The sequence below is a fragment of the Euzebya rosea genome, from assembly GCF_003073135.1.
GTDB lineage: Bacteria > Actinomycetota > Nitriliruptoria > Euzebyales > Euzebyaceae > Euzebya > Euzebya rosea.
In genome coordinates this window covers 115,178-172,848 of sequence record NZ_PGDQ01000005.1, presented here as the reverse complement: position 1 = coordinate 172,848, position 57,671 = coordinate 115,178, and the positions used below count along the sequence as shown (strand labels likewise).

Annotated in this window: 53 protein-coding genes (2 of these 53 running past the window's edge); 13 read left to right on the top strand and 40 right to left on the bottom strand. The window is 69.3% G+C overall.

Annotated elements, in window-relative coordinates:
- Both CUC05_RS07960 and CUC05_RS07955 read left to right on the top strand, forming a co-directional pair.
- Positions 1-539, top strand: the end of a protein-coding gene (locus tag CUC05_RS07960) for a glycosyltransferase (protein ID WP_170127952.1). The gene continues 1,930 nt to the left of window position 1, outside the view; only the last 539 of its 2,469 coding nucleotides appear in the window; the start codon falls outside the window, past its left edge; its stop codon occupies positions 537-539.
- Between the two features lie 5 nt (positions 540-544).
- Positions 545-2,596, top strand: coding sequence for a sulfotransferase (locus CUC05_RS07955; protein ID WP_157965344.1), 2,052 nt, complete (start codon positions 545-547; stop codon positions 2,594-2,596).
- On the opposite strand, the gene CUC05_RS07950 is transcribed toward CUC05_RS07955, so the two are convergent.
- Complete coding sequence (locus CUC05_RS07950; protein WP_108665552.1) at positions 2,593-3,825, bottom strand: FkbM family methyltransferase; 1,233 nt, start codon at positions 3,823-3,825, stop codon at positions 2,593-2,595. The genes CUC05_RS07955 and CUC05_RS07950 overlap by 4 nt on opposite strands.
- A gap of 10 nt (positions 3,826-3,835) precedes the next feature.
- On the bottom strand, positions 3,836-5,122 hold the full coding sequence (locus tag CUC05_RS07945; protein ID WP_157965343.1) for a sulfotransferase: 1,287 nt from the start codon (positions 5,120-5,122) through the stop codon (positions 3,836-3,838).
- Between the two features lie 118 nt (positions 5,123-5,240).
- Between CUC05_RS07945 and CUC05_RS24575 the strand changes: the two genes are divergently transcribed.
- From CUC05_RS24575 to CUC05_RS07935, 3 genes are all read left to right on the top strand, one after another.
- Positions 5,241-6,236 carry a hypothetical protein gene (locus tag CUC05_RS24575; protein WP_157965342.1) on the top strand — a complete coding sequence of 332 codons (996 nt, stop codon included), beginning with the start codon at positions 5,241-5,243 and terminating at the stop codon, positions 6,234-6,236.
- Positions 6,233-7,633, top strand: coding sequence for an MBOAT family O-acyltransferase (locus CUC05_RS07940; protein ID WP_108665550.1), 1,401 nt, complete (start codon positions 6,233-6,235; stop codon positions 7,631-7,633). Before CUC05_RS24575 ends, CUC05_RS07940 begins: the two co-directional genes overlap by 4 nt.
- A 302-nt stretch (positions 7,634-7,935) precedes the next feature.
- The gene (locus CUC05_RS07935) at positions 7,936-8,775 is read left to right on the top strand and encodes a hypothetical protein (RefSeq protein WP_157965341.1); all 840 of its coding nucleotides are present in this window, start codon (positions 7,936-7,938) and stop codon (positions 8,773-8,775) included.
- Position 8,776: 1 nt separating this feature from the next.
- On the opposite strand, the gene CUC05_RS07930 is transcribed toward CUC05_RS07935, so the two are convergent.
- Positions 8,777-9,745 (bottom strand): class I SAM-dependent methyltransferase, encoded by a 969-nt coding sequence (locus tag CUC05_RS07930; protein ID WP_108665548.1) that lies wholly within the window; start codon positions 9,743-9,745, stop codon positions 8,777-8,779.
- Positions 9,746-9,872: 127 nt separating this feature from the next.
- Between CUC05_RS07930 and CUC05_RS07925 the strand changes: the two genes are divergently transcribed.
- Together CUC05_RS07925 and CUC05_RS07920 are read left to right on the top strand one after the other, a co-directional pair.
- A complete protein-coding gene (locus tag CUC05_RS07925) occupies positions 9,873-10,715 on the top strand; it encodes a class I SAM-dependent methyltransferase (protein WP_157965340.1) in 843 nt (280 codons plus the stop codon).
- On the top strand, positions 10,708-11,757 hold the full coding sequence (locus tag CUC05_RS07920) for a glycosyltransferase (protein WP_108665546.1): 1,050 nt from the start codon (positions 10,708-10,710) through the stop codon (positions 11,755-11,757). The genes CUC05_RS07925 and CUC05_RS07920 overlap by 8 nt, the downstream gene beginning before the upstream one ends.
- Here CUC05_RS07920 and CUC05_RS07915 read toward each other — a convergent pair.
- The gene (locus CUC05_RS07915) at positions 11,747-13,312 is read right to left on the bottom strand and encodes a glycosyltransferase family 2 protein (RefSeq protein WP_157965339.1); all 1,566 of its coding nucleotides are present in this window, start codon (positions 13,310-13,312) and stop codon (positions 11,747-11,749) included. The genes CUC05_RS07920 and CUC05_RS07915 overlap by 11 nt on opposite strands.
- Positions 13,313-13,536: 224 nt before the next feature.
- The gene (locus CUC05_RS07905; protein ID WP_170127951.1) at positions 13,537-14,823 is read right to left on the bottom strand and encodes a glycosyltransferase family 4 protein; all 1,287 of its coding nucleotides are present in this window, start codon (positions 14,821-14,823) and stop codon (positions 13,537-13,539) included.
- A 204-nt stretch (positions 14,824-15,027) separates the two neighbouring features.
- Here CUC05_RS07905 and CUC05_RS25110 point away from each other — a divergent pair, with 204 nt between their 5' ends.
- Complete coding sequence (locus CUC05_RS25110; protein WP_170127950.1) at positions 15,028-15,957, top strand: glycosyltransferase family 4 protein; 930 nt, start codon at positions 15,028-15,030, stop codon at positions 15,955-15,957.
- 2 nt (positions 15,958-15,959) lie between these two features.
- On the opposite strand, the gene CUC05_RS07895 is transcribed toward CUC05_RS25110, so the two are convergent.
- The 7 genes from CUC05_RS07895 to aspS form a co-directional block, all read right to left on the bottom strand.
- Positions 15,960-16,622, bottom strand: coding sequence for a sugar transferase (locus tag CUC05_RS07895; protein ID WP_276308888.1), 663 nt, complete (start codon positions 16,620-16,622; stop codon positions 15,960-15,962).
- Entirely contained in the window at positions 16,619-17,578 is a 960-nt protein-coding gene (locus tag CUC05_RS07890) for an NAD-dependent epimerase/dehydratase family protein (protein ID WP_108665541.1), read from the bottom strand. Before CUC05_RS07890 ends, CUC05_RS07895 begins: the two co-directional genes overlap by 4 nt.
- Positions 17,579-17,730: 152 nt before the next feature.
- Complete coding sequence (locus tag CUC05_RS07885) at positions 17,731-18,876, bottom strand: glycosyltransferase (RefSeq protein ID WP_108665540.1); 1,146 nt, start codon at positions 18,874-18,876, stop codon at positions 17,731-17,733.
- Entirely contained in the window at positions 18,869-20,746 is a 1,878-nt protein-coding gene (locus CUC05_RS07880) for an O-antigen ligase family protein (protein WP_157965337.1), read from the bottom strand. Before CUC05_RS07880 ends, CUC05_RS07885 begins: the two co-directional genes overlap by 8 nt.
- 145 nt (positions 20,747-20,891) lie before the next feature.
- The gene (locus tag CUC05_RS07875; RefSeq protein ID WP_157965336.1) at positions 20,892-22,259 is read right to left on the bottom strand and encodes a hypothetical protein; all 1,368 of its coding nucleotides are present in this window, start codon (positions 22,257-22,259) and stop codon (positions 20,892-20,894) included.
- Positions 22,150-23,319, bottom strand: coding sequence for a cell wall-binding repeat-containing protein (locus CUC05_RS07870; RefSeq protein WP_108665537.1), 1,170 nt, complete (start codon positions 23,317-23,319; stop codon positions 22,150-22,152). Before CUC05_RS07870 ends, CUC05_RS07875 begins: the two co-directional genes overlap by 110 nt.
- A gap of 570 nt (positions 23,320-23,889) precedes the next feature.
- Positions 23,890-25,659: an aspartate--tRNA ligase gene (gene aspS / locus CUC05_RS07865; protein ID WP_108665771.1), complete on the bottom strand. Its 1,770-nt coding sequence runs from the start codon at positions 25,657-25,659 to the stop codon at positions 23,890-23,892.
- A 225-nt stretch (positions 25,660-25,884) separates the two neighbouring features.
- Between aspS and CUC05_RS07860 the strand changes: the two genes are divergently transcribed.
- Complete coding sequence (locus tag CUC05_RS07860; RefSeq protein ID WP_157965335.1) at positions 25,885-27,585, top strand: putative bifunctional diguanylate cyclase/phosphodiesterase; 1,701 nt, start codon at positions 25,885-25,887, stop codon at positions 27,583-27,585.
- A gap of 10 nt (positions 27,586-27,595) precedes the next feature.
- On the opposite strand, the gene CUC05_RS25300 is transcribed toward CUC05_RS07860, so the two are convergent.
- The 17 genes from CUC05_RS25300 to CUC05_RS07770 form a co-directional block, all read right to left on the bottom strand.
- Positions 27,596-28,432, bottom strand: coding sequence for a DUF5684 domain-containing protein (locus tag CUC05_RS25300; protein WP_205712207.1), 837 nt, complete (start codon positions 28,430-28,432; stop codon positions 27,596-27,598).
- A gap of 119 nt (positions 28,433-28,551) precedes the next feature.
- Entirely contained in the window at positions 28,552-29,352 is an 801-nt protein-coding gene (locus tag CUC05_RS25295) for a DUF5684 domain-containing protein (RefSeq protein ID WP_205712206.1), read from the bottom strand.
- An 18-nt stretch (positions 29,353-29,370) separates the two neighbouring features.
- Positions 29,371-30,624, bottom strand: a complete 1,254-nt coding sequence (hisS, locus tag CUC05_RS07845) for a histidine--tRNA ligase (RefSeq protein WP_108665535.1) — start codon at positions 30,622-30,624, stop codon at positions 29,371-29,373.
- The gene (locus CUC05_RS07840) at positions 30,621-31,355 is read right to left on the bottom strand and encodes an MBL fold metallo-hydrolase (RefSeq protein WP_108665534.1); all 735 of its coding nucleotides are present in this window, start codon (positions 31,353-31,355) and stop codon (positions 30,621-30,623) included. The genes hisS and CUC05_RS07840 overlap by 4 nt, the downstream gene beginning before the upstream one ends.
- A gap of 60 nt (positions 31,356-31,415) precedes the next feature.
- Positions 31,416-32,285, bottom strand: a complete 870-nt coding sequence (locus CUC05_RS07835) for a hypothetical protein (protein ID WP_108665533.1) — start codon at positions 32,283-32,285, stop codon at positions 31,416-31,418.
- Between the two features lie 113 nt (positions 32,286-32,398).
- Positions 32,399-34,747, bottom strand: a complete 2,349-nt coding sequence (locus CUC05_RS07830; protein ID WP_205712205.1) for a RelA/SpoT family protein — start codon at positions 34,745-34,747, stop codon at positions 32,399-32,401.
- A 343-nt stretch (positions 34,748-35,090) separates the two neighbouring features.
- On the bottom strand, positions 35,091-35,600 hold the full coding sequence (locus CUC05_RS07825) for an adenine phosphoribosyltransferase (RefSeq protein ID WP_108665531.1): 510 nt from the start codon (positions 35,598-35,600) through the stop codon (positions 35,091-35,093).
- Between the two features lie 466 nt (positions 35,601-36,066).
- Positions 36,067-37,065, bottom strand: a complete 999-nt coding sequence (gene secF, locus CUC05_RS07820; protein WP_157965334.1) for a protein translocase subunit SecF — start codon at positions 37,063-37,065, stop codon at positions 36,067-36,069.
- Positions 37,062-38,591: a protein translocase subunit SecD gene (gene secD / locus CUC05_RS07815; protein WP_108665529.1), complete on the bottom strand. Its 1,530-nt coding sequence runs from the start codon at positions 38,589-38,591 to the stop codon at positions 37,062-37,064. The genes secF and secD overlap by 4 nt, the downstream gene beginning before the upstream one ends.
- Before the next feature lie 54 nt (positions 38,592-38,645).
- Positions 38,646-39,566, bottom strand: a complete 921-nt coding sequence (locus CUC05_RS07810; protein WP_205712204.1) for a hypothetical protein — start codon at positions 39,564-39,566, stop codon at positions 38,646-38,648.
- Positions 39,567-39,579: 13 nt separating this feature from the next.
- A complete protein-coding gene (yajC, locus tag CUC05_RS07805; RefSeq protein ID WP_108665528.1) occupies positions 39,580-40,023 on the bottom strand; it encodes a preprotein translocase subunit YajC in 444 nt (147 codons plus the stop codon).
- 211 nt (positions 40,024-40,234) lie between these two features.
- Positions 40,235-41,287 (bottom strand): Holliday junction branch migration DNA helicase RuvB, encoded by a 1,053-nt coding sequence (gene ruvB / locus CUC05_RS07800; RefSeq protein ID WP_108665527.1) that lies wholly within the window; start codon positions 41,285-41,287, stop codon positions 40,235-40,237.
- Entirely contained in the window at positions 41,284-41,871 is a 588-nt protein-coding gene (ruvA, locus tag CUC05_RS07795; protein WP_108665526.1) for a Holliday junction branch migration protein RuvA, read from the bottom strand. Before ruvA ends, ruvB begins: the two co-directional genes overlap by 4 nt.
- Positions 41,868-42,107 carry a hypothetical protein gene (locus tag CUC05_RS25290; protein ID WP_205712203.1) on the bottom strand — a complete coding sequence of 80 codons (240 nt, stop codon included), beginning with the start codon at positions 42,105-42,107 and terminating at the stop codon, positions 41,868-41,870. The genes ruvA and CUC05_RS25290 overlap by 4 nt, the downstream gene beginning before the upstream one ends.
- 11 nt (positions 42,108-42,118) lie before the next feature.
- Positions 42,119-42,763, bottom strand: coding sequence for a crossover junction endodeoxyribonuclease RuvC (locus CUC05_RS07785; RefSeq protein ID WP_108665524.1), 645 nt, complete (start codon positions 42,761-42,763; stop codon positions 42,119-42,121).
- 428 nt (positions 42,764-43,191) lie between these two features.
- The gene (locus CUC05_RS07775; RefSeq protein WP_240606217.1) at positions 43,192-44,565 is read right to left on the bottom strand and encodes an FAD-binding oxidoreductase; all 1,374 of its coding nucleotides are present in this window, start codon (positions 44,563-44,565) and stop codon (positions 43,192-43,194) included.
- A 5-nt stretch (positions 44,566-44,570) separates the two neighbouring features.
- Entirely contained in the window at positions 44,571-45,134 is a 564-nt protein-coding gene (locus CUC05_RS07770) for a DJ-1/PfpI family protein (RefSeq protein WP_108665522.1), read from the bottom strand.
- A gap of 141 nt (positions 45,135-45,275) precedes the next feature.
- Here CUC05_RS07770 and CUC05_RS25840 point away from each other — a divergent pair, with 141 nt between their 5' ends.
- Complete coding sequence (locus tag CUC05_RS25840; protein WP_108665521.1) at positions 45,276-45,974, top strand: FadR/GntR family transcriptional regulator; 699 nt, start codon at positions 45,276-45,278, stop codon at positions 45,972-45,974.
- Between the two features lie 16 nt (positions 45,975-45,990).
- Here CUC05_RS25840 and CUC05_RS07760 read toward each other — a convergent pair whose 3' ends face one another.
- From CUC05_RS07760 to CUC05_RS07735, 6 genes are all read right to left on the bottom strand, one after another.
- The gene (locus tag CUC05_RS07760) at positions 45,991-46,455 is read right to left on the bottom strand and encodes a GNAT family N-acetyltransferase (protein WP_205712202.1); all 465 of its coding nucleotides are present in this window, start codon (positions 46,453-46,455) and stop codon (positions 45,991-45,993) included.
- Between the two features lie 36 nt (positions 46,456-46,491).
- Entirely contained in the window at positions 46,492-47,244 is a 753-nt protein-coding gene (locus CUC05_RS07755) for a YebC/PmpR family DNA-binding transcriptional regulator (protein ID WP_108665520.1), read from the bottom strand.
- A gap of 7 nt (positions 47,245-47,251) precedes the next feature.
- On the bottom strand, positions 47,252-47,839 hold the full coding sequence (gene pdxT / locus CUC05_RS07750; protein WP_108665519.1) for a pyridoxal 5'-phosphate synthase glutaminase subunit PdxT: 588 nt from the start codon (positions 47,837-47,839) through the stop codon (positions 47,252-47,254).
- A gap of 64 nt (positions 47,840-47,903) precedes the next feature.
- On the bottom strand, positions 47,904-48,698 hold the full coding sequence (locus CUC05_RS07745; RefSeq protein WP_157965333.1) for an HPr family phosphocarrier protein: 795 nt from the start codon (positions 48,696-48,698) through the stop codon (positions 47,904-47,906).
- Positions 48,691-49,002, bottom strand: coding sequence for a PTS lactose transporter subunit IIB (locus CUC05_RS24565; RefSeq protein ID WP_108665517.1), 312 nt, complete (start codon positions 49,000-49,002; stop codon positions 48,691-48,693). The genes CUC05_RS07745 and CUC05_RS24565 overlap by 8 nt, the downstream gene beginning before the upstream one ends.
- A gap of 3 nt (positions 49,003-49,005) precedes the next feature.
- On the bottom strand, positions 49,006-50,139 hold the full coding sequence (locus CUC05_RS07735; protein ID WP_108665516.1) for a PTS transporter subunit EIIC: 1,134 nt from the start codon (positions 50,137-50,139) through the stop codon (positions 49,006-49,008).
- A 190-nt stretch (positions 50,140-50,329) separates the two neighbouring features.
- Here CUC05_RS07735 and CUC05_RS07730 point away from each other — a divergent pair, with 190 nt between their 5' ends.
- Together CUC05_RS07730 and CUC05_RS07725 are read left to right on the top strand one after the other, a co-directional pair.
- Positions 50,330-50,827 (top strand): hypothetical protein, encoded by a 498-nt coding sequence (locus CUC05_RS07730; protein WP_108665515.1) that lies wholly within the window; start codon positions 50,330-50,332, stop codon positions 50,825-50,827.
- 97 nt (positions 50,828-50,924) lie between these two features.
- Positions 50,925-52,037 (top strand): phospholipase D-like domain-containing protein, encoded by a 1,113-nt coding sequence (locus CUC05_RS07725; protein ID WP_108665514.1) that lies wholly within the window; start codon positions 50,925-50,927, stop codon positions 52,035-52,037.
- 65 nt (positions 52,038-52,102) lie between these two features.
- On the opposite strand, the gene pdxS is transcribed toward CUC05_RS07725, so the two are convergent.
- The 5 genes from pdxS to CUC05_RS07700 form a co-directional block, all read right to left on the bottom strand.
- Positions 52,103-53,002, bottom strand: a complete 900-nt coding sequence (gene pdxS, locus CUC05_RS07720; RefSeq protein WP_108665513.1) for a pyridoxal 5'-phosphate synthase lyase subunit PdxS — start codon at positions 53,000-53,002, stop codon at positions 52,103-52,105.
- 61 nt (positions 53,003-53,063) lie between these two features.
- Positions 53,064-54,170 (bottom strand): DUF3048 domain-containing protein, encoded by a 1,107-nt coding sequence (locus CUC05_RS07715; RefSeq protein ID WP_108665512.1) that lies wholly within the window; start codon positions 54,168-54,170, stop codon positions 53,064-53,066.
- 20 nt (positions 54,171-54,190) lie between these two features.
- Positions 54,191-55,330: a glycosyltransferase family 4 protein gene (locus CUC05_RS07710; protein WP_108665511.1), complete on the bottom strand. Its 1,140-nt coding sequence runs from the start codon at positions 55,328-55,330 to the stop codon at positions 54,191-54,193.
- Positions 55,327-56,400: a phosphatidylinositol mannoside acyltransferase gene (locus CUC05_RS07705; RefSeq protein WP_108665510.1), complete on the bottom strand. Its 1,074-nt coding sequence runs from the start codon at positions 56,398-56,400 to the stop codon at positions 55,327-55,329. Before CUC05_RS07705 ends, CUC05_RS07710 begins: the two co-directional genes overlap by 4 nt.
- Positions 56,401-56,462: 62 nt before the next feature.
- Positions 56,463-57,059: a CDP-alcohol phosphatidyltransferase family protein gene (locus tag CUC05_RS07700; protein WP_108665768.1), complete on the bottom strand. Its 597-nt coding sequence runs from the start codon at positions 57,057-57,059 to the stop codon at positions 56,463-56,465.
- A 43-nt stretch (positions 57,060-57,102) separates the two neighbouring features.
- On the opposite strand from CUC05_RS07700, the gene CUC05_RS07695 reads away from it, so the two are divergent.
- Positions 57,103-57,671, top strand: partial view of an MFS transporter gene (locus CUC05_RS07695; protein ID WP_157965332.1) — the 5' end (the start) only. It continues 766 nt past the right edge of the window; the window shows 569 of its 1,335 coding nt (coding positions 1-569); its start codon is at positions 57,103-57,105; its stop codon lies off the right edge, out of view.

Sequence of the window (57,671 nt, the reverse complement as noted above, 5' to 3'; positions counted from 1 at the left end):
GCATGCTGGCCGGCTTCACTGGAAACCGCTCCCCGAACGTCGATGCACTCCGATGGTTCGTTCGGTGGGTGTGGCCTGACCTGCACGAACGTACCGGCGAGCGCTTGGTAGTGGCGGGACGCGGCAGCCGCAGCGCTGCTGACGACCTCCGGACTGTGCCGGGACTCGACGTGCTCGGCGACGTCGCAGACGTGCAGGAGTTCTACCGGCGCATCAGTGTCGTGGTCGTCCCCACTCGCTTCGCCGCCGGCGTCCCCTGGAAGGCCCACGAGGCAGCGGCGCACCATCGCCCGATGGTGGTGACCCCACTGATCGCGACGCAGTTGGGGAAGAGCTGGACCGACGCGGTGGAGGTTGCCGACGACCCCAAGGAGTGGGTCGAGGCCTGTACACGTCTCATCGAGGAGCGGGATCTCTACGAGGCTCGCCGTCGCGCGGCCACTGACGCCGTCAGATCCGAATGTGCTCCCGCAAAGATCCTCGAGGGCGTCACCGACACCCTGGACCTCGCACTCGATCTCCGATCGTCAGGAAGCTGACCTCCGTGCCCACTCGATTCCTCATCACCGGCTTCGCCCGGACCGGCAGCACCCTGGTCAACACCAGCCTTCGACGTCATCCCGATGTGGCGATGCATGGAGAGGTCTTCGGCGACGACGAGTACCTGCACCTCTACGGCGTCGATCACCGCGTGAACCCCCCGTTGGACAGCGTGTTGCGGCGTTGGCGGGACGACCGTCCGATCTCGTTCCTGGACGACGTGGTCTTCGCCGCAGGGACGCACGAGGCGGTTGGCCTGAAGTTCAAGTACGAAGAGCTGACCCAACCGCGATGGGCCGATGTGCGGGCTCGAATCGTCGAGGACACGTCGATCAAGGTCGTGAGGCTACGCCGCGAGAACCTCCTGGCGAGGTACCTGAGCGAGTACAAGGCCGTGAACGTCACGGGCGTCTTCAACGTGCAGGGCAAGGGCCAGCTTCCACCGGATCCCGTGGTGACACTGGATGGGGACGCTCTCGAAGAGGCGTTCCGCAGGAGCGTTGACTGGGAGACGCACTTCGAGGAGGAGTTCGAGCAGCACCCGGTCCTCGACTTGACCTACGAGGCACTCACCGCAGACGTGTCGACGGCCCTCCGCGACATCCAGTCGTTCCTCGGCGTCGCCCCGACGTCGTTGTCCGTCACGACGCGGCAGTTGAGCCGCACGCCGCTGCACCGGTCCATACGGAACTTCTCGGCGCTCGCCGAGCGGTTCGCCGGAACCCGCTGGGCAGGGTTCTTCACGGTGGACGACCCGTTCCCTGCAGACGCGGGGTCCGTGAACGATGCCGGTCCGGCCTCCAGTCCCCCCACAATCGGGTCACCTCCTCGGCGAGTCCTGTTCGGTACCGCGCCGGCCACGCCGACGTTGGCGCCGAACGCTGCCGCCCGCTACCCGGGTGTACGTCTGGACGCGACCTTTCGTGGCCACATCCTCGTCATCAGTGGGGATCTCCCGTCGACGGAGGGGGTCGTTCGCGTTCTGGACGGGACCCGCGTGATGCGGACCGTACCCATCCAGTCCAACGGACGCTTCCACGCAGAAGTGTCGGCCCTCACGCTGCCGTCCGACGCTCGCGTCGAGGTTCGCGTCCTTCAGGGCAGCGAGCACGCGACGGTCGGATGGGTCTCCGGAGAGATCCAGGTGGAGCTCCCAGCCCCGCCGAGAGGGGCACTGGCACCCGTGTTCGTCAACGGCACGCCACGGAGTGGGACGACGTTCCTCATGCGCTTGTTGGGTACCCACCCCGCCATCGCAGCGATCGACCGCTATCCCTTCGAGACGCGCCACCTCGTGTACTGGCTCCACACACTCGACGTGATCACCGCCCCGGCAGACCGTCGGGATTCCACCACCCCGCACGACCTCATCGCGGCGCGTCGCTGGACGGGCTCGAACCCATACGCGACACACGACCACGGGTTGCCGTTCGAGGTCGCCGGTTCCGTCCTCGACGTCGCGGTCCGGGCAGTCCACTCGATCGCGGAGACGACCTACCGCAGCAACGCCGATGCCACGGCCACGTTGATGATGGAGAAGTTCTGTCGGGGACCCCTGGTCGAACTGGCACGTCGGATCTTTCCCTCGACCCGGGAACTGCTCATCCTTCGCGACCCGCGAGATCTGGTGTGCTCGATCCTCGCCTTCAACGCCAAGCGGGGGCGTGCAGACTTCGGTGCCGCGAACGCAGAGGGTCCTGCGCATCTCCTCAGGATGTGGACGGACCGAACGCGTCGGACCCTGGAGAGCTATACCGAACGCTGGACAGAGGACCGTCGAATGCTCCTTCGCTACGAGGACGTCGTCCGTCACCCGCAACACTCTGCGCAAAGGGTGTTCAGCCATCTGGATCTCGCCGACCCAGCCGCAGCGGCGGCGTCGGCAGCCAAGCAGGCCCTGCAGGACACCTTGTTGCGTGATGTCCATGCCACGTCCTCGGACACGGGATCGATCGGCAGGTGGCAGCACGAGATCGCGCCAGAGGACCTGAAGGACACAGCCGACGACATCCAACGGTTGCTTGACGACATCGACAGCGCGGCTGAGCCCAGCTAGCCGAATCGCTCGCGAACCCATTCCAGGCGTGTTCGATACGCCTCGTTGTCGGGCGCCAGCCGAACGGCCTCAACGAACGACGCGAGCGCTCGTCCCTGCTCGCGGGCGCCCATCAACACCTGACCGAGCACGAAGTGCGCCTGCGGTAGTTCCGGAACGAGGCTGACAACGGACTGCGCAGCTTCCACCGCGAGGACGTGGTCCTTTTTCTGATGGCGATAGCGCGCCCAGCGGATCGAGTCCAGCGGGTTCCCGGGGCGCAGGGCTTGCAGCCGTAGCAGGTTTTCCTCGACGGCCGCACATTCGGAACCCATCAGACCAGCGTCGACCGCCGCCCGGAGTGCGAAGACCTCGAGTCGTGGCGGGGGGTCCCAGCGATCCAACAGCGATGCTGCATCGTCGAGTCGCCGGCCCCGGACGAGGGCCTCGAGCAGATGGATGTGCAGCAGGTCCGCACCGGGAGCGTCCTTGATCGCCCGCTCGAACAACTCCGCCGCCTCGATGAACTCCCCCTTTCCCACCGCCACAGCTCCTCGCAAGACGTTCAGGCTCCACCTCGGGTCCGCTTGCTGTCGCCCTCGAACGAAGGTTGCACAGTGGCCCCCTGCCGCGACAGGGTCGGGCCGCAGCCCGTGCTCCTCGAGCGCCGCCATCACCGCGCGGCAGCCATCGATCCCGATGACCTCGGGGTGCAGCTCCAGCACGACAGCATGGACTCGGTTCAGGGCGGGAGAAGCAACGAGCTCTCGTTCCATCCCCTCAACGTCCATGACCAACAGATCACAGCCGTCGCCCACCAGCTCGTCGATGGAGCGCGTGGGTACCGAACCTGCGGTGGCCTGGCTGGTTACGCCCTTGGACAGGAAGCTCTCGTCGGCCCCAAGCACCCAACCCCTGGCTTCGGTCCCATCCGGCACTGCAGCCACGTGGAGAATGTCAACGTGGTCAAACGCTTCGAGATTGCGTCGTATGGACGGGATCAGCACCGGGTTGGCTTCGACAGCCGTGACGTGCGTTGCCGACGCACCCACACGGCGCGCCACCATTCCCAGACCGGACCCCAGTTCGACGACGTTCCCGGGACCGTTCTCGAGGACCACCTCCGACAGGAAGATCTCGTCTCGCTCGTACGTCTCGGCCAGAAGCGCGTATCGATGCACCGGTTGCAGGAGACCCGCCGGAGCAACGATGGTCCCCCCGGCAGTTCGGACCTGGACGAGCTCCGTCACCGAGCGAACCTCAGTCCTCGTAGCCGAAGAGATCCAGTTCGTCACGGAGCTCCGCGGAGGCCGCTTGGACCACGTCAACGGTGAGATGCTGCTCCCACCGCCGAACGGAGGCCTCCCTGGTCGGGGTCGTCCGGTGGGCCGAGGCGCGAGAGTCGCCGTCCCCAGCCTCCACGAGCTTGTCAACGAGATCATCGCCGGCGTCCAGGTGCAGGCTACGCAGCAGGCCCTCGACGGAGTCGTGAGGTGTCGCCACCAAGTCCTCGTACCGGACCACTGGCGTGTCCGGAAAGAGCGACAGGTGGTCGGCGATCACGGTGATGTTCCCCTTCCACCTCTGGAAGAACTCAAGAGGGGTGTCCTCGGCACGCGCCCCGAACTCGTGCACGCCGCGCTTTGCGTTGAACGCGAGGATGGAGGCGAACACGTCCCGAGGGTCCCGGATGAGCACGAAGTCCCTAACGTCCTTGAAGAGCTCCTGTACAAGGAGGCGATCGTGGACCCCGCGTGCCTTCTCCACGAAGTGAGTCACATCGCCGCGACCGTCCGTGTAGGCCCGGTAGAAGGCCGCCGTTCGGTCGACTCCGAGCTGGCACAAGGCGGACACCTGGTCGTCGAACAACTCGTGGCGGACCGTTTCCTCCTTGATGAGGTCAGCGGCCAGATCGTGGTCGCTCCCGGCCCACCAGAGCGGGCTCGAGTTGACCTCACCCCCGACGATAGGTGCCATGCTTGCGGCAGGTCGGCTGAGGGACCTCGCAGTCTGCGCCCAGTAGCTGGCCAGTCGGAGATCGTTCCCGAAGGGGTTGTAGCAGGTCAGCGCCGGATGGGCGGCCAGCACGCGGGTGAGCCAGGTCGATCCCGAGCGCCCGGTCGTCGTCATCAGGAGCGGCTGCAGGTCGGGCTGGACGAGGCCATCGGCCACCAGCCGTCTGTTCGTGCTGATCGTGGCGAACCGGAACGTGCTGCCATCGCCTGCCTCGACCATCACCTCGATCTCCGGATGAGTCCCCGTCGCAAGGAGAGTGCTCGCGAACGCGAAGCCAACTGGTTCGTCGCCGTGCGCCTCGAGATGCGGACGCGCTTCGAAGGTCTCGGTCCGGCCCAGAACCTTCCGATCCGCCTGCAGCCACACGGCACGAGGCGGGCCGGCAGCCGGGCGGACGTGTCCCACCAAGCTCAGGACGTTGCTGGACCACGCTGCGTCGTTGCTCCGCTCCCCGACGTATGCGCTGAAGATCCGAGGGTCGGACCGATCGATCTCTACATACGCCCCGCCGGTCGCCGCAGATGTCTCCATGAAAGCGCAGGGTAACAGGCTGCCTCCCGAGACCTTGATGGGCTGCGCCCAGGTTCCGTCCAAGACGGAGCGGCCCGCAGACATCGATGGCCACGGGCGTCGGCTACAGTCCGTCGGCGTGCGTACGTCCACAGTCAAGCGCAAGCGAGACCGCGCGGCCGCAGGTCCAGATCGTGTCAAACGGCCCCTTGTCGTCCTTGTAGCCGCCGCGCTCTCCGTCTTGTTTGCCATCGAGGCGTTGGTCCGCCTGTCGAGCTCAGCATTGCCCCTGCCCGCGCTCTCCTACCACGAGCGCATGGATGCGCACCTTGCACTCATGGAATCCGTCGTTCAAGACGGAGGAGCCGACATCGTTTTCCTTGGATCGTCGATGACAGGGCGAGCTTGGGACGGTGCCCTCATCGCGCGCTCCACCGGGCTACGGCCATATGTGGCGGCCCTTCCCGGAAGCAGGTACAGCGACCTCAACCTGTGGTGGACCGACCACGTGCAGCCACTGAACCCCGACATCGTCGTGCTGGAAATCTCTACCGTCCTCCTGGAGCCAGGTCAAGCAAATCCTGGATACACCGATCTCCCCGCCGGCAGGCAGGACATCATCGGCCGCTTGGACTTCGCCTTCGGGACGGTATCGGAGGCGTGGCGCAGACGCCGAGTCCTTCGCGCACCCAGTACCTGGTGGGGATCTCAGGACCCGGTTCGAGTCGCCATCACGGAACAACGACCATGGGGCGACTTCGGTTCTCTGGAGGGCACAAACGACGCCGAACCGCCCTCCAACATTCGGCCCCTCGATTCCAGACACCAGCAAGAACACTTGGTTTCCCTCGTCGCGAGGCTAAGCGAGGAGGGAAAGCGAGTAATTGTCACCCGACTCTCTAGACACCCCGACCTGCTGGCCAACTACATAGTCGACGGCGTGGATACAGGGTCCCTGGCGACCGAAGCTGCAGTGACCGCCGCATTAGCAGCAGGTGCTGAGTTGGCGGATAGCGACTTCCCTGATTACCCCCCATCCAACTATGCGGACCTCTACCACGTGAACAGTGAGGGCCGAGATCGTGCCACCTCACAACTCCTCGAAGAATTCAACCGACTAGGCGTCCGCGCATGACCTTCAACTCGCTTGGCTATGTCTTGTCGCTGCCCTTCGCCGTGGTGGTTTACCGGCACGTACCCGAACGCCTGCGACTTATCGTCCTCACACTTCTCTCCTACGCATTCTATGCAGTGTGGGACCCGCGGTTCATCGCCCTTATCATTGCTAGCACATTGGTCGACTTCACCGTCGCACGAAGAATGCAGCGAGCAACTTCGCATCGGCGACGTCGCACCCTTCTGTTCGTGAGCCTGACCACGAACCTTGGCCTTCTTGGAACCTTCAAGTACTTCAACTTCTTCAGGGAGAGCTTCGCCTCCCTGATGGAGACCTTTGGACTCCAACCCGACGCCAGCACATTGCAGATCATTCTCCCGGTGGGCATAAGTTTCTATACCTTCCAAACGCTGTCGTACACTATCGATGTTTACAAGCGAACCCAAAGTGCGATCGAACGCCTCGACCTGTTCGCTGCGTACGTGGCGTTCTTCCCACAGTTGGTTGCAGGACCGATCGAACGTAGCTCGACGCTCATCCCGCAGCTTCGTCAGAGTCCGTCGCGGCTCGGCCAGGACGACGTATTGGACGGGTTATGGCTTTTCGGGCGCGGCCTCCTCCGAAAGGTGGTGATCGCGGACACCATGGCTCCGATCGTTCAGCGCACCTTCGATAGTCCCGCCGAAGCAAGCTGGAGCATGGGTGTAAGCGCCGTCCTCGCGTTTTCCCTACAGATCTACGGTGATTTCTCGGGATACACCGATATGGCCCGCGGTTCGGCGAAGTTCCTTGGCATAAACCTTAGCCAGAACTTCCGCCGCCCCTACGCGAGCAAGGGCCCCTCGGAGTTCTGGGACCGCTGGCACATAACGCTTTCGCAATGGCTCCGCGATTATCTGTACATTCCGTTGGGGGGCAACCGCGGAGGGCTGTGGAGAACTATGCGCAACCTCATGATCACTATGTGCCTCGGAGGCCTGTGGCATGGAGCAGCTTGGACTTTCGTCGCATGGGGCGCGGCCCACGGGGTTTGGTTGGCAGTTGTTCGGGTAGCTCGCATTATGGTCCGCCCACGTCGGACATCTAGAGCAGGTCAAGCGATCGCTGCTATGAGCACGTTTGCAGTTGTTACCCTGTTGTGGATCCCCTTCAGAGCCGAATCATTTAGCGATACAATGGGCGTGCTCCAGTCCTTGGGCCGCGGCGGACCCATCGTGTTCGAGGAAGTCGCGCTGGTGTCAGCGGCTGCATTGTTGACAGTTGCCATCGATCTGAGCGAGAGCAGGGTTTCTCACGTGCCGGCACTCGCCTTACGGGCGCCTGCTCGCACCGGCCTGATCGTCGGCCTCGCCTCCGCACTCATCCTCGCATTCTCTGGCACCTCATCTGTTCAGTTCATCTACTTTCAGTTCTAGGGAACAAGACTGTGGGAAGCGCAAGAACTCAAGACGAGTTGCCGACACGCTCTCGACCCCCGGGTCAGCACGCTGTCGTGCACATTGGTGCCACCAAGTCCGGGTCAACCGCGGTTCAGGACTGTCTGAACGCCAACCGCAAACTCCTCAGGTCCCAGCACCGAATCCACTACTGCCTGACGGGACTCCGCGGACTTACCGGCCACCATGCGCTCGCGACGTTGCTTGCACAAGAGCCGACCCACTCGATCGCAAGTCGTCTTGGCGACGAGTTGGGACGCATAGATGAGGATTCGACTCCCGTGCTCAGCACCGAGTACCTGTCAGTTCCTGCCATTGCACGAGTAGTGGTCCCGGTGCTGAGCCGGGTGCTGACAGCGGCCGGGTTCTCCATGGACGTCGTGGTGGTCATCCGTCACCCTGTCCACTGGCTGGAGTCGCTGTACGCACAACGCATCAAGTCGGGTGAGGAGACACGCCCGGTCGATGAATGGTTCGCCGACGGGCAGGCATCCGACTGGTCCGCGGACCGCCTGACCGGCGCACTACGACCTTGGTTGGGCCTGGACGTCCCGGTACGGGTCACGGCGCTCCCTTATGTCCGCGACTCGGCACCAGACGGCGACGCAACCGAGCAGTTCCTGCGCACGGTGCTGAACATCCCGCACGCCCCGCAGGCTGCCGAGTGGCGCATACCCTCCAAGAACGCCAATCCGAGTCTTCCAGTCGCCGCACTGGAGGTCGTCCGACAAGCCGTGCAGTGCGCTCCCGGAACGCCTACGGCCATGCATCATCCAGGCGCATTGCACCAAGGCGTGCAGGCAATTGCCGCCGGTCTCGACGAGATGGCGCCCAGCTACCGGTTGCTGGATGATGAGCGGCGCAGCGCCATGACGGCGACCTTTAGGGAAGAATGGGCGAAGCTGTCCGAGTTCGGTCCGTTGGGTCGTCTCACTGAGCCCGAACGTCTTCGCGACCGTGACCTGCCCCCACTCCCTGCAGAGGTCACATCAGGGCAGGCGACGGTAGCTCCAGAACTCACCGCGGTGGCACTGGGCCTGTCCTTGCACGCCGCCGGGGAGGCCACCCTCAGAGCTCGAAGGTTGAGAACGCGTCTGGACGAACTCCAGAAGTCCCGCTGACTTACCGGGGGCGCAGACACAAGACAGTCTGCAGGTTGTGGTGCAACGGTAGGACCTCGGCGATCTCGAAGTAGCGGCCCCAGACCTGCTCGATGTAGCTGCTGGAGTGGAAGGCCTGTGCACGATAGGGACCTCGCTCGGTGAACCGGGCAACCGACCGCCCCGGGGGCAGTGGCCCCCCAACCCTGTTGGCCAAGTCGGCGTCGGCGTCCTTCAGGCGCTGCCTCTGACGACCCGCAAGGGGATGGTCGGTGGTGAGCATGTCCCAGGTCGACTCGTCGTGGACCGTCACGTATGCCAAGCCGCCGTCGCGAAGAACCCTGGCGAGCTCGGCCAACCAGTGGAGCTCGAAGACATCGATGTGCGTGAAGACGCTGAATGCCGTGAGCACGTCCACCGACGCATCGCGCAGCGGCAGCGCTGGCAGCGCGTGGTTTCCGATTGGACGTACGTGGCCAGGCATGTGCTCGGCAAGCCATCGGACGTGCCGGTGATTGAGATCCGAGCCCCAGACGACGTCGTACTCGCCTTGAAAGGCGTAGTGCCGCAGCACCCGCCCGCTCGCGCATCCGAAGTCGAGGATGCTCCGGGCAGTGACACCGTGTCGCTCGATGGCCGCCCTGACCTTCAGGTAGTCAACGAGGCCCTTGATCCAGAAGGCGACGTCGTCGCCCGGCCGGTAGCCCTCCCGGTCATCCGAAGGCGGAATCGGAGCAGTGTCTCGGCTTAGGGTCGCGTCGAGACCGAGGCCCGGATCGAGATCCGCAGCCTCGGCCCACACAGGGTGGCCCCTGACCGCGGCGGTAGAGAAGGTCGAAGGCGGCTCACCGTTCCGAAACGGCTCCGTCTCCAGCCCGTTGCGGGAGATGTCGTCCTCCCACCGCGCCGGACGTCCGTTCCGCATCCGGTTCGTGATGATGCGGTGTACGTCCTGGCTCGTGGGGGCCGGGTTTGCCGCGTCGTCGGCCACTGGTAGTCCTTCGGGTGCGTCTAGTTCGTTGGAGGAGCCTAGACAGTAGGCCAAGCGCAGACGTCGAGGACGATCGCGGTTGGTGAGAGACTTGCCGCCCGTGCCGCATCGGACTTTGGGAGTGACCGTGAGCCAGCCAAACCATGAAGGGCTCGTCGACAAGATCGTGGCCCTCGGGCCGTGGCATCTTGATGTGCGTCTCACCGAGGACCTCAGCACCGCGGTCTATCTCGACCACCTGTCGTCGGAGGACGCCGAAGCGCGTGTGTCCTTCCTTCGACCGGAACGCCACTGGAAGTCCCTGATGCACCGCATCTATCCGGACGGCCTGGAGGGACGTTCGTTCCTCGAGTGTGCGTGCAACTGTGGCGCCTACAGCTTCTGGGCGAGGGAGCTCGGGGCGTCGAGCTGCACTGGGTTCGACGTCCGCGAACACTGGATCGAGCAGGCCCGGTTCCTCCTGCAGCACCGAAAAGGACCTGTCGATGGCATCCGTTTCGAGGTATCCGACCTACTCGGCTTGGAGAAGGTCAGCCCACCCGTGGGACCTGCCGACATAACGATGTTCCAAGGCATCTTCTACCACTTGCCGGATCCTGTGGCGGGACTGAAGATCGCTGCGGACCGGACACGAGAGCTCCTGTTCCTCGACACGGCGTGTCGCGTCGACCTTCCCGACGGCATGCTGGCCGTCACCAAGGAGAGCACCGAGATGCTGATGTCTGGTGTCCACGGCCTGGCGTGGTTCCCGACCGGCCCCCGAGTGCTGGAAAGCATCCTGCGCTGGCTCGGCTTCGTCGACATCAAGGTGGCCCATTGGTTCGCCGAGACCAACACTGCACGCGACGGCTACGGGCGGATTCGCGTGCTGGCCTCTCGTCGCCCCGGACTGCTGGAGCCAATCGAGTCAGTCGCGGCGCCGACCGTTCTGGAGACCAAGAGGATGTATCCAGCGGCGGCGGATGACTAGGTCCGCCGTGTTCGTCCTCGCCCACCCGCACATCGAGGAAGCCAACGCCTACCTCGGACTACTCGCCAAGGCCTTGCGGGCGGCAGGTGTCCGCTACGAGGGGTGGTCCTGGCGGGCACTGCTGAGGCATCCTGTCGACATCCTTCACGTGCACTGGCCCGAACTAGCAGTGGGCCCGCGGAAGACAGCGGCAGCAACGGTGAAGCTGGTGGAGTTCCTCGTCCTCATCACGGTGTGCAGGCTCCGACGCATCCCGGTGGTGTGGACAGTGCACAACGTCGGGTCCCACGAGCGTTGGCACCCCGTTCTGGAACGCGTTCTGTACCTGGTCTGGACTCGATCGGTCGCGGGTGTCATCTCGTTGTCCGAGTCAGCGCTGCAGGAGGCACAGAGGCGCTATCCGCGTCTTCAGCACATTCCGAGCACCGTGGTTGGACACGGCGCCTACGAACCCATAGTGGGGGACAAGCAGGCGGCCAGGACCGACATGGGCGTCGACGTCGATCGAAGGCTTCTCCTGCACTTCGGTCACCTGCGCGAGTACAAGGGGACCGTTGACCTCATCGATGCTGTTCAGGGACTGGACGCCGACGCAGTTGTCCTGGTGGCGGGGCGGGTTCGCCCGCCGGAGCTGGCGAACGTGCTGTCGCAGGCCGTTCACGGCCAAGTGGACGTGCGGCTGGAGCTGCATCAGCTGAGCGCAGAGGAGCTACGCACGCGCCTTCTGGCATCCGACGTCGTGGTGCTCCCCTATCGCCGAGTCTGGCACAGTGGAAGCGTCCTCCAGGCGCTGGCCGCACGGCGCCCGGTCATCACCAGCGATGACCCCGGGATGCTGGAGCTCGCCCACACGGTCGGACAGGGATGGGTTCGGACGGTGCCGACCCCCCTGACCCCCGACTCATTGCGGCGCGCGCTTCGGTCGATCGAACGCGATCCGCCCACTGGCGTACCGAACCTTGCAGGACAGGACTGGGAACGGATCGCAGACCGTACAGTCCGACTCTTCGAGGCAGTCCGAGCCAGGTCTTCTACGAGCTGACCGAGACCTCGTGCCCACCCTCGACGACCGCCCGAGCTCGGGCGCTGTGACGATCCGCCAGTGCCTGGGAATCGTGCATGACCGCGAACGGGTCATCAGCGAAGGGGTCGGGCAGCAAGCCGAGGGAGTAGACGTGCACGTCATCGCACAGGACAACGTCGAGTCCCAGTTCTCGCACGCGGAACGACATGTCAACACCAGCAGCTGCCGCTGTCGCGAAGCTCGGGGAGAAGCCGCCGACGGATGCGAACGTGTCCTTCGTCATGGCCATGCAAGTGGAAGGCAGCCCCTGCCACCCCGGGGACGCGGCGCCCATGAAGTCGCGATGGAAACCACGAAGCAAGGACAAGACCTCCAGTCGGCCATCCTCCCGCGCGCGAACGGTCAATCCCGCTTCCCTGATGGAGTCGTCCTCGTAGAGCGTGACGGGACCCGCCGCCCCCGTTCCGGGACGCTGCACCACAGCTGCGAGGCGCCGATACCAGTCGTGCTCACTTGGCATCGCGTCCCCAGCAAGCACGATCAGGACATCCGCTGCGGCGAGGTCTGCTACCAACGTGGCGCCGACGGCCCCAGTCACTGCCGTGTCGAGGATTACGCCCGTCACGCTCGCGTCGTACAAGGCGTCGAGCTGATGCAGTCGGTCCTCGAAGTCCCCCGCTGAACTGGGGTCCGTGCACACGAAGAGGAACTCGATCTCGTCGTGGGCACCAGCGGCATTGGCCAGATGGTGCTCGATGAGGTCAGGCCGGTCTCCAACGGCCACGATTGCGGTCGCCAAGAGGGGAGCCGGTGCCTGCCCTAGCCGGATGGTCCGATCGACTTTCGCCGACCGCTGGGACTCGAGCCGGTGGCCCAAGCTGCTGAGGAGGATCTGGTTCTGCCGGTCATCCGCCAGGGCTCGAGCCATCGCCTGCTCGACGATGTCCCTCGGTATGGCCCCGCGGTCGTCCTCGGGGCTTGGAAGCGACACTTCGAACAGGTGGCCGTTCGCGCTCTCCCATTCCAGCTTCCAGCCAAGCGCGGGCGGGCTGGGGATCTGGCACGTGACATGCGCCGAGAACGCAACGATGGTTCGATCCGGCGCGTTGGGGGATATGCCGAGGGCCTCCTCAACATCCGGACGACGGTGCCGAGTCATGTGGCTCGCGAGCTCCACTCGCTCGCCCTCCGGGGACACCCCGAAGATCGTCTGGATTGGTGACTCACGATCGACGAGCCACCCCTGCACCCAGAACTGGTGCGGGCTGATCGCGACGAACATGTCGGCGTACCCCGCCTGTGGGGCGGCATGATCCTTGGCGTTGACCTTGGTGAGGGGAGTGCGCAGGTGAAGCCGAGCGACGCGCAGGTCAGTGGCTGCTGCGGCGCCCGGACGTTCCTGCAATTCCGTGACGGCTTCGACCAAGAACTCGAGCAGCCGGTCGCGCCACTTCATGTCCTCGACCGAGAGGTAGTCCTCGAGCAGTTCTTCGAGTGTCAACTCCTGTCGTTCACCCTGCACGAGAACGACGGCCTTTCGGCCTCGGACGGCAAGCTCGGAGACCTCGTCCACGCGTACGACCTTGGCAGCGGCCACTAGGGTTCCAGAGGGATGCCCGTCGCCTCCCGGCAGGCGGATGCACGTTGCAGGACTCACGCTGCCAGCCCCGGTCACCTCCGCGTGACCACTCACGCTCACGTCCGCCAACAGCAGCAGCTCCAACCCACCCGCGAAGGGTGCGTGGGCAACGACTCGCGCTTCACCAGCTGACTGGCCAATTCGGGGATCCACAGTTGTCACTCGGCCATCAGCTCCTGATACATCTCGGCCAGAACCTTCACGTGGGTCGTCATGTCGTAGATCCCGGGGATGGCCGCGTGCAGCTGATCCCAAAGGCCTTCCGTGCTGACCGCGCGAGCCAGCACACGAGCAAGGTCCAGGGGGTCACCGACCGCGAAGTGCAGCCCGTCCACACCATCGGTGACCTTTTCGGCCATGCCACCGATGTTGCTACAGATAACGGGGCGTCCATGGATGAACGCTTCTTGGATGACGAGCGGTGAGTTCTCCCACCAGACCGACGGGACGACTACCCAGTCCACCTGCTCCATGAGCGCGGGCAAGCTGTCGTGCGAGTAGCGGCCCATCATCCTGACCGTCTCGGAGGTCCGTTCGCAGAGATCCTCGACCTTCTCGCGGTACTCCTTCCTCTGCAGGTCCAGATTTGCGCCGTGGACCCTGAGCTGGGGCATGGCAGCCTCGCGAGGCAGCAGGTCGGGGTCCTCCTCCAGGTGCAGCATGGCCTCGAGAAGGACGTCAGCCCCCTTGAACTCAGTGAGTTGGCCGAAGAATCCGATGCGGTTCCGGGCGGATCGGTTGTGCGTATTCGCCACCGCGCGGGGCTTTGACCGTCCGTAGTCCTCGACGACAACCCGCTCCTCGGACAGGCCCCACTGGACATAGCGGTCCCTCAGGAACCGGCTTGGGGCGATGAACCGATCGACGAGCGACAAATGGCTCAGGATCAGGTTCTTGCGCAGGAAGAACTCCTGCGGCTTGATGTGCGGGAAACACTCGTGACACCGCCGAGGCGAGGCCTCGGAGCAATTCGAGTCGTCGAACGTCCGCACCATCTGACCGTTGCGGTAGCAGATGGGCAGGAACTCGTGCAAGGTGTAGAGGATGACCGCGTCCGGGAGAGTCCGACGAACCTCACGGATCATGTCGAAGCCAAGCATCCAGGTGTGCTGGAAGTGGACGACGTCCGGCGTCGTTGCTTGGAGGAATCTCCTGAAGTGCTCGGAGTAGAAGCGCTTGTCCGACATCGACCCGATGAAGTCGTCGAAGCGGTAGCCCTCACCGTAGAAGTAGTACTGACCGTCGTCGTCTCCAGCGGGCCCGATCTGTCGATCCGGATGGATGCGTCCGCTTCGCGCGAGCGGCGGGCCACCGCGCGCGAGGAAGATGGGGGCCACGTCATCCTGCTCTCGCATCGCCTTGTACAGCTCGAGCGCGTAGGCCTCCGCACCCCCCGGACGCAGCTCGGGATGGTTATGACACACGTACAGGACTGTGGTGGACACGACCGCGCCTTCTCCGCCGACTTCGGGCCCGACCCGCGTGCTGGGCCCCGCTCTTCGGCGCAGTATAGGGTTGCCAAACAGCCCTCCCTCCGACCGGCAAGGCACGTGACCTTCGTTTCGATCAGCTTTCACAGCAGTACTGAAGGGCAGGCGGCGTCCTCTCATGTCTCGGGCGTCTTCAGGGCGCTGTGTGGGTTGGGCTGGATGGGAACCCTTCTCGCAGGGGCCTCGGAAAAGGGAAAGCTCGGCCGGTACGCAGCCCTTCTCCGAGGCGCCTGGGCAGCGAGAGACGCCGACCTGTGGTACGTCCGGGCCCATCCGGTCGCTGCTGTCCTGACCCTGATACCGAGGCGGTTCCGACCGCTGGTGGTCCTCGAAGTCAACGGTGCCACGGATGACCTACTGGCCGTCTACCCCTCGATGCGACGGATCGGCTCCCTGCTCCGCATCGCGGACCGGACGGCCATGCGCCGGGCAGAAGGAATCGTCGTGGTAAGCAAGGGACTGGCTGGGTGGGTCCAGGGGCAAGCTCCAAGGACCCCTGTGACGGTCGTCGACAACGCAGCGGACCTCGAGATCTTCCACCCCGACGCCAAGACGGGCCTCGCCCTTCCCCATCGGTACGTCGCCTTCTGCGGGGCCCTCGCGCCGTGGCAAGGGGTTGATGTGATGGTGCGTGCGCGTCAGGACGAGGCTTGGCCTGAGGGTGTCGAGCTGGTGGTCGCCGGAGAGGGAGCAATGAGCCACCAAATTGATCGGGGACCTGCCCTGTGGCTGGGCGTCATCCCCCTTGCCGACGTCGCCGGTGTGCTCGCTGGCGCTCTCGCGGGACTCAGCCCCAACACCCGGACGACTCGAGCCGGTAGTGCAATGAAGCTCTACGAGAGCATCGCGTGTGGGACGCCGGTAGTTGCCTCCGACGCTGGAGATCAGGAGCACATCGTCACCAAGGGAGGGCTGGGATTGACCTATGCCGCGAACTCTCCCCGCGAACTGGCGAAAGCGGTGGCCACGCTGGATGCCTCGCCCGATCTGCGGTCGCGCATGGTGCAAGCCGCCGTCCAGCAGAGACTGGCACACGGCTGGTCAGCTCGCGCGTCGCGAATTGCTGAGTTCGTCGAGAGCCTTCCGTAGCCTCAACGACCCTCGTGCGCGAGCTGGACAACCAAGGAACGCCGAAGGATCGAGAGGTCGAACCTAAGGAGGTCCCAGCCACTCCAAGTGCAGAAGGCCTCCCAGTACTCCTCGTCAAGCTCGTGCTCCGTCGGGCTCCGGCGACCCTTGTGGGACTGCACGGGCCCAACCAGCCCAGCAGGCATGTCGTGCTTCCGCGTCACACCCCGCGCCATTTCCGCCGCTGCCGGTTCGAGGGGCCAAGGACGGGTGCCGATGAGGAACATGTCACCACGCACGATGTTGATCAGCTGCGGGAGCTCATCCAGGTACCAGTCCCTCAGGACCTTGCCCACACGGGTGACGTGGGTCTTCTCCATCGCCTTGATGTGTGTGGGCCCGTCCCCCAGGCCGTCAAGCGCCGGGGCGCTGAGGGTGCGGAACTTGAGGAGGTCGATCTCGCGGCCCCGGGAGATACGGCGCTCGACGAAGAACACCGGACCGCGGGCGTCGGGGTCGAGGAGCCCTTCGGCCTTGATCGCCGCAGCAATGGCCAGCACGACAGGGGTGGCCGGAAGCAGCAGGGCGGTAGCCAGCGCGCGCTCCCATGCCTCCTTGCCGCGACGGCGCAGCGGGGCCGGGTCCCGGCGTTCGGGGCTGCCCAGCCACGACGGTCGCCCACTCACGATCGCTGCTCCCCGATAACACGGCCGATGATGTCGTCCAGGCTGAGCTCCGGTTTCCACCCGATCAGCTCGCGCACACGCGTGGTGTCGGGGACACGCCGTTCCATGTCCTCGAACCCTTCCTCGTAGGCCTCGTCGTATGGAACCATCCGGACGTCGCTCGTCGAACCGCTCAGCTCGATCACGCGCGTGGCGAGATCAGCGATGCTGACCTCGTCGCTGCTACCGATGTTGAAGACGTTCCCGAACGCCCCTTCGGTACGGATCAGTGTGTCCAGCGCCGGCACGACATCCCCCACGTCCACGAAGCAGCGTGTCTGCGCACCGTCTCCGAATACCGTGAGGGCCTGTCCACGAAGGGCTTGGTTGACGAACCGTGGCACGACCATGCCGTAGTGCCCGACCTGCCGCGGCCCGACGGTGTTGAACAGTCGAACGATGACCGTGGGCAGGCCCTTCTCGCGGAAGTAGGTGTAGGCGAGGATCTCCTCGATCGCCTTCGCCTCGCTGTAGGCCCAACGAGACTTCAGCGGCGAGCCGAGGATGCGGTCATCGTCCTCCGACAACGAGTCGGAGGTGTTCTTGCCGTAGATCTCACTCGTGGACGTGACCAGGACCGGTCGTCCGTACTTGTGGGCCTTCTCGATGACCGTTTCGCTGCCGAGGATGTTGGTCCGCAGGCTCTCGACGGGCCGTCGGACGATCAGGTCGACGCCGACTGCTGCTGCGAGGTGGAACACCACATCGGCACGGCTGACGCAGTCGTCGACGAGGTCGACGTTGAGGATGGACCCCAGGACGAACTCGAAGTCCGGGCGCCCGATCAGGTGCTCGATGTTGCTGTGACGCCCCGTGGACAGGTTGTCCAGGGCGATCACGTCGGCGCCGTTGGCGATCAGGTGGTCGGCAAGATGGGACCCGATGAATCCCGCCCCGCCGGTGATGAGGGCGCGCACGCCGCTTCCTCGCCTTCTCTTGGTTGGGTTGGTGATCCAGAGTACGACCCGTGGGGTCGGTGCCGACGCGACCGGTGGTTCAACCCCCATGGCCACCTCGACGTCGACTTGCGGTCGACCCTCGACGCGGGACTCGAGTCTTTCGCGTGCCTTCAGGCCATGGCGCTGTCGTAGAGCGTCTCGTGCGCTGCAACCAGCGACCGCGTGCTGAATCGATCGGCCGCGTGGGCCACGGCGGCCGCCCCCATCCGGGAACGCAGGGCGGCGTCCGACAGCAGGTCCAGCAACCCCTCCCCCACCGCGGCGCTGTGCGGGGGCACCACCAGGCCCGTGACGCCATGCGTGACGACCTCGCCCACGCCGCCGACGTCGGTGGCCACCGCCGGCACTCCGGCGTGTGCCGCCTCGACGAGGGTCACGGGCATGCCCTCGTTGTCGCTGGTCACGATGATCACGTCAGCGGCCGAGAGCACGCCCCCGATGTCGCTGGTCCACCCGAGGAACGTGACCGCGTCACCGAGCACGCTCGCCTGGCGCTCGACCTGGGCCCGACGGTCGCCGTCGCCGGCGATGACGAGGTGTGCGTCGATCCCCCGTTCCCGGACGTCCTGCACGGCCCGGACGGCACGGTCCGGCCGCTTGATGCCGGTGAGGCGCCCGATGAACACCACGACCGCTCGGCCCTCGGGGATCCCGAGCGACCGCCGGGCCACCGCCGCCGGCATGGTCGGCAGGGGATCGATGCCGGGTGGGATGACGGTGTACTGCTCGGCCCGCCCGATGCCCGCCGCCAGCAGGTCGTCGCGAACCGGTGTGCCGACGGTGACGATGCGGTCGGTCCCTCGCGCCAGCTGGCGTTCGACGGTGACGATGCCCCGGCGGACGGCCGGCCGGAAGTAGCCGTGCAGCACGTGCCCGTGGAAGGTGTGCACGATCCTCGGCCGGCGGCCGTTCCTCGTGGCCAGGCGAGCGGCCGTGCGCCCGAGCGCCCCGGCCTTCGCGGTGTGGGTGTGCACGACGTCGGGACGCAGCCGGCGCAGCTCGCGGACCAGCGCCCCCATGGCCCGTGCGTCGTCACCGGCCCGCAGGGCCCTGCCCAGCCCGGGGACGGGACGGGTCAGTCTGGACCCGCCACGGACGTCTCGCCAGTCGGCCTCGCCCTCGTCGACCTCGCCGTGGAGGACCACGGACTCGTAGCGGTCGGGGTCGAGGCCCTCGGCGACCGCGAGCACCAGCGCGGCCGGCCCACCCACGTTCAGCCGAGCGATGACCTGGACGACGCGGATCCGATCAGTCACCGGGCGTCAGCGCCAGCCGCTCGCGAAGGATTCCGAGCTGCTCGTGGTCCGGGTCCCGTGCCGAGACCTCCGCGAGCAGCTCCTCGGCGAGCGGTCGGTTGCTGTCGGCCACGAAGAGCGCCACCTCGACCTTCAGGTCGAGATGATGGGGTTCGTGGGCCAGCGCAGCCACGTAGTCCTGCTCGGCCTCGTCGCGGCGCTGAAGGGCTTCGAGGGCCCGCGCCCGGGACACGAGCGAACCGACGTGGTCGGGTTGGATCGAGAGGGCCCGCCCGAACGCCGCCACGCCTTCGTCGAGTTCGCCCAGCTGCAGCATGCCCAACCCCTCCCGGTAGGGGTAGTCCACCTCCCACGGCGCCACCTCGGATGCCGCTGACCAGGACGCCTGGACCAGCTGCGGTTGCTGGGCGGCTACGGCGGCCAGGCCGTCGCTGGCCCTCAGCTCGGCACGCAGGGGCTTGGTGCCGATACCCAGGCCTGCAACCACGAGCACCCCGGCAGCGGTCCAGGCGGCAGGAACTGCCCATGCCGGGGGACGGACGCTCGTCGCGGTCCGCTTCCTGCGCTGGACCGTGGTGACGTCCGAGCCGGGCAGCACGAACGACGCCACGGCGTCGGGCCAGGCCATGCCAGCGAGCATGCCGGCGGAGACCATCGACAGGGTCAGCAGCGCTGCCACGTCGAAGCTGGCCAGCGACTGCACCGTCACGCCGGCCCACACGCTGGCGAGCCCTGCGACGACGAGCCGATCGAGTCCCTCGGCCCGCCTGTAGGCCCGCACCGCTGCCCACAGGCTGACACCGACGAGGAGCAGCCAAGCCAGCAGGAGTGGGAACCCGCCCCCGCTCAGCATCTGCATGGGGACGCTGTGCGCGGCGTCGGTCTCGATGGTGACGTCGACCCGGTCGGCGGCGGCCGGTGAACGGTAGAGCCGGTAGAAGCGCACGAACCGGTCGAACCCCACACCGGTGAGGGGTTGGTCGACGCCCATGACCAGCGCGGCGTCCCAGTAGAAGCGCCGCAGCACGACACCGGTCGTGGACCCCAAGCGTGCCAGCGGGCCGAGCTCGAACGTGCCAAGGGCTCCGAGCACCGCGGCGATGACGGCTGTGACTCCCAGTGCCGGCAAGCCGACGCGGCGAAGCGTGCCGCCCCGAGCGGCCACCCACGCCCCGAGAGCGACCATCGTGGACACCCCGGCAGCGACCACGCCGACCACCGACCCAGCACCCCCCACGATGAGGATGGCTGCGACGATGCCGGCCGCCGCAACGCCGCGCTCCCACCCAGCCGCTCGGCTGTCGATCGCGGTGAGGGCGGCCAGGCCGAGCAGGGACCCGCCCCACGCGCCGGCGAAGTTCGGGTTGGACAGCGTGACGAAGACCCCGGACACGCTGCTGGACACGGGGAAGGGCTCGGCGCCGAGGACCTGGAGGAGGGCGTAGACACCGAGCAGCACGAGCGCGGCGAGCATGCTCCGGCGGAAGGCATCGACGAGGGTCCGCCCGGACGCCACCGCGGCGAGCATGCCCAGGCCCCCTGCAGTGCCGTAGAGCAGCCAGCCGATCTGTCGGGAGGGCACCCCGAAGAACGAGGCCGCAGTGTTGTCGGCCAGGAGCGTTGCGATGCCGGCCACGGCCAGGAAGAGGCCCAGCGCTGCGGACCACGGCGACACAGGCCAGCGTCCCGTGCCGCGCCGGCCGGTCGAGACCACGGCGATCCCGACCAGGGCGGTGAGCAGAAGACTCAGGAGCGCAAGCTTCGTGGCCTCGAAGGGGTCGCGGCCGGCGAAGCGGCTGGCCACGGCAACAAGGGCCGGGGTCCCGCCAACGAGCCACTCCCAGCGGCTCGGTCGGCTCGTGGCGGTCATCAACGTCTGTGTCCTCTCGTCCTGCCCGGCGGATCCTCGACCCAAGACGGTACCGGTGCGGAAACGACTTGGGCCCCATCCGGATGGATGGGGCCCAAGCCTGTGTCTAGCGATGAACCCGAGGGTTCACCAACACCGAGTGGTACTAGACCTCGGTGGTGGTCAGACGGTGCTCGACAGCCAGGGTGCCATCGATGACGACGATGTCGCCCTCGGTGTCACCAGCGGTGATGTCGGCCAGAGCCGCGGTGAAGGTCGGCTCGTCAACCTCTTCGCCGTCGACGAAGTACCGGTCGGCAGGGACGCCGGCGGTGTAGTCGACGACCTCGAGGACCTCGTCGCCCTCGGAGGACAGGACCTCGTAGGTGGTCCCGGCGACGACGCCAACGGGGCCGGCCAGGTCCTGGTCGGAGAGGGTGTAGGTGGCGTCGGTGCCACCAGCAACGTCCTCGGGGGTGTAGGAGACGGCGTCGCCAGCGGAGTACGCAGCGACGAAGTCAGCCTCGGTCGCCAGGATGCCGTTCACGATGAAGCGGTCGTCGACCTGCGGGTCCGGAGCCTCTTCGACACCGGGGTTGGTGGCGATGAAGAAGCCGTCGCCGGGGGTCGCGTCGTCGATGGCCTGACCGGAAACCGTCGTCGGCAGACCGTTGGTCAGCGAGATGGTCTCGGTGTCGTTGGCGCGGCTGTACTCGGCCTGGTCGCCGTCCGACAGGACGTCGGCGAAGTCGGAGTAGTCCGTGATGGGCTCACCGTCGACGTTGATGACCAGGTCACCGGCGTCGAACTTCGCCATGGTGGCGACGAAGGTGTCGTCGTTGGCCGAAGCGAAGTCGTCGCCCAGGTTGCCGATCTGGAAGTACTCGGCACCGGGGGTGTCATCAACGGTGACCACGCCGGCAACGGTGCCGTCGGTGATCATGCAGGTGACGTTGCCCGCAGCGTCCTCGGACTTGTCGAAGGTGTCACCCTCGTTGAGGGCGGCCTCGAACTGCGCAGCGATCACGACGCCGCCGTTGACCTGGAACAGGTCGCACTCAGCGGTGTAGTCGATCGGCGCAGCGGAGATCGTGGCACCGGAGACCGGCTCGATGATCTCGAAGGTGCCCGCAGCGGTGTTGACGTTGCCGACGGTGCCGGTCTCGGCAGCCTCGACGTTGGTCAGGCGGTGGGTGGTGATGTCGTCGGAGTCGTCGTCCGGGGTACCGGCGTCGTCGACCTCGACCTCGATGTAGTCGCCTGCACCGATCTGGCCGGCGAAGACGGCGTAGGTGGCCTGGGTGCCATCGACGAAGAAGACGTTCTGGTCGTCATCGGCGAAGTCCACGGTGACGACGGCGGAGCCGTCCTCGGGCTGGTAGTCGTAGAAGGTCGCACCGTCGGTGTCGATGACCGTGCCAGCGTCAGCGGACGCCTCGGGCTCGGAGTCGAGGGAGACGGTCTCGATGTCCTCGGGGTCGCCACCGGTGGCGGTCACGGTCTGGGCACACGCCGGACCGGAGGTCTTCGGCATGCAGAACACGGAGGTGGTGCCGTCGTTCTGGGCGAACGCGGGGGGAACCGAGCCACTCAGCGGACTCGGGGGAGAGCTCGTCGCCGTTGGAGACGATGACCGCGTAGTTGTTGTTGCCGGCCAGCGCGGAGGTGGCGTAGGCGTCGATGAAGAAGTTGTCAGCGAAGGCATCCACGACGACGACGCCGTCCAGGTCGGACGCGTCCAGGCCACGGGCCTCGTTGATCGCGACGGCGGTGCCGGCGCGGTTGTTGGCTTCCTCGTTCTCGACGCGGTCACCAGCGGTCTGCTCGGCGGGCTCGCCGGTCAGGTAGTCGACGACCTCGGCCGGGACGGCAGCGACGCCACCGATCGGAACGATGGTCTCGTTCTCCGGGTTCACGTCGGTGAAGTACTGGGTGGTGGGGTACTCGGGGGAGAGGACCTCAGCGTCGGAGGGGGCCAGCACGGTGCCGGCGCCGCCCTGCGCGTCCCATGCACCCAGGCCGACAGCGTCAGCGAAGGCGGTCTGGGAGTTGTCCTCGGTGCCGAAGGCGCGGGACAGGTGCGAGGCGGTCTCGTTGAAGTCGTCGCGGTTGGCCTCGGCGTACTCCAGGACCTCGTTGGCCGTGGTGATGCGCTCGTCGCCAGCCAGGCGGGTGACGGTCAGGCCCATGCCCTCGAGGGCGTCAGCGACGTCCTCGGAGATGCGCTCGGTGCCACCGATGATGATGACGTCGGTCGCACCCAGGCGGGTGATCTCGTCGACGTGCGCGTCGACGACGCCCTCGTCGGTGTTGTAGTACAGCAGCGCAGCGTCGTTGGCGAGCACACCGGAGACCAGCGCGTCGGCGCCGTCCTCGGAGGTGGTCAGCAGGACGGTGTCAGCACCGTCCGGGAACGCCTGCTGGCTGGCGAGGATCGAGGTCTGCAGCGCGTCGCTGGCCTCGAAGTCCTCGTTGATGTCAAAGTCGATGTACGTCGCGTCCTGGGCCGAAGCGGCGGTGAGCGGCAGGATTGCCACTACCAGCGCCAGCAGACCGAGGAACGCCACGCGGCGACCAGTCTTGGTGATTGTCATTGGAAAAGGCCTCCTAGAGCCTCGACTTCCTTATTGCGGAACAAGCAGATATTGAGGGTGTCTCACTGCGCACCCGACCCGCGCACCGGTTCTCCGGCTGGGTCATCTGCGGCCCCCATACCTGAGCGTCCCATGGGAACACGTCCCCACCATCGGCTCTCGGTAATCCCGGGGCGCGCCTCGGCTGCGCGCGAGTTCTCTCCATCTGCAGTTGTTTGCTGTGGATCTCCCACCGCGGTTCCCCGTGGCGGTGTCCGGTGCAGTGACGCACCCGACGAGCGATCCGTTACGGGTGAATCGAGATCGAATGCGAACCCGATCACAATCCACGACCGCTGTGGGAGGCTAGTTCCGGTGGGGGGCATACGCAAGCAACGCTGACTCCCGTATGGACAGGTAAATCAGCGTTTCTGCCATGCAACCACTCGCATGTAGTCGACGTCGCGAGGGATCGACAGGCCCCGAACCGACTAGCCCTGCTCGCCCCAAGGGGGCTCCGCCCCCTTTCGAACCCCCGGGCTGACCTCCGGGCCTCGCGAAGGCTCCTGCGTCGCCGGCTCCGATCCTCGGTCAGCCCTTGACCGGGGGAGGGAGAATCCGCAGACCCAAGTCGGTCAGCTGCTCGGTGTCGATGCCGGCGGGGGCCTCGGTCATGGGGTCGCCGCCCGACTGCGTCTTCGGGAACGGGATCACGTCTCGCAGCGAGGTCGCACCGGTCATCAGCATGACGATGCGGTCCAGGCCGAAGGCGATGCCGCCGTGGGGCGGGGCGCCGTAGGACAGGCCACGAAGCAGGAAGCCGAAGCGCTCCTCCGCGTCCTCCCTGGAGATCCCCAGCAGCTCGAAGACCTTCTCCTGCATGGCGCGGTCGTGGATACGCATCGACCCACCACCGAGCTCGGTGCCGTTGAGCGCCAGGTCGTAGGCACGGGCAAGCGCCGGACCGGGGTCGTCGGCGAAGGAGTCTGCCGCCTCTGCCGCCGGGGCGGTGAAGGGGTGGTGCAGCGCGTCCCAGCGCTTGGCGTCCTCGTCCCACTCGAACATCGGCCAGTCGGTGACCCAGACGAAGCGCCACTCCCCCTCCGGCACCATGCCGCGGGCGTGGGCCAGGGCCACGCGGAGCGCACCCATCAGCTCGCGGGCGAACTGCGTCTCACCGGCCCCGAAGAAGATCGCGTCACCCTCCGAGGCGCCGCACGCCTCGAGGATCCCGGCGATCTCGTCCTCGGTCATGAACTTCGACAGCGGCGAGCGAAGCGCGCCGTCGGCCTCCACGACGCCCCACGCCAGGCCCTTGGCCCCACGCTTCTTGGCGAAGTCGATCCAGCCGTCGAACTCCTTGCGGGTCAGCTCGCCCCCACCGGGCAGGCACAGCCCGACCACGGACCCGCCGCCGTCGAGCACACCCTTGAACACGCCCACGCCGGTGTCGGCGAGGACGGCGTCGAGGTCGACCAGCTCCATGGCGTAGCGCAGGTCGGGCTTGTCGGAGCCGAAGCGCCGCATGGCCTCCTCATAGGGCATGCGCGGGAACGGCACCGACAGCTCCTCCCCGAGGACGTCGTGCCACAACTCGACCATCAGCTCCTCGCAGACGCTGTAGATGTCCTCCTCGTCGACGAAGGACGCCTCGACGTCGAGCTGGGTGAACTCGGGCTGGCGGTCGGCGCGCAGGTCCTCGTCACGGAAGCAGCGGGCGATCTGGTAGTACCGCTCGAAGCCGGAGACCATCAGCAGCTGCTTGAACAGCTGCGGCGACTGCGGCAGGGCGTAGAAGGACCGCGGCTGCAGGCGCGAGGGCACGAGGAAGTCGCGGGCCCCCTCCGGGGTGGAGCGGGTGAGGATCGGCGTCTCGATGTCGAGGAAGCCGTGGCGCTCCATGACGCGACGCATGATCGAGGTGACCTGGGCGCGGGCGCGGATGCGGGTGGCCAGCTCGTCACGACGCAGGTCGACGTAGCGGTGGGTCAGGCGCACCCCCTCGTCGGTCTCGATGCCGTCCTCGATGGGGAACGGCGGGGTGTCGGCGGCGCTGAGCACCTCCACGGCCGAGGCGAAGACCTCGACCTCACCGGTGTCGAGCTTCTCGTTGGCCTGCCCCTCGGGGCGGACCCTGACGGTGCCGGTCACGCGGACGACGTACTCGTTGCGGACGTCGTGCACGGCCTGCAGCGCCTCGCCGGCGGTGGGGTCGGCGACGACCTGGCACACCCCGCTGCGGTCACGCAGGTCGAGGAACGCCACGCCCCCGTGATCGCGACGGCGGGCAACCCACCCGGCCAGGACCACCTCCTGCCCGTCGTCGCTGGCGCGGATGGTGCCGGCGCCATGGGATCGCATGCTGCCGTGGGCGTTCATGAGTCGAGGGTCTCCCGGAATGATGGTTGGATGGGCCGGTGACACCGGCGCCGTCGGTCGGGTCGCGACGTGGTCTGGGCGATGAGGCCCGTGCGACGTCACGAACCCGCAACGGTACTGCACACCCGCCAGCCGTCGAGTTGTGCAACGGTACCGGGACCGTCGATAGTGAAAACCCTTCAAGAGAGTTGAACGGAGCGTGCAGTCGTGACCGATGGGTCGTCCGGGGCAAGCGGGCGCGTCGTCGTGCCCGCGTTGTCCGGTGCGGACCTGTCCACCCTGTACGGCCAGGACCTGGTCGGCCTGCTGTGGCTGGGCGCCGACGGCCGCATCGCGCGCCTCAACGACCGGGGTGCTGCGCAGCTCGGCAGCACCGCGCCGCTGCTGGTCGGTACGCCGCTGACCGAGCTGGTCCGCGATCGGGACGCCGAGGCGTTGCAGCAGGCGCTCGACGCCATGGGGGTCGAGCCCAGCCGCACCCTCGTGGTCCACGTCGAGCGTGCGGGGTCCTGGGCGCACGTGGGGATGGCCGTCTGCCGGATCGGTGACCGCGCCGGCGACACCCCGGTCCTCGTGCTGGTCGCCGACCGCGGCCCGAGCCTGGCGCAGGTGGAGGAGGCGCGGCGGCAGACGCGGCTGGACGCCCTCACCCAGCTGCGCAACCGCCCGCTGCTGGTCGGCCTGCTGGAGGACCGGCTGGCCGGGGACGACCGCACCCTCGCCGTCGTCGCGCTCAACGTCGATCGCCTGAAGGCCGTCAACGACGGGCTCGGCCACGCCAGCGGTGACGCGGTCCTCGTGACCGTGGCCGACCGCCTTCAGGCGTTGCTGCGTCCCGAGGACGCCGTGGCACGGGTGGCCGGCGACGACTTCGTGGTGCTCTGCGACGGCGTGTCGACCCGTGCGCATGCGTCCAGCCGGGTCGAGCGGATGCTCGACGCGATCGCCCAACCCATGCAGGTGGAGGGGTTGGACCTGCGGATCACCGCATCGGCCGGCGTGACGCTGGTGGGGCGCCACGACCGGCCGACCGCCGACGAGGTGATCACCCAGGCCAACGACGCGCTGCATGCCGCCAAGCGCCAGGGCCGGGCCCGGTTCCTCGTCCACGACGACGACGTCCGCACGACCGCAACCGACCGGCTGCGCGTGGAGACGTCGTTGCGGACGGCGCTGGCCGAGGAGCGCCTCCGCGTGGCCTACCAGCCCATCCGTGACCTGCGGGCCGGCCGGATCGCCGGCGCCGAGGCCCTGGCCCGGTGGGACGACCCCGACCTCGGCACGGTGACTCCCGAACGGTTCATGCCCGTCGCCCGCGACAGCGGGCTGGTCGAGCCGTTGACGCGCTTCGTCCTCGACCGGGCGGTGGCCGACGCGGCCGGCTGGCGGGCGACGACGGGGGTCGACATCCACGTGGCCGTCAACCTGTCGGCGCAGGACCTGTCACGACGCAACCTGGCCACCGAGATCGCCGCAACGCTGAGCAACGACGGCCTGCCGCCCCGGGCGCTGCGGCTGGAGATCGTGGAGACCATCCTCGTCGAGGCCGACGAGCAGGTCCGCCGCAACCTCAGCGACCTGCGGGACCTCGGTGTGGGCCTGGGCATCGACGACTTCGGGACCGGCTGGTCGTCGATGAGCTACCTCAAGCACCTGCCGATCGACTTCGTCAAGATCGACAAGTCGTTCGTGATGGGCCTGGGCACCGACCGCGAGGACACCGCGATCGTCCGGGCGGTCGTGGGGCTGGCCAAGTCGCTGGACCTGACGGTGGTCGCGGAGGGCATCGAGCACCCGACGCAGATGCGGCTGCTGACCGAGCTCGGCTGTGACCTGGGGCAGGGGTTCCTGATCGGCCACGCCGAACCGGCCGAGGTGCTGGCCGCCAGCCTCGGGGCTGACGGCTGACGGCTGACGATCAGCTGACGGGCGGCGGCGGGTATCCCTGGTCGTCGCCCTGCTGGTCGGACTGGCCCCATCCACCCTGTTCGGGCTGCGACGGCTGACCCCAGCCCTGCTGCGGCTGCGCCGGCGGCTGGCCCCATCCGCCCTGCTGGCCGGGCTGGTCGGGCTGCGCCGGCTGTCCCCAGTCCTGCTGCGGCTGCGCCGGCGCCTGGCCCCACCCGCCCTGCTGGCCGGGCTGGTCGGGCTGGGCCGGCTGGCCCCACTGGGGTGCCTGCGGCTGGCCGTAGGCGTCGGGCTGCTGGCCCCACTGCTGCGGCTGCTGGCCGTAGGGGTCGGGCTGGCCCCACTGCTGCGGCGGCTGGTAGCCACCTGCGGCGAACCCCTGCTGGCCGTATCCGCCGCCACCGAGGTTGGCGTAGCCGGGGCGCGGTTCGGGGCCGGCCGGGCCGAGATAGCGGGCGTCCCCGAAGGCCAGGATCGGCCCGAAGACGAAGGGCAGGAACGCCAGGCCCACGCCGAAGCCGGTGTCCTTCCCGAAGGACTTCGCCAGGTCGATCATCATGATGACGGAGAAGACCAGCGCCGGGATCCATGCGATCAGGTTGAGGATCGGGACGAGCTGGGCGACGAAGAACGCGATCCACCACATTGGGCGGCCGATGATCTGGAGGATCACGACCTGGTTGTAGATCGGGATGATCGCCTTCCAGCCGTCCTCGCCGGCCTTCTCGAAGATCTTCCAGAAGGTGGCGATCATGAAGCCGAGGATCGCCAGGCCGATGACGACGGCGACGATGATGATGCCGGCGGCGGCGGCATCGCTGGACTGGGCCAGGACTGGAGCGTGCATGTGGGTTCCCTCGAGACGGTGGCGCGGGGCTCAGCCCCCGCAACGTGCGTTGAGGATAGGCCCTGCCGTCGGATGAGGTGACCATCCGTGACGAGACCTCACCACTCCGCGAAGGAGGGTCAGCGGTTCCAGTCCTCCGGCGAGGGTGGTCCGTCCTGACCGGGCTGCTGGCCCCAGCCCGCGTCCTGGCCGGGGGGCTGCCCCCACCCCGCGTCCTGGCCCGGCTGCTGGCCCCAGCCCACATCCTGACCCGGCTGCTGACCCCAGCCCGGATCCTGGCTGGGCGGCTGACCCCACCCCGGGGTCTGGCCGTACCCGGCGTCCTGGCCCCAGCCGGGGTCCTGCCCCCAGCCGACACTCGGGGCGGGCGGCGCAGGGGTGCCCCACGCCCCCGGCCCGGGCGGACCCCACTCCGGGACGGGCGGTGCGCCGGTCCCGCCTCGCTGGTACCCCTCGGGTCCTGCCGGCCCCAGGTACCGGGCGTCACCGAACGCCAGGATCGGCAGGAACACGAACGGCAGCAGGGCCAGGCCCACGCCGAAGCCGGTGTCCTTGCCGAAGGACCTCGCGAAGTCCATGCCGACGACGACCGCGAGCGCCACGCCCCCGACGAGCCAGACGAGGGGACCGATGAACGGCAGGATCAGCACGAACGCCCCGACGATCGGGAACAGCGACCAGACCCGCGGCCGACCGGCGATCTCCAGCCCCACGAGGAGGTTGTGGTACGGCAGCAGCGCCTCCCAGCCCTCGTAGCCGGCCTTGGCGAAGACCTTCCACGCCGCCACCACCATCAGGATCGCGACGGCCAGCATCACCAGCCCGAACAGGGCGAACACCACCCCGAGGGCGGCGAAGTCGTCGGAGGACTGGGCGAGGACGACCGGCATCGACGGCGGGGTCATGGACAGCGTGGTCATGGCCTCACCGTAGAAGCGTCAGCGGACGTGGGCCAGCAGCTCGGCCTCGGGGACCAGGGTCTGCTCGCCCGAGCGGAGGTCCTTGACGGTGACGGCCTGCTGGGCGACCTCGTCGGGGCCGAGCACGAGGGCGAAGTCGGCGCCGGCGCGGTCGGCGGCCTTGAACTGGGCGCGAGCCCGTCGTCGGTCGGCGCCGATGTCGGCGGTGATGCCCTCGCGACGCAGCCGGGTGACCAGCGCGAACGCGGCCGGGCGGACGTCGTCGGTGGCCGGGACCACGAAGCAGCGGACCCGCTGTGCGGCGTCGGGGGTGGCGCCGTCGGTGATGGCCAGCAGCGTGCGGTCCACGCCGAGGGCCAGCCCGATGCCGGGGAACCGGTCGGGATAGCCGAGCTGCTCGGCGAGGCCGTCGTAGCGGCCGCCGCCGCCGACGGCGGACTGGGCACCCAGCGTCGACACCTGGTACTCGAAGGTCGTGCGGGTGTAGTAGTCCAGCCCGCGCACCAGGCGGGGGTCCTGGGTGATGGGGATGCCGGCGTCGGCCAGCAGCCCGCAGACCTCCTCGTAGTGGGCCTTGGCGTCGGCGTTGACGTGGTCGCGCAGCAGCGGGGCGGCGTCCATGACCTCGGCCATGCCGGGCGCCTTGGAGTCGAAGGCGCGCAGCGGGTTGATCGCCCGGCGCTCCTCCACCTCCGCCGGCAGGTCGCCGACCCCGTCGAGGTAGGCGTTGAGCACCTCGTGGTAGCCGGGCCGGTCCTCGGGGTCGCCGAGGTTGTTCATCAGCAGGGTGACCTCGCCGCAGCCGGCGGCCTTCAGCGCCTCCCAGCCCAGCAGGACCAACTCGGCGTCGACCATCGGGTCGTCGGTGCCGAGCGCTTCGACGTCCACCTGGGTGAACATGCGCTGGCGGCCCTTCTGGACGTTCTCGGCCCGGAAGCACTCCCCTGCCCAGGAGATCTTCAGCGGCAGCCCGCCTGCCTTGGGCACGCCACCCTCCAGCGCCGCGCGCATGATGCCGGCGGTCGCCTCGGGGCGGAGCGTCAACGACCGGTCACCCCGGTCGGTGAAGGTGTACATCTCCTTGTTGACGATGTCGGTGGAGGCACCGACGCCGCGGGAGAACACCTCGGTGTGCTCGAAGACGGGGGTGCGGATCCGCTGGTAGCCGTAGGTGAGGGCGGTCCGGAGGAACGCCTGCTCGACCGCGTCGAACGCGGCGGCCTCGGGGGGCAGTCGGTCGGGGGCGCCCTTGACGCCGTCGGGGATGCTCACAGTCCACGCCTCTGCTTCATGACCGGTTCCGGGCTGCCCAGATCCGCCATGATCTGGTGCACGAACGGGTTCTGGCGCCGCTCGGCGCCGACGGTGGTCTCGGGGCCGTGGCCCGAGACGATGCGCATGTCGTCGGGCTGGGGCAGGACGACCCGGTGGATGGACCGGGCCTCCTCCTCCCACGACCCGCGCAGGAAGTCGGTACGGCCCACGGACCCGGCGAAGATCAGGTCTCCGGAGATCATGACCGGGGCGTCGCCGAGGTCCTCGGTGATGAAGACCGACGACCCGGGTGTGTGGCCGGGGGTGTGGCGCACGTCGACCTGCATGCCGGCGATGGTCATGGTGTGGTCGTCGCGGAAGGTCTCCAGCCGCTCGTGCGGCGGGTCCCAGACCAGGCCGAACTGGGCCTCGAGGTTGCCCGGCGCCGCGCCGATGCCGGCGCCCGGCTCGTCCCACAGCCAGCGGTCCTCCTCGTGCATGCGCACGCCGACGTCCAGGCTGCGCGCCAGCTCCGGCGCCGACCACAGGTGGTCGAGGTGGGCGTGGGTCAGCAGGATCGCCTCGCAGGTCACCCCGCGGGCGGCGAGGGCCTTGGTGACCGGCCCCTCCCCGTCCTGTCCGGGGTCGACCACGAACGCGGTCCCGCGTTCGGAGTCACCGACGATGTAGCAGTTGGCCTGCCAGATGCCGAGGGTGAGCACGTCGACGAAGGTGGTGTCGGAAGCCATGGGCCCCGCAGGCTACCTGCGGGGCCCCACGTGCACGACCGCTGCCGGGGTGGTCGCCCGTCAGCAGGTGACGCTGGCGTTGCTGACGCCGACGGTGTGGGCGTGACATCCGGGGGAGCCGGCGTAGGCGTAGTTGTCGTTGCCGCCTGACGCATCCGCCGCGTGTGCACCGTTCTCCACGATCGCGGTGTTGCGATCGCCGTCGATCGCCGATGCCGATCCGCTGGCGCTGTCGCGGACCTCCGCGACGTTGTCGTCGCCCTGCGCTGCCTGGGCGTGGGCGTCGGCGCCGCGGGCCAGCGCGGTGTTGCGGTCGCCGGTGAGCGCCCACGCCGTGGCACGCGGGCCGATCGCCCGGGCCAGGTTGTCGGATCCGCCGACGGCCCATGCATCGGCGCTGTCGCCCTCGGCGATGGCGATGCCGGTTCGGTCCGACGAACAGGTGGCTGTGCCGGTGCCCGTCAACAGTGTCCCGTTCACGTGGACGCAGATGTTGGCCTCGGAGACGTCCGGGACCCCGTTGTCGTTGGCGTCGCGCTCGCACACGTCGCCGTCGCTGGAACCGAAGCGGTCGAGCTGATCGGCGTTGGCCACCCCAGGACAGTTGTCATCGCCGTTCGGCACGCCGTCGCCGTCGTCGTCGATCGACGTGGGCTGGCACGCCTCGTCGAGGACCATCGTGGGATCCCCGGGCACCGGGTCGCCCGGCAGCGCGTCCCCGTGGTCGCGGTGTGCCTCGACGGCGTTGCCACGGTCCGACACGCGGATGAGCGTGAAGGCGTCACCGTCGCGGTGGCACACGTCGACCTTGTGGTCCTGCTTCGCCGCCGCAGGGGTCATCGGCAGCAGCAGGACCAGCGCGACCAACAGGAGACTTGATGCGGCCCGGGTGTGATACCCCAGGCGCCGTTCGGACATGACTGCGTTCATTCGACTGCGTCCCTTCGTGTTGGCCGAGTCCGTCTGGGCTCGGTGGCGCGAAGGATGGCAGTCGACCGTTAGCGAACCGTTTGTTCGGGATCGTGGACGACGTGGCTGCGGCGCTACTGGTCCTCGGACACCCGTCCGCCACCGGCGGCGCGAGGGATGACGCGGTAGGCGTCGTAGACGCTCTCCACCCGCTTGACCTGGCGGATGACGTGGTCGAAGTGGGTGATGTCGGCCAGCTCGAAGGTGAACCGCAGCAGGGCGATCCGGTCGCGCTTGGTGGTGACGTTGGCCGACAGGATGTTGACGTGTTCGTCGCCGAGCACGGTGGTGATGTCGCGGAGCAGGTGCTTGCGGTCCAGCGCCTCGACGTCGACGGTCACGCGGAACGTCGCGGGGGTCTGGGTGTTCCAGCGGACCTCGACCAGCCGGTCGTCCTGCGCCCGCAGCGACGCGGCGTTGGGGCAGTCGGTGCGGTGGACGCTGATGCCCCTCCCCCGGGTCACGAAGCCCATGATGTCGTCGCGTGGCACCGGCGTGCAGCAGCGGGCGAGGGTGACCAGCACGTCGTCGATGCCCTCGACGATGACGGCCTCGCTGGACCGCCGGGGAGCTTCCTCGACCACGGCGGGCGCGGAGTAGGCGTCCTCGTCGTCGTCGGCGATCGGCGGTGCCTCCGCCTCCGCCAGCTTCTGCCCGAGCTGCTGGGCGATGGCCTTGGCGGTGATGTGCCCGTCGCCGATGGCCCGGTAGAGGGAGTCGAAGTCGGCGTAGTTGTGGTTCTGCGCGACCTCCATCAGCTCGGGCGAGCGGATCAGCCGCTTCCAGCCCCTTCCGGACTTCGACAGCGCCTTGCGCAGGTCCTCACGACCCCGATCGATCGCGTCCTCGCGCCGTTCGCGGCTGAACCACGCCCGGATCTTGGAGCGGGCCCGGGACGAGCCGACGAACTCCAGCCAGTCACGCGACGGGCCGGAGTCCTTGGACGACGACAGCAGCACCTCGACGGTCTCGCCGTTGCGCAGCTCGTACTCCAGGGGCACGAGGCGGTCGTTCACCCGGGCGCCGATGGTGCGGTGGCCGACCTCGGTGTGGATGGCGTAGGCGAAGTCCACGGGCGTCGACCCACGGGGCAGCTGCCGGATGTCGCCGTCGGGGGTGAAGACGAACACCTCGTCGGCGTACAGGTCGAGGGTGACCCCGCGCATGAACTCGCCCGGTGAGTCGCGGGTGGAGGACTCCATGTCCAGCATGTGCTCCAGCCACTGGGCGTCGCCGCCCCCTTCCCCCGCGGCGCGGTTGGTCTCCTTGTAGCGCCAGTGGGCCGCGACACCGAACTCGGCGGTGCGGTGCATGGAGTGGGTGCGGATCTGCACCTCCATCGTCTTGCCGCCGGGACCGACCACCGTCGTGTGCAACGACTGGTAGAGGTTGAACTTCGGCATGGCGATGTAGTCCTTGAACCGCCCGGGAACCGGGCGCCAGACCGCATGGAGGGTGCCGAGCGCGGCGTAGCAGTCCTTCACGGAGTCCACGATGACCCGGATGCCCACCAGGTCGTAGATCTCGTCGAACTCCTTGCCGCGGACGACCATCTTCTCGTAGATGGACCAGTAGTGCTTCTGCCGGCCGGTGACCTGGGCGCGGATCTTCACGGCCCGCAGCCGCTCGGTGACGTCGGCGAGGACCTGCTGGATGTAGACGTCACGGCCGGGCTGCCGCTCGGCCACCATCGCCTTGATCTCGTCGTACCGCTTGGGATGCATGCACTGGAAGGACCGGTCCTCCAGCTCCCACTTGAACTGCTGCATGCCCAGCCGATGGGCCAGCGGGGCGTAGATGGAGAGGGTCTCGGCGGCCTTCTCCTCCTGCTTGTGCCGCGGCATGTGGTGGATCGTCCGCATGTTGTGCAGGCGGTCGGCCAGCTTGATCAGCAGGACGCGGTAGTCGTCGGCCATCGCCAGCAACATCTTGCGCAGCGACTCGGCCTGCTGTTCCTCCTTGGACTGCACCGCGACGCGCTCGAGCTTGGTGACCCCGTCGACCAGCGCGGCGGCGGCGTCACCGAACTCGTTGCGCAGGTCGTCGAGGGTCCACTCGGTGTCCTCGACCACGTCGTGCAGGAGGGCCGCACACATGGTGGCGGTGTCTGCCCCGAGGTCGGCCAGGATCTCCGCCACCCCGATCGGGTGGATGATGTAGGGCTCGCCGGACTTGCGCTTCTGCCCCGAGTGGGCGGCGTCGGCGACCTCGTAGGCCCTCAGGATCAGCTTGAGGTCGACCCTCGAGGAGGACCGCTTGAGCGCCTGGACCAGCGGCTGGACCGGCTCGGGGATCTGTGTGCCCAGGTCGCCGAACGGCAGGCGGGCGAGCACGGCGCGGACCCCCGACTGGCGACGGGCGGCGCGGGATCCCTGCGGGATGTCACCGGCGGGGACGGGCAACGCCCCGCCGTCGGCGGTCACGTCCGGACTGGCTGCCTCGTCCGTAGGTGCGTCGGCGGGGGGATGCACGGGGTCGGCCGGCGGTGTCGGCGCGCCCTCCAGCGTCTCGGGGGACCGGGTGTCGGTGGCCCCGGAGGTCGGTCGCTGGTCAGCGGTCGTGGCGTTGCCTCCTGACGGTGGAACTCACCACCGACTGTAGTCGTCATCACAAGGACGTCCGTGGGACGGAGGATGCTACGGCGTCGATAGTTGCCAACACACATCGGCGGACGAATTCGTGTCATCGGCCACGGAACCGGGGAAGCGAGTCCCGTTGCTTGGGCAGCGTTCGGTCGAGCAGTCCCGGTCAGTAGTGCAGCCCCGTTCAGTAATGGAGCAACGTCGTGATGTCGTGGCCGGCGAGCTTGGTGCGGCCGTCGAGGAAGTCCAGCTCGATGAGGAACGACAGACCGGCCACGGTCGCACCGGACCGGGTGACGAGCGCGACGGCCGCCTCGGCGGTGCCCCCGGTGGCCAGGACGTCGTCGACAACGAGGACCCGGTCCCCCTCGGCCAGTGCGTCGGCGTGCATCTCGATCGTCGCCGTGCCGTACTCCAGGGCGTAGGCCTGCTCGATCGTGGCGGCCGGCAGCTTGCCCGCCTTGCGGACCGGCACGAACCCGGCACCGAGGCGGAGCGCGATGGGGGCGGCCAGGATGAACCCACGCGCCTCGATGCCGATCACCCGGTCGACCCTCCCCTCGTAGGGGGCGGCCAACGCCTCGATGGCCGCCCCGAATCCCTCGGGGTCGTCCAGCAGCGGCGTGATGTCCTTGAAGACGATGCCCTCGGAGGGAAAATCTGGGATGTCGCGGATCAGGGCGTCGAAGTCCATGACCACGGACTGTAGACGCCCCTCCCCCTCCCGAGGCCCATCCCTGCGCTCTGCGGGGCCGAAAACGACCCATCCCGTCAACCTCTGGTGGAGGTCGAGGGAGAGAGGACTGGATGCCGCTCGGGGGCGGTCTGGTCGTCGACGCCGCTCGCGGCCGTCCGGACTGCGCGATTGGCTTCTCGCCACGATTGTGGCGAACGGGGCACGGGTGCTCCCCTCGCCACAATCGTGGTCGTCCGCCAATCCTCCGAAGCTGGGATACGCCGACGATTGTGGTCACGGGTGCACGGGTGCACCGCTCACCACAATCGTCGCCGGATGCCAATCGTCCCCCCGGGCCGTGGCAGCAGCCCCAATTCGACTCCGGCGACCCGCCCCTGGCAGCAATCGCCCGGCCCAGAAACGGGCTGTCCCCCCGATCTCTGGTCGAGGTCGAGGGGACGAGGCCGGGATGCCGCTGGCGCGGTCAGGTGGCGCGGGCGGCGCGTTCCTTGAGCTCGGCGAACTTGGGGTCCTTCTCCTTCAGCCACACCAGCATCGGGGTGGCGATGATGATGGAGGAGTAGGTACCGACCGTCATGCCGATGAACAGCGCGAGGGCCAGGTCCGACAGCGTGGCCGCGCCCAGCAGGTTGGCGCCGACGAACAGCAGCGAGGCGACCGGCAGCACCGACGTGATGGACGTCGACAAGGACCGGACCAGGACGTTGTTCAGGGCGTTGTTGGCCAGCTGGCCGTAGGACACCGTCGACACCGACGTCAGCTTCTCGCTGTCCTCGGTGATGCGGTCGAACACCACGACGGTGTCGTAGAGCGAGTACCCGAGGATCGTCAGGATGGCGATGACCGTCGACGGCGAGACCGTGAAGCCGATCAGCGCGTACAGGCCGACCGTGATGATCACGTCGTGCAGCAGGGTGAGCACCGCGGAGACGGCCATGCGCCACTCGAAGCGGAACGTGATGTAGGCGATGACCAGGACGAGGAACACGATGAGGCCGCGGACGGCCTGCTCGGTGACCGCGTCACCCCAGCGGGGGCCGATGGTGGAGACGCTCACGTCGCCGCCGGTCAGCTCCTCGATGGCAGCCGCGACCTCGAGGTCGTCGACGCCGGAGATCTCCGAGATCGCCGGCGTGGACACCTGGGCACCCTCGCCGTCGGCGACGATCTGCACGATCGCGCCGGTGACGCCGAGGTCGCTCAGCGCCGCCTCGATGTCGTCGACGGTGAACTCCTGGGTGGCCCCCTCCTCCACGAAGGAGGACCCGCCGGTGAACTCGATGGAGAAGTTCAGCCCGCGGATGCCGAGGGCGGCCAGGCTGATCACGATCAGCGCGAGGGTGATCAGGCCGAACTGGCGCGAACGACCGATGAAGTCGACGTTCGCCTGCCCGGTCAGCAGCCGTGCGAGGCCGGTGTCCCGGTCCTCCTGGCGGTCGGTGGTGGTGATGTCGTCGCTCACTTGCGACCCTTCTTCCCGTTCTTGCGACCCTTGCGGCCGGATCCGACGTTGGCCGAGAGGGCCAGCTGCTCACTGGTGACGCCGGCACGCAGCCCCATGAAGGGTGCGTTGACCAGCTTGGGGCTGCGGGCGACGAGCCCGAACACCCCGCGGGTGAACGTGGCGAACAGCAGGGTGTCGATCAGCGTCGACAGGCCCAGCGTGAACGCGAACCCACGGACCGGGCCGACCGCCAGCAGGTACAGCACGACGGCTGCGAGGAAGCTGACGGTGTTGCCGGTCAGGTTGGTGCGGAACGCCTTGGTGAAGGCGTGGTCGGCGGCGGTGCGGATGGTGCGTCCGGCGCGGACCTCGTCGCGGTACCGCTCGCGGTAGATGATGGAGGAGTCCGCCGCGATGCCGATGGAGACGATGACACCGGCGATACCGGCCAGGGTCAGGGTGAAGCCGATGACCTCGCCGAGGACGATGATCAGGCCGAACACGGTGATGCCGAAGAAGATCAGCTCGATCACCGCAGCCGCACCCATGCCGCGGTACAGCGCGATCAGGTACAGGGCCACGAGGACGAGGCCGATCAGGCCGGCCAGCAGGCCGGCGTCCAGCGAGTCACGACCGAGGGTCGGAGAGATCGTCTGGAAGGTGCCGAAGTCCAGCTGGATGGGCAGCGCACCGGCCTTGAGCACGAGCGCCAGGTCCTTGGCGTCGTTCTCGCCGACGGTGTTGACGACGGCCGAACCGCCCTGGATGCCCTGGCCACAGGCCACGTCCTGGCTGACCGGCGGGGCCTGCTCGACGATGGAGTCCAGCACGATGGCCAGCTGCCGCTGGACACCCTGCAGGCAGGCGAGGTTGCCGGTGACCTCGGCGAAGGCGTCGGCGCCCTCGTCGTCGAACTCCATCTCCACGATCCACTGCTCGACGATCTGCTGCGGGATCAGCTGGGCGGACGCGTCGGTCAGGTTGGCACCCGAGACGGCGACCGGGCCCATGCGCAGGCGGTTCCACTCCGACCGGGGCAGCTCGACGTCGGGGTCGACGGGGTCGTAGGTGCGCAGGCACAGCACGACCTCCTCGTCGGCCGGCGGGATCGCCGTGTCGGACCGCTCGTCGCAGGTCGACCCGGCGGTGGCAGTGGCCGTCTCGCTCAGCTCGGAGGTGTCGGGCGGCAGCACCTCCAGCACCTGGCGGAACTGCAGCTGGGCGGTGCGGCCGATGATCTCCCGGGCCTGCTCCTGGTCGGCCACACCCGGCAGCTGCACCTGGATGGTGTCGCCCTGGCGGGCGATGTCGGGCTCGGCAACACCCAGCGCGTCGACGCGCTCGCGGATGGTGGCGACGGTCTGGTCAAGGATCTCGTCGTCGATCTCGCCCTGTCCTTCGGCCGGGATCAGGTTGGCGCTGACGCCACCCTGCAGGTCCAGGCCCAGACGCGGTTCGAGCCCGGCGACGGCGATCCATCCCCACACCGCCGCGAGTGCGACGGCGTAGATGACGATCAGCGTGATCAGGCGTCCTCGTGACACGGTGACAGCTTTCGTTGGTTGGTGGGTGGGGCTGAGCGGATGGCGTGCGACGGTCTAGAGGACCGGGACGTCGTTGACGGTGATGCGGAACTCCGCGCCGAGCGTTCGCCCGGCGCGGCGGCACATCACCATCCGCTCCATGAAGATCTCGAAGTACTCGAAGACGGGCGTGACGTCGGTGTCGACGGTCAGCTCGAGGGTGAGCGTGCGGCGGACGTCGGGGTCGCTCGGACGAACCAGCATCCGCTCCCCGTCGTCGGTGAAGATGTTCGACTCGACCAGGCCGGTTTCCTGCTCGGCCAGGTCGCGGTCACGCGGCGAGACGCGCAGGAAGCTGGAGGTGACCGCGTAGTTGACGCGGTCGTGGATGTCGTTGTCGATGTCGCCGGTGTCGCGCACCCGGCTGCGGTGCACGTCGGACTTGTCGGCCACGATGACCGCGGCGGACACGGGCGAGACGGCGACGCCGTAGGACTCCTCGTGGTTGCCGGCCGCACCCATGACCTGGGCGATGTCGTGCACGGGCACGTCGAGCTCGCGGAGGATCGTCATCGCGATCAGCCCGGAGGACTGCCCGTGGTTGGCCCGCGACACGACGTTGCCGATGTCGTGCAGGTAGCCGCTGACCGCCCCGAGCTCGGCCAGGCGTTCGTCGAACCCGAGGTGGGTCAGGACGTTGTAGGCGATGTGCCCGACGAGGTTGGCGTGCCGGAAGCCGTGTTCGGTGAACCCCTGCGAGGCGAGGAACTCGTCGGCCATCTCCAGCAGCCCCGTGGCGAGGGTGTGCTGCCGCACGGCGTCCAGCAGCGGGATGCGGCTGCGGCCGGTGGACTCCGCCGGGGTCGCCTGCTCGGTGCCCTCCGGGGTGCGGCCACCGACGCCGACGCCGTCGTCGGCGAGGTCGCCGTCGGGTGTGTCGGCAGCGCCGGCGGACCGCTGGTCCGGCTCGGCGCCCCGGTCGTCGTCGTGGCTCATGTGGTGGGGAGGATCAGGCGTCGCGGTTGGTGTCGTTGTCGCCGTCCGCGTCACCCATGACGATGTCGTCGTCGTTGTCGAAGTCGAACTCGTCGTCGTCGAACTCGTCGAGGTCGTCATCGTCGTCGAAGGTGATGGGAGCCGGCTCGGTCAGCGCCCGGGAGATGGCGGTGCGGGCCATCGTGACGATGACGCCGGGGGCAAGCTCCAGCTCCATCGTGTCCTCCTCGAGGGCCACGATGCGGCCGTGGAAGCCGCCGATCGTGACGATCTCGTCCCCTTCGGAGACCCGGCGGAGCATGGCCTGCTGCTCGGCCTGGCGCTTGCGCTGGGGGCGGATGATGAGGAAGTAGAAGGCCGCGCCGATGAGCAGGAACGGCAGGAGGGCGCCGATGGGGCTGCCCGTGGCAGCTGCGCCGGTCTCGGCGAGCACGGGAACGTCGATAAGCAGGTTCATGGTGAGGACGGGCCTCCGGGTGGAGAGTGGGTGGGGCCTGCGGGGGTGGTCGCTGACTGCGCACACCGAAGCGGCCCTGCTGAGAGGCCCGGCCGGGAAACGATAGCACCGTCGGTGCCGGTCCTCCGACCGCGTCCACGGCCGGTCAGCCGGCGGGTGGTCCCGGGTGCGCGGTCGTCGTGGCGCCCTGCCGAGCGATCAGTCGAACCGGTCAGTCGAACAGGGAGGGGCCGGCCCCGGGGGTGCGGTCCAGCGTGAAGGGCAGGTCGAGGTGCCCGAAGGCGGCCGCGGTGGCCACCCGGCCGCGGGGCGTGCGGGCGAGCATGCCCTTCTGGATGAGGAACGGTTCGACGACGTCCTCGAGGGTGTCGGGCTGCTCCCCGACCGCGACGGCGAGGGTGCCGAGGCCCACCGGGCCGCCGCCGAAGTCGCGGCACAGCTTGTCCAGCACCATGCGGTCGAGCTTGTCCAGGCCGGCCGGGTCGACCTCGAACATCTCCAGGGCAGCCGACGCGGTCGCGTGGTTCACCGTCCCGTCGCCCTTGACCTCGGCGTAGTCGCGGACGCGCTTCAGCAGGCGGTTGGCGATGCGGGGGGTGCCGCGGCTGCGGCGGGCGATCTCCAGGGCGCCGGCGGCGTCCATGGGGACGTCGAGCAGCGTGGCGGAGCGGGACACGATCCGTCGCAGGTCACCGGGGTCGTAGAACTCCAGGCGGGTCGCGAAGCCGAAGCGGTCGCGCAGCGGGCCGGTCAGCAGGCCGGTGCGGGTGGTGGCGCCGACGAGGGTGAAGGGCGGCAGCGGCAGCCGGAAGGCCTTTGCGGCCGGGCCCTTGCCGACCACGATGTCCAGGACGAAGTCCTCCATGGCCGGGTAGAGGATCTCCTCCACGGCGCGTGGCAGGCGGTGGATCTCGTCGAGGAAGAGCACGTCGCCCTTCTCGAGGTTGGTCAGGATCGCCGCGAGGTCGCCGGGGCGTTCCAGCGCCGGACCGGACGTGGCCCGCAGCGCCGCCTGCATCTCGGTGGCCACGATGTGGGCGAGGGAGGTCTTGCCGAGGCCCGGCGGGCCGGAGAACAGCAGGTGGTCGGCAGAGGCCCCACGTCGCTGGGCTCCGGCGAGGATCAGGCCGAGCTGGTCCTTGATGCGTTGCTGGCCAACGAACTCGCCGAGGTGGCGTGGCCGCAGGCTGGTCTCGAGGTCGAGGTCCTCGTCCTGGGCGTAGGGGTCGATGACCTCGTTGTCGAGGCCGTGATCGTCGCTCATCCGAGGCCTCGCAGGGCCCCGCGGATCTGGACCTCGGCTGGTTCGTCGGCGGGGACGCCACGGAGGGCGTGCTCGACCTCGGCGGCCCCGTAGCCGAGCGCCGAGAGGGCCTGGCGGGCCTCGCTGCGCGGGTCGTCGGCGGCGGCCGCGGCCGGCAGGCCGTTGCCCGATGGGCTGGCGGAGGGGAGCATGCCGACCTTGCTGCGCAGCTCGAGCACGAGGCGCTGGGCGCCCTTCTTGCCGACGCCGGGGATGGCGGTCAGGCCGGTGACGTCCTCGGCGATGACGGCGGCGCGGATCCCGTCGGCGCCGAGCGTGTCGACGGCGGCGAGCGCCAGCTTCGGGCCGACCCCGGAGACCGACAGGAGCAGCTGGAACAGGTCACGGTCGCCGACGCCCGGGAAGCCGTAGAGGTCCATGGCGTCCTCGCGCACGGCGAGGTGGGTGTGCAGGACGAGCTCGGTGCCCACTCCCCCGAGCCGGGCGCCGGAGGGCACGCGGACGAGGTAGCCGACGCCGCCGACGTCGAGGACGACGCGGCCGGGTTCGAGGTGGGCGACGGTGCCCCGGAGGAGGGCGATCACGGCGTGCGCCGGGGGTCGGGCGAGGTCGAGTCGGGCGAGGTCGAGTCGGGCGAGGTCGAGTCGGGCGAGGTCGAGTCGGGCGGGATGGGGCGCATGGTGGGATCGAGGGTAGGCGCCGGGTGCGACGACGTGGCGGTGGCGCTGGCCGTGGTCGTGGCCGGGGCGACCGGGGCCACCGGGGCGACCGGGGCGACCGGGGCGGTGGTCATCGGCGTGGTCATCGGCGTGGTCGTCATCGGCGCGGTCGTCATCGGCGTGCCCGCGGGTCGGTGGTGGGGCGCACGGCCTGCAGGCCCGGTCCAGCCTTGGCCAGCGCGGCGGCCAGCCGCGGGGGAAGGCCGGCGGTGTCGGGTCGGCCCGGTTGGCCGGGGGACCCGGCGGTCGGCCCGGCGGTGGGCATGGCGGCCTGCTGGAGGTGGCAGAGGGCCACGGCCAGGGCGTCGGCCTTGTCGGCGGGTCTGGGCGGCTTGGCCAGGCCGAGCATCCGCTGGACCATGAACGTGACCTGGTCCTTGTCGGCGTCACCGAACCCGGTGACCGCGGCCTTGACCTGCGACGGGGTCAGCTCGGTGACCCCCAGGCCGTGGCGGGCCCCGACGAGGTGCACCAGGCCGACGACCTGGATGGCACCGACGCCGGTGCGGGCCTGGTTGTTGATGAAGACCCGTTCGACGGCCAGGGCGCTCGGCCGGTCGGTGGTCACGGCGGACTCGATCGCCGCGTGGATGGCCGCCAGCCGGTCGCCGAGCGGCTGGTGCGGTGGGGTCCGGACGACCTCGGCCCGGACGAGCGTGGCCCGCTGGGCCGGCCCGTCGAGGACGGCCACGCCGCAGCGCGACAGGCCGGGGTCCACGCCGAGCACACGAACGGCGGCGGTCGAGGGGTCGAACATCTGTACTGCACCGTAGCAGCCACGCCGCCGTCCCCCGGGCAACTCCCGAACCCGGCCCACCACGTCCACACCGGCCCGTAGTCACGGGCACGTCGAGTCCCCGATGGGCTCCGCAGCCCCCGAGTCGTCCCGACGCCGCCCGCTCGCCCCTCCTCACCTCATTGGCATTGCGCCACGATCGTGGCGACGGGAGCACCCGTGCACCGCCCACCACAATCGTCGCCGGACACCGATCCCACGAACCCGGCATCCCGGCACGATCGTGGCAACGGGAGCACCCGTGCACCGCTCATCACAATCGTCGCCGGATGCCAATCGCGCAGACCGGGCCCCCCGACCCCCGAACCCGACCCCCGAACCCGACCCCGACCCGACCCCCGACCCCGACCCGACCCCCGACCCCGACCCGACGGTCGGCCGCCGGGGTGCTACGGGAGGGGCGGGAGGACGGCGCCGGGGTTGAGGATGCCGGCGGGGTCGAAGGCGGCCTTGACGGCGTGCTGCAGGCGGATGCCGGCGGAGCCGAGCTCGTCGACCAGGCGGTGTGCCTTGAGGCGGCCGACCCCGTGCTCGCCGGTGATCGTGCCGCCGAGCTCCAGCGCCGCGGTCAGGATGTCGTCGAAGGCCTTGGCGGCCCGGTCGGCGGAGGACGCGTCGTGCACGATCGTGGGGTGCAGGTTGCCGTCGCCGGCATGGCCGAACGTGCCGATCAGCAGCTCGTACCGCTCGGCGATGGCCTCGATGGCGGCGATGGCGGCCGGCAGGGCGCTGACGGGAACGCAGACGTCGTCGAGGAGGGTCGTGCCCAGCCGCTCCAGCGACGGATAGGCAGCCCGCCGGGCGGCCAGCAGGGCCTCACCCTCCGCGGGGTCGTCGGTGGAAGCGACGAAGGCGGCCCCCGCCGCCTCGCAGCGCGACGCCAGCGCGGCGATGTCCTCGGCCGCCCGGGCGCCGGTGTCGCACTGGGCCAGCACGAGCGCGGCGGCGTCGCGGTCGAGGTCCATGCGGTGCGCCTCGTCGACCACCCTGATCGTGGCCGCGTCCATGATCTCCAGGAGGGAGGGGGCCAGGCCGTCGGCGGCGATCGTGGCGACGGCGTGTCCCGCGGACTCCAGCGTGGGGAAGAACGCCACCAGCGTCGCCGCGGCAAGCGGAGCGGGGACGAGGCGCAGCGTGGCCTCGGTCACCACGCCAAGGGTGCCCTCCGAGCCGACCATCAGGTGGGTCAGGTCGTAGCCGGCCACGCCCTTGCGGGTGCGGTGGCCGGTCCGCACGACCGAGCCGTCGGCCAGCACGACCTCCAGTGCCAGCACGAAGTCCGACGTCACCCCGTACTTGACGCAGCACAGCCCGCCGGCGTTGGTCGCGATGTTGCCGCCGATGGTGGAGAAGTCCTTGCTGGCGGGATCCGGCGGGTAGCTCAGCCCGTGGGAGCGGGCGACGGCGTCGACGTCGGCGGTGACCACACCGGGCTGGACCACGACGTAGCGGTCGGCCGGGTTGACCTCCAGCACACGGTCCATGGCGGCCAGGGACAGCACGATCGCCCCGTCCACGGCGTTGGCCGCTCCGGCCAGTCCGCTGCCCGCACCCCGTGGCACGACGGCCACCCCGTTGGCCGACGCCCAGCGCAGCACCGTCGCGACGTCCTCGGTGGTCCGAGGTCGGGCCAGCGCGAGGGGCGCTCCGACGTGCAGCCCGGGGACCTGGTCCCCCGCATGGGCGGCGACGACCTGCGGGTCGGTGACCAGCAGGCCGTCGTCGAGCTCGCCGGCCAGGCCGGCGAGCGGATCGGTCAGCAAGAGGATCAGGCCGCCGGCGCCTTGGCGCGCAGGACCTGCATGAACTCGCGCATCCACGTGGGGTGGTCGGGCCATGCGCGGGCGGAGACCATCAGGCCGTCGACGACACCGGCCCCGTCGACGAACTCCGCACCCGCGGCCTCGACGTCGAGCTGCAGCGCCGGGTACGCCGCGGTGCGGCGGCCCTCGAGGGTCCCGGCGGCGGCCATGACCTGGGCGGCGTGGCACAGCTGGGCGACCGGCAGGTCGTTGGACATGAAGTGCCGGACGATCCGCTTGCAGTCCTCGTCGTTGCGGATGAACTCCGGCGCGCGACCGCCGGGGACGACGAGCGCGACGTAGTCGGCCGGGTCGACGTCGGCGAACGCCAGGTCCGCATCCCACATGTAGCCGAGCTTCTCGGTGTAGGTGTCGAAGCCGTCGACGAAGTCGTGGACGACGAACTGCAGCTTCTTCTTGCTCGGGGCCGCGATGTCGACCTCGTAGCCCTCCTCCAGCAGACGCTGGTAGGGGTACATGACCTCGAGGCTCTCGGCGGCATCGCCGGTGATGATCAGGACCTTTGCCATGGGGTTGCCCTCCTGTAGTGGCTGTGCGTGCGCCGTCCGCGCTCGGGGCTTGGCTCGGCGTGGCCGAGACACTAGGCTTGGTCTGACCAACAGTCAATACGATCATCTGTTGTTCATGTCATCCCCATCCAGGAGCCGATCATGGGCGTGTTCGAGTCAGTGGCCCCGTCCCCGCTGTACCAGCAGGTGGCCGGGCGCATCCGCGAAGCGATCGTCGACGGGCGGTTCGGCCCCGGCGACGCCCTGCCCGGCGAACGCGACCTGGCCGAGACGTTCGGCGTCAGCCGGGCGTCGGTGCGCGAGGCCCTGCGTCAGCTCGAGGCACAGGGGCTGGTCGCCGGGGGGCGAACGGCGCAGGGCCGGACGGTCGCCCGGACGAACCGGAAGGCGTTGACGCAGGCGCTGACGGACTCCATGGCGTTGCAGCAGGTGCCGTTGACCGATCTCGTCGAGCTGCGCTGCGCGGTGGAGGGGCAGGCGCTGCGCCTGGCCGCGGCCATGCCGGTGCTGACGGCGCTGGAGGAGGCCGACGCGGCGCTGTCGACGATGCGGCGGTCCCACGACGACGCGATCGCCTACGACCTTGCCGACGTGGCGTTCCATGCGGCGCTGGTGCGGGCCTCGGGCAACCAGGCCATGCATGCCGTCATGCAGGCCTGCCGAGACGCCCAGACCCGCTACCTGGCCGATGCGCTGGCGGAGGTCGACGACCTCGAGGCCACCCTGTCGCGGCTGACCGAGGAGCACGAGGCGATCCTGCGGGCCGTCGACCAGGGTCGCGGCGACGACGCGGCGGCCCTGACCGAGATGCACATCCGCGGCTTCTACGGCCGGGAGTGACCCCTGCCCGGGTGGGTCACAGCTCCAGGCGCATGCACGTGCTGTAGGGGTTGGTCGTGTAGTCCCCGAACGGCGGGCAGGTGCGGAACCCGTTGCGCTCGTACAGGGCTCGCGCGGGTGCGAAGACGTCCATCGTCCCGGTCTCCAGGCTGACCGCGTCGTACCCACGTCGGCGGGCGAGGCCGAGAAGCTCGTCCAGCAGCGCGCGGGCGATGCCCCTCCCCCGGGCGGCCTCGGCCACGTGCATGGACTTGATCTCCCCGTGGGAGGGGTCGAGCTCGCGGAGGGCGCCGACGCCGAGCAGGACCTCGCCGTCGCGGGCGGCGAGGAACGTGATGTCGGGCCGGGCCAGGCCGTCGAGGTCCAGGGCGTGGACGTGCCCCGGTGGCGACGTGGCCCGCATCAGCGTCAGGTGCGCCTCGAGCAGCCCGACCACGTCGGCCGCCCGCGGGTCCTCACCCTCGATCCGCAGGTCGCCCACGGTCGGTGTCCTTGGACCGAACTCGAACAGGAATGGCTAGGCCACTGCTTCCATGATCTCGTCGGAGATGTCGTAGTTGGCGAACACGTCCTGCACGTCGTCGGAGTCCTCGAGGGCATCGATGACGCGCATGACCTTCTTCGCGCTCTCCTCGTCGGTGATGGGCACGTTGACGCTGGGCAGCATCGTGGTGTCGGAGGACGACACGGGGATGCCCGCCTCGGTCAGGGCCTTGCGGAGGTCGTTCACGTCCGTCGGCTGGCAGGTGATGGTGTAGACGTCGCCGTCGTTGCTGACGTCCTCGCCGCCGGCCTCCAGCGCCGCCATCATGACCTCGTCCTCGTCGGTGCCCTCGGTCGGGACCGTGACGACACCGGTGCGGGTGAACAGGTAGTTGACCGCGCCGGGTTCGGCCAGCGAGCCGCCGTTCTTGCTGAACGCGGTGCGCACGTCGGCTGCGGCCCGGTTGGTGTTGTCGGTCAGGCACTGGACGTAGACGGCCACACCACCGGGGGCGTACCCCTCGTAGTAGACGGTCTTCCAGTCGGCACCGCCACCGTCGCGGCCGGCCGCTCGGGCCAAGGCACGCTCGATGTTGTCCTTGGGGACCGACGCGTCCTTGGCCTTCTGCACCATCGTGGCCAGCGTCGGGTTCATGTCGGGGTCTGCACCCCCGTCACGCGCCGCAGCCTCGATGGCCTTGATCAGCTTCCCGAACAGGCGCCCGCGGGCCGCGTCGTTCGCGCCCTTCTTGCGCTTGATCGTTGCCCATTTGCTGTGACCCGACATCTCGCTCTCACCTGATCAAATCGACGAAGAGTTCGTGCAACCGCAGGTCGTCGGTCAGCTCCGGATGGAACGAGCTGGCCAGGAGTCGACCCTGACGGCAGACGACGATGGTATCGCCCACCGTGGCGAGTACGTCCACCCCTTCTCCGGCACGCTCGATCGCGGGGGCCCGGATGAAGACCGCCTTCATCGGTCCGCCGGTGATCCCGGTCACGTCCAGGTCGGCCTCGAAGCTGTCGACCTGCCGTCCGAAGGCGTTGCGGCGGACGCTGGTGTCCATGACCTCCAGCAGCGGCTGGTCGGCCGGCCGGCCGTCGTGGTGGACCGCCTCGCTGGCCAGCAGGATCGCCCCGGCGCAGGTGCCGAAGACCCCCAGCCCGTCGGCGATGCGGGCGCGGAGCGGGTCGAGCAGGTCGAACAGCCGCAGCAGCTTGCCGATGGTGGTGGACTCCCCGCCGGGGATGACCAGCCCGTCGAGGTCCTCGAGCTGGTGGGCGTGCTTCACCGGCATGGTGCGCACCCCGAGCTCGCCGAGCACGCGCAGGTGTTCGGCGACGTCGCCCTGCAGGGCCAGCACTCCAACTGTGGTCGTCATCGGGCCGCAGGGTAGCGGCCGGGTGCGGGCCTCTCGGCAGCCACTCGTCCCCGAGCGTGCGCGTTCAGGGCGCGGCGATGGCCGCGACCACCGCTTCAACCGCCCCCCGGGCACCCGGGCCCGTCGCCCGGACCTCGACCATCTCGCCGCGGTCGGCGCCGAGGGTCAACAACGACAGCATGGACGTGGCGTCGACCGGCGTCCTGCCGGGCCGACCGACGGTGACCGCGACGTCCTGGGCGGCCGCGACCGCCGCGACGCGCGCCGCCGGTCGGGCGTGCAGCCCGACGTCGGCCCCGACGCACACCTCGACCGCGACGTCGACCACGACGTCGACCGGCTCACCGGCTGGCCCCCTCCCGGCCTCGGCCTCGACCTCGGCCTCGGCCTCGGCGTCGGGATCGGCTGCGGGATCGGCGTCGGCGGGCGATCCGAGCAGCAGCTGCCGCACCTCCTCCACCTCCTCGGTGGACAACAGCCGGGCCAGCCGCGACGGGTCCTGCAGCACCTCGGCCAGGCGCGCCATCAGCGGCAGGTGTGCCTCGGAGTCCGAGGCCAGCCCGATGACGACCCGCACCGGGTGCCCGTCCCAGTCGATCGCCGCTGCCAGCTGCACGACGGCCACCATGGTCCGCCGCACCAGGGCCCGGGACGCGTCGGTGCCGTGGGGCATGGCCACTCCCGGCCCCACCATGGAGGACACGATCGCCTCGCGCTCGTGCATCGCCTCGACGTAGCCGGGCGCGACGGCCCCGGCGTCGACCAGCAGCCCCCCGACGAGGTCGATGGCCGCGTCCCTCGACGGGACCTGCACCCCCAGCCGGAGCCCGCCCACGGGCAGGACGTCGTGGTCATCCACCCAGCGTGTCCCCGTCGCGGATGGCCGCCTCGAGCCGGTCGAACGCGGGGTCGCCCATGAACAGCTGGAACGGCAGGACGACGACACCCGGCGCTGCCTGCCGCGCACGACCCGCCAGCGCGGCATGGCAGAGCACCACGTCACCCTCGCCCGCCTCCAGCCGGTTGACGGCCGTGTGGGCCACCTCGACGCCATGGGGCGCCAGCCGCGCCGACAGCTGCGAGGTCAGGAGGGCGCTCGATCCCATGCCGGCCTCGCAGGCCACCAGCACGCGTCGCACCGCGTCACCGTCGATCGTGGGCATGGCTCAGGCCTCCCGCGGGGTCGATCGTGGCCACTTGTTGGCCGACGACCTCGCCCGGGCGCCCGGGAGGTCGGCCGTCGCGGGGTCAGGGCTGCGCTCGGCCTTCAGCAGCAGGGTGCCGACGCCGGCCGACACCAGCGTGGACAGCAGGATGCCGAGGAGCGGGCCGAGGAACCCACCGCGTGGCATGACGGCCAGCCAGGCGAATATCGAGCCGGGCGAGGGTGTGGCCACCAGCCCCGCACCGGTCAGCACGAACGTCGCCACCCCGGTCGCCCCGCCAGCGATCGCCGCGATCAGCAGCCGCGGCTTCATCAGCACGTACGGGAAGGAGATCTCGTGGATGCCGCCGAGGAAGTGAATGATCGCCGCACCCGGCACCGATGGGCGCACCTCCCGTGGGCCGGCCACCCAGAAGGCCAGCAGGATCCCGAGGCCCGGTCCAGGGTTGGTCTCGATCATGAACATGATCGACTGCCCGGTTCGACCGGCCTCGACCGCGCCCAGCGGCGCGAGGACCCCGTGGTTCACGGCGTTGTTGAGGAACAGGACCTTCGCCGGCTCGACGAGGACCGACACGACCGGCAGCAGGTGGTGGCTGACCATCCAGTCCACCCCGTCGCCGAGGGTGACGGTGACGAGGGAGACGACCGGGCCGATCGCCACGTAGCCCAGCACGGCCATCACGAGCCCGAGCAGGCCGAGGGAGAAGTTGTCGACCAGCATCTCGAACCCGGTCCGGACCCGGGGGCGGACGACCCGGTCGACGCGCCGCAGGGCGAGGGCGGCGAGGGGGCCGACGACCATCGCACCGAGCAGCTGGGGGACGGTCGAGCCGACGACGATGCCCATCGTGGCGATGGCGCCGATCACCCCTCCCCGCTGGTCGTGGACCACTCGTCCGCCGGTCAGGCCGATGAGGACGGGCAGCAGCGTGGTGACCATCGGCTCGCTGAGCGACGCCAGGCCCTCGTTGGGGATCCACCCGCTGTCCACGAACAGGGCGCTCAGCAGCCCCCATGCGATGAACGCACCGATGTTGGGCATGACCATGCCGGCCAGGTTCCCCCCGATGCGCTGCAGTGCCGTGCGCAGGCGAGCCCAGCCTCCCTCTGTGGCGACGCCTGCATCGTTCATCCCGGGAGGCCTCCTCGGCCGACTGATCCGTCGCGGCTCGGAACGGACGACACGTGCCCCAGCGTCGTCGGAATCGTGCCCGCACGCTAGCGAAACCGGCCGATCATCGTCAAGACCACCAGTGTCGGGTCCGCATGCCGGTCGGGTGTGCTGGCCGGGACGGCGTCGACCGGGCAGGATCGGTGCGGCCATGAACAACGTCGTCGTCCTCACCCGTCCGCTCGCCATGCGCGTCATCGCCGCGTCCACCCTGGTGGTGATCATCGCGTGGGCAGCCATCTCCGGTGACACGAGCGACTTCGGGGTCGTGGCGTACCCGGCGATCATCGGCCTGCAGACCGCCCGCGAGTTCCTGTGGCGGCTGGAGGTGACCCCCAAGGGCATGCACGAACGGCCCGGCATCGGACCGGCCCGCGAGATCAGCTGGAAGGCCATCGACGCGGTGATCATGCCGAACTCGACGTGGTGGCGGATCAACCCGGTCCTGAAGGTCATCGAGGGACCCAACGTGCAGCTGACCGCCGCCGACGACGTCGACGCGGTCTTCGACATGGCCGTGAAGAAGGGCAAGGAGATCATCGGATCGGCCGACTCCGTCACGCTGGTGCGCTCCATCGCCCCGTGGGTGCTGCTGCTGGGGCTGGCCTGCCTGCTGCTCGGTGCCCAGCTGGCGGGTGCGGCGGGCTGACCCCAGCGGCCGACCCGCGGATCCTCCGGGCCGTTTGCGACCCCCGATCACGGGGCAAGGAGCGAGTGTGCAACGCGCCCGAGCCATTCTGGAAGGCGTGACCGGGAGTTCGGTCACGCACGACAACGCTGTCGAGGTGTTCCGGAACGGCGACGAGATCTTCCCAGCGATGCTGGAGACGATCGAGTCGGCCGAGCGGACCATCGACCTCGTGACCTACGTGTACTGGACCGGTGACATCGCCCGGCGCATGGCCCATGCGCTGGCCGACCGGGCCCGCGACGGCGTGCGCGTCCGGGTGGTCCTCGACGCGGTCGGGTGCATGGCTATGGACAGCGCGCTGGTCGAGGAGATGTCCGACGCCGGCTGCCAGGTCGAGCTGTTCCGGGCGCCCAACGACCGGCCCAGCCGCATGCACCACCGGACCCACCGCAAGCTGCTGGTGGCCGACGAGCGGGTCGCCATGACCGGCGGCGTCGGCATCGCCGAGGAATGGGAGGGCGACGCCCGCACCCCCGACGAGTGGCGCGACACCCACTTCCGCCTCCGCGGCCCCATCGTCCGGCAGGTCACCGCGGCGTTCATCGAGCACTGGGTCGAGTGCGGCCACCCGTCGGTCTGCCCCGAGGACACCTTCCCGACCCTGGAGAAGGCCGGTGACACCGACCTGCTGATGCTGCGAGGGTCCTCCGGGCCGTTCTGGCACGACGTCGGCCTGGCGATGGACGCCATGCTGCGCAGCGCCGAACGCCGCATCCGGATCACCACCGCCTACTTCGTCCCGGGCGAGCGCATGCTGGAGCTCATGTGCGCCGCCCCGGCCCGCGGGGTCGAGGTCGAGCTGCTGCTGCCCGGCACCCATCTGGACAACCGCGTGACCCACCTGGCCAGCGCCGACGACTACGAGCGGATGCTGGAGTGCGGGGTCACCATCCGCCACTACGAGCAGACGATGCTGCACGCCAAGATCATCACCATCGACGGCGAGGTCGCCATGTTCGGCTCGGCCAACGTCGACGAACGCAGCATGCGCCACAACGAGGAGCTGTCCATCGTGGCGTTCGACCCCGACGTGGTCGACATCCTCGACGCGCACTACGAGGACGACATCACCAAGGCCGAGGTGATCGACCTGGAGCGGTGGCGCGATCGCCCCATCTGGAAGAAGTGGGCCGAGGCCGTGCTGGACCCCTTCGAGGACTGGCTGTAGTCCACTCGAGAACGAACGACGGCCGCCCCGAGGGGCGGCCGTCGTCGCGAGATCGTGGGGGTTGGCTACCAGCCGCGCTTGGCCAGCTTCTGGTCCTCCGACAGCTCGTCGAGGTTGATGCCGACCATGGCTTCGCCGAGGTTGCGGCTGACCTTGGCCAGCATGTCGGCGTCCTCGAAGTAGGTGGTGGCCTGCACGATGGCGCGGGCGCGCTGCTCGGGGTTGCCCGACTTGAAGATGCCCGAGCCGACGAACACGCCGTCGGCGCCGAGCTGCATCATCATCGCGGCGTCGGCGGGGGTGGCGATGCCGCCGGCGGTGAACAGCACGACGGGCAGGGAGCCGGCCTCGGCGACCTCGCGGACGAGCTCGACGGGCGCCTGGAGCTCCTTGGCGGCCGTGTACAGCTCGGTGGAGTCCATGCGGGACAGCTTGCGGATCTCACCGGTGATGGACCGCATGTGGCGGGTGGCCTCGACGACGTTGCCGGTGCCGGCCTCGCCCTTGGAGCGGATCATGGCCGCACCCTCGGCGATGCGACGCAGCGCCTCGCCCAGGTTGGTGGCGCCGCACACGAACGGCACGGTGAACTCGTGCTTGTCGATGTGGTGGGCCTCGTCGGCCGGGGTCAGCACCTCGGACTCGTCGATGTAGTCCACGCCGAGCGACTGCAGGATCTGCGCCTCGACGAAGTGGCCGATGCGGGCCTTGGCCATCACGGGGATGGACACGGCGTCGATGATGCCGTCGATCATGTCGGGGTCGGACATGCGGGCCACGCCGCCGTCGCGACGGATGTCGGCCGGTACGCGCTCGAGGGCCATCACGGCGACCGCGCCGGCCTCCTCTGCGATCTTCGCCTGCTCGGCGTCGACGACGTCCATGATGACGCCGCCCTTCAGCATGTCGGCCAGGCCGCGCTTCACGCGACGGGTGCCGGTCGTCTCGGTGGTGGGCTCGCTCATGGCGCCACTGTACCCATCGAAATCGAGGCCACTTTCCCGAGCCACTTCTGGTTCCACTGTCCTACTCCGTGGGCTCCTCGGTGGGGGCGTCGGCCGACACGTCGGCGACGTCGACCTGCTGGCCGAGGCCCGCGGGCTGCAGCTCGACCCAGGTGGCGCCCGGCGCCAGCGGGAACGGCTGCCCGCGTGCGTCGAGCCACTCGAACTGGGCGTCTCGGGCGGTCTTGCGCCAGGTGCCCTCGAACCGCTGGCCGTCCCGGTAGAACGTCGCCTCGCCCCCACCGATCAGCTCGATGGAGACCGTCGCCGAGCCGGACACGTCGACGCCGCCGCCGGAGCCGGTCTCGACCTCGGCGTAGACGATGTTGGCGGCCGCGATCTGGGAGCCGTCGGCGGTCAGGTGGCGGGTCCCGTTCTGGCCGCGCTCGAACACGCCCTCGGCCTCGCGCCACGCCCACGAGTGGCTGTAGTCGTCGGAGAACGGCGCGAGGATCGTGGTGACCGGCTCGCCGCCGGTCGGCGGGGTCGCGTCGAAGGGCCACGGTTCGGTGGCGGCGGGCTGCTCGTCGCCGGCGTCCCACAGCTGTGTGGCGGTGGCGTTGAGGTTGTGGGGTGCCGAGCGGTCGGCGACCCGGTGGATCGCGCCGCCGGCCTGCCCCTCCTCGAACACCGTCAGCCCTGCGGAGAACAGGACGTTGTAGGTCGGGGCGGCGGCACCGGAGATCGCGAGGATCCCGTCGAAGGGCGGGAACAGGTCCGCGTCGACGTCGCGGCCGGACCGGACGGGACCGACCTCGCCCGGGTCGGTGGAGTGGAAGATCGCCAGGAAGCGGGTGACACCACCCTCGACGAGCTCCTCGAAGACCACGTCAGCGTCCTGCAGGCCCAGCTGGGGACGTGCTTGGGGGGCGTTGTCGACCTTCACCCCGAGCGCCGGCAGCGTCAGCCGGGTCTCGTCGGTGACCTCCTCACCGGTCAGCGGGTAGGTGGGGCCGCCCTCGCTGGGGGTGGGAGTCGGCGTCGGGGTGGGCGTGAACGCCGGCACGGGAACGGCGGTCACCGTGGGGGTGGCCGACACGACGGGTTCGGGCTCGTCGCCGCCACCGCAAGCAGCGGTCAGCAGGGCGAGCACGCAGAACAGGAGCAGGGTGGTTCGGGCGGTGTTCACGAATGCGCGAGTCTATGTCGCTACTGGAGGTCGCTGACGTGGGCGCGATGGACCTCTCGATACATCTCCTCGACCTCCGCCCCGACCACCGGCCAGGCGTACTCCGCGCTGGTGCGCAGGCCCTCCGCGGCCATGGCCTTGCGGAGCTTGTCGTTGGCCAGCAGTGCTTCGAGCGCGTCGGCCAGCGCCACCGCGTTGCCGGGCGGGACCATGCGGCCCTGCACCCCGTCGGTCATCACGGTGCGGTAGCCGGGGATGTTGGAGGCAACGACCGGCAGGCCGGCCGCCATGCCCTCGAGCAGGACGATGCCGAAGGACTCCCCGCCCATGGCCGGCGACACGAAGACGTCGGCAGAGGCGTGGTAGCGCGGCAGGTCGTTGTGGCTGACCGCCCCGACGAACAGCACCTCGGTCCGCAGGCTCGGCGGGACGAGGGACTGGCAGCGCTCGCGCTCGGGCCCCTCCCCCACCACGCACAGCCGCAGGTGGTGGCCCTGGGCGCGCAGCCGCAGGAACGCCTTGATCAGCGTCTCCAGGCCCTTGCGCTTCTCCAGCCGGCCGACGAACAGCAGCAACGGACGAGTCTCGTCGACCAGGTCGTGCAGCGGCTCGGCCTCGGCGAAGCGGGTGTCGTCGACCCCGTTGGGGAGGATGCGGAACTGGCCGGCCGGGACGCCCAGCGCCTGCGAGGCGAAGCTCTGGGCCGACGGGGACACGGCCACCCGGACCTTGAGGTCGCCGACGATCTTGCGGATGAACGGGGCGGTCGCCCGGTAGACCCGGTCGCCGGTGGACCAGGCGTGGAACGTGCCGATCTTCGGCATCGGCCCGGCCACGGTCGCGGCCATCGAGACCCACGGCGCGAGCGGCTCGTGGATGTGGGTGACGTGGGGCCCCCAGTCGTTCAGCTCGCGCTTCATCCGGTAGATGATCCGGGGGTTGAGCCCGACGGGTGCGACGGAGTCGTTGTAGCGGATCGGAACCGGCCGGCCGACGACCTGGACGAGCTTGTCCAGGCCCTCGCCGCGGAGCCGCTTGCTGGCGGGTGCGTAGATGCGCACGTCGTGGCGGTCCAGCAGGAACTCCGCCAGGTTGCCGACGTGGGCCTTCACACCCCCCGGCATGCTCCAGTCGTAGGGGCACACCAACGCGATCTTCACGACGTTCCCTCTCGTGCGGCGGGGGTGGGGCGGTCGGCCTCGAAGATGGGCTGGAAGGCATGCCACTGCTCGGGCGCCAGCCGGATGAGGTCCTCGATGCCCCGGGCGGTGACCTGGACGGCCTCGCGCAGGTCGGCACCCTCGGTCTCCAGCGGCGGGAGGACCTGCAGGTGATAGCGGGTGCCGGGGCGGTGCAGCATCGTGATGGGGACGATGGGTGCGCCGGTCCGGCGGTTCAGGAGGGCAGGGCCGGCGGGGATGCGGGCGGGTTCGCCGAACAGCTCGACCAGCGGGGCCTTGCCCGACAGGTCGCGGTCGCTGAGCAGGCCGGCCAGGTGGTTCTGCTCCAGCACCGTCGCCAGACGTCCCGTCAGGTCGTCGCCCCGCCGGAGCGGCACGATCTCCAGCCCGAGCCGTTCGCGCATGGTGACGAACTTGTGGAAGACCCGGCGGGGGCGCAGCACCTCGGCCACGCACGCCAGGTGGTAGCCGTGGGACTCCGCCCAGCGCGCGGCCACGTCCCACGACCCGTGGTGGGCGAGGAGGATGATCGCGCCACGTCCCTGCTCGAGGACCCCGTCGAGGTGCTCGAAGCCGCTCGTGGTCGTGCGGTCGTCCAGCCAGGCGGGGTCCATGACGTCGGCCCGGAACGCCTCGGCGTAGTAGCGGGCGTAGGAGGCGTAGGCCCCCTCCACCGCGGTGTCCAGCTGGTCGGCGGGGACCACACGGGAGAGGTTGCGGCGGATCATCGTGTCGTCGGCGACCCGGCGGGCGAGGTCGGCTCCGACACCCGCCATGCCGAACACGGGACGGCCGGGGAGGGCGCGGACGGTCTCCCACGCGGCGTCCCAGGCGTAGCCGGTCAGGCGCTGGGCGAGCGACTCGGGGGTGCGCGGCGGCGGGACCCGGTCCACGGCGCCGTGGTTGCGGTCCACCGGCGCGCCGCGGTGTCCCGAGCCGCGGTAGGCGTGGGTGCCGTCGGGCCGGGGACCGAAGTCGTCGCGGGGCGCAGGCGCAAGACCCGGCACCATGGGTGTCGGGTCGCCCATGTGTTGCTCGAGGTCGGCCACCGCGACGGAAGCCTACGCGGAGCCGCGGACCACCCCGCCAGCCCGGTCGGCCGATGGGCAGGTCACCGGTCGGAGGGCTGGGGGACCGCGGTGGCCTGGCCGTAGACGGCGTGGAGGCGCTGGACGATGGTGAGGACCCCGCCGACGGCGAGGATGCCGGCGCCCCAGACGAGGAAGCCGTAGCCGACGGCCAGCAGGATGATGACGACGCGCTCGGGCCGCTCGATCAGGCCCACGGTGGCGTCCCAGCCGAGCGACTCGGCCTTGGCCCGCACGTAGCTGGTGATCAACGCGGCGGCGAGGGCGACCATCACCAGGGTGAAGGTGAGGGGTTCGTCGCGGGCGAGCCACAGGCACGCGCCGAAGATCGTGGCGTCGGCCACGCGGTCGGCGACGGAGTCGTAGAACGCGCCGAGCTCGCTCTGGGTGTTGGTGAGGCGGGCGACCGTGCCGTCGAAGGCATCCAGCGCCGTCGACAGTGCGGCGATCCAGCCGCCGAGGACGGGACGGCCGGACAGCAGGACCCCCATGCCGACGACGACCCCGAGCAGGCCGAGGGTGGTCAGCGTGTTGGCGGTCAGGCCGAGGCGCACCATGCCGCGACCCATCGGCACGACGGCGCGATCGGTGATGGAACGGAAGTGGGCGTTGACGGCCATGGCTGCAAGGGTACGGGGCCGCCGCGCACGTGCGGCGGGCCGGGTGGACACCGAAGTGGTCCTCCTGGCCACGGCACGCTTGGTGACCGTGCACGACCGGAGGACCGACCACGCCGTCGTGCAGCGCCGGACGCTGCGCCTGCTCGTGCTGGCCGTGGTGCCTGCCGGGATCGGGGTGACCGGCAGCTTCTCCTCCGCCGCCCTGCTGGGCGAGGACCTGACGGGTGCGGCGGCGCTCGGCACCCTGGCCGCGTCGTGCGTGACCATCGGCGGTGCCCTGTCCACGGTGCCGCTGGCGCAGCGGATGGCCCGCACCGGCCGGCGCGCCGGACTGGTCAGGGGCTGGTCGGTCGGGGCCGCCGGCAGCGCGCTGGCGGCTGCGGCGGCCATCACCGGCCTGTACCCGCTGCTGCTGCTCGGCTCGCTCGGCGTGGGGGTCGGGCAGGCGGCAGGACTCGCCGCCCGGTTCGCGGCCGCCGACCTGGCCGACGACGACGGCAGGGCACGGGCGATCGGCCTGCTGGTGTGGGCCAGCAGCCTCGGCGCGGTGTTCGGGCCCACGGTGGGGCTGGGTGCGGTCGGTCGGGCCGCCGAGGCGGCCGGACTGCCGGC

Excerpts from the sequence above, each read along its gene's own strand:
- CUC05_RS07945 (WP_157965343.1), bottom strand. The coding sequence starts at position 5,122 with ATGGAGACATCTGCGGCGACCGGCGGGGCGTATGTAGAGATCGATCGG.
- CUC05_RS07940 (WP_108665550.1), top strand. The coding sequence starts at position 6,233 with ATGACCTTCAACTCGCTTGGCTATGTCTTGTCGCTGCCCTTCGCCGTG.
- CUC05_RS07920 (WP_108665546.1), top strand. The coding sequence starts at position 10,708 with ATGACTAGGTCCGCCGTGTTCGTCCTCGCCCACCCGCACATCGAGGAA.
- CUC05_RS25110 (WP_170127950.1), top strand. The coding sequence starts at position 15,028 with ATGGGAACCCTTCTCGCAGGGGCCTCGGAAAAGGGAAAGCTCGGCCGG.
- CUC05_RS07880 (WP_157965337.1), bottom strand. The coding sequence starts at position 20,746 with ATGACCGCCACGAGCCGACCGAGCCGCTGGGAGTGGCTCGTTGGCGGG.
- CUC05_RS07875 (WP_157965336.1), bottom strand. The coding sequence starts at position 22,259 with ATGCCGAAGACCTCCGGTCCGGCGTGTGCCCAGACCGTGACCGCCACC.
- CUC05_RS07870 (WP_108665537.1), bottom strand. The coding sequence starts at position 23,319 with ATGACAATCACCAAGACTGGTCGCCGCGTGGCGTTCCTCGGTCTGCTG.
- aspS (WP_108665771.1), bottom strand. The coding sequence starts at position 25,659 with ATGCGATCCCATGGCGCCGGCACCATCCGCGCCAGCGACGACGGGCAG.
- CUC05_RS25300 (WP_205712207.1), bottom strand. The coding sequence starts at position 28,432 with ATGCACGCTCCAGTCCTGGCCCAGTCCAGCGATGCCGCCGCCGCCGGC.
- CUC05_RS25295 (WP_205712206.1), bottom strand. The coding sequence starts at position 29,352 with ATGACCACGCTGTCCATGACCCCGCCGTCGATGCCGGTCGTCCTCGCC.
- CUC05_RS07840 (WP_108665534.1), bottom strand. The coding sequence starts at position 31,355 with ATGGCTTCCGACACCACCTTCGTCGACGTGCTCACCCTCGGCATCTGG.
- CUC05_RS07835 (WP_108665533.1), bottom strand. The coding sequence starts at position 32,285 with ATGAACGCAGTCATGTCCGAACGGCGCCTGGGGTATCACACCCGGGCC.
- CUC05_RS07825 (WP_108665531.1), bottom strand. The coding sequence starts at position 35,600 with ATGGACTTCGACGCCCTGATCCGCGACATCCCAGATTTTCCCTCCGAG.
- CUC05_RS07810 (WP_205712204.1), bottom strand. The coding sequence starts at position 39,566 with ATGAGCCACGACGACGACCGGGGCGCCGAGCCGGACCAGCGGTCCGCC.
- yajC (WP_108665528.1), bottom strand. The coding sequence starts at position 40,023 with ATGAACCTGCTTATCGACGTTCCCGTGCTCGCCGAGACCGGCGCAGCT.
- ruvB (WP_108665527.1), bottom strand. The coding sequence starts at position 41,287 with ATGAGCGACGATCACGGCCTCGACAACGAGGTCATCGACCCCTACGCC.
- CUC05_RS25290 (WP_205712203.1), bottom strand. The coding sequence starts at position 42,107 with ATGACGACCACGCCGATGACCACGCCGATGACCACCGCCCCGGTCGCC.
- CUC05_RS07785 (WP_108665524.1), bottom strand. The coding sequence starts at position 42,763 with ATGTTCGACCCCTCGACCGCCGCCGTTCGTGTGCTCGGCGTGGACCCC.
- CUC05_RS07770 (WP_108665522.1), bottom strand. The coding sequence starts at position 45,134 with ATGGCAAAGGTCCTGATCATCACCGGCGATGCCGCCGAGAGCCTCGAG.
- CUC05_RS25840 (WP_108665521.1), top strand. The coding sequence starts at position 45,276 with ATGGGCGTGTTCGAGTCAGTGGCCCCGTCCCCGCTGTACCAGCAGGTG.
- CUC05_RS07755 (WP_108665520.1), bottom strand. The coding sequence starts at position 47,244 with ATGTCGGGTCACAGCAAATGGGCAACGATCAAGCGCAAGAAGGGCGCG.
- pdxT (WP_108665519.1), bottom strand. The coding sequence starts at position 47,839 with ATGACGACCACAGTTGGAGTGCTGGCCCTGCAGGGCGACGTCGCCGAA.
- CUC05_RS24565 (WP_108665517.1), bottom strand. The coding sequence starts at position 49,002 with ATGCCCACGATCGACGGTGACGCGGTGCGACGCGTGCTGGTGGCCTGC.
- CUC05_RS07735 (WP_108665516.1), bottom strand. The coding sequence starts at position 50,139 with ATGAACGATGCAGGCGTCGCCACAGAGGGAGGCTGGGCTCGCCTGCGC.
- CUC05_RS07730 (WP_108665515.1), top strand. The coding sequence starts at position 50,330 with ATGAACAACGTCGTCGTCCTCACCCGTCCGCTCGCCATGCGCGTCATC.
- pdxS (WP_108665513.1), bottom strand. The coding sequence starts at position 53,002 with ATGAGCGAGCCCACCACCGAGACGACCGGCACCCGTCGCGTGAAGCGC.
- CUC05_RS07700 (WP_108665768.1), bottom strand. The coding sequence starts at position 57,059 with ATGGCCGTCAACGCCCACTTCCGTTCCATCACCGATCGCGCCGTCGTG.